General features: G+C 52.8%; 54 protein-coding genes (1 of these 54 cut by a window edge). 26 read left to right on the forward strand and 28 right to left on the reverse strand.

The features are described from left to right. Positions 1-138: 138 nt before the first annotated feature. From O4H49_RS02270 to O4H49_RS02285, 4 genes are all read left to right on the forward strand, one after another. The gene (locus O4H49_RS02270; RefSeq protein ID WP_269421786.1) at positions 139-873 is read left to right on the forward strand and encodes an antibiotic biosynthesis monooxygenase family protein; all 735 of its coding nucleotides are present in this window, start codon (positions 139-141) and stop codon (positions 871-873) included. Between the two features lie 193 nt (positions 874-1,066). Continuing rightward, on the forward strand, positions 1,067-2,431 hold the full coding sequence (locus O4H49_RS02275) for a tryptophanase (RefSeq protein ID WP_269421787.1): 1,365 nt from the start codon (positions 1,067-1,069) through the stop codon (positions 2,429-2,431). Positions 2,432-2,759: 328 nt separating this feature from the next. Further along, positions 2,760-3,164 carry a FosX/FosE/FosI family fosfomycin resistance hydrolase gene (gene fosX / locus O4H49_RS02280; protein WP_269421788.1) on the forward strand — a complete coding sequence of 135 codons (405 nt, stop codon included), beginning with the start codon at positions 2,760-2,762 and terminating at the stop codon, positions 3,162-3,164. Beyond that, entirely contained in the window at positions 3,151-3,993 is an 843-nt protein-coding gene (locus tag O4H49_RS02285) for a class I SAM-dependent methyltransferase (protein ID WP_269421789.1), read from the forward strand. The genes fosX and O4H49_RS02285 overlap by 14 nt, the downstream gene beginning before the upstream one ends. 98 nt (positions 3,994-4,091) lie before the next feature. On the opposite strand, the gene O4H49_RS02290 is transcribed toward O4H49_RS02285, so the two are convergent. The 3 genes from O4H49_RS02290 to O4H49_RS02300 all read right to left on the reverse strand — a co-directional run bounded on the left by O4H49_RS02290 (position 4,092) and on the right by O4H49_RS02300 (position 6,805). Further along, positions 4,092-5,495, reverse strand: coding sequence for a hypothetical protein (locus O4H49_RS02290; protein ID WP_269421790.1), 1,404 nt, complete (start codon positions 5,493-5,495; stop codon positions 4,092-4,094). 397 nt (positions 5,496-5,892) lie between these two features. Then, on the reverse strand, positions 5,893-6,549 hold the full coding sequence (locus O4H49_RS02295; RefSeq protein ID WP_269421791.1) for a LysE family translocator: 657 nt from the start codon (positions 6,547-6,549) through the stop codon (positions 5,893-5,895). Positions 6,550-6,670: 121 nt separating this feature from the next. Next, entirely contained in the window at positions 6,671-6,805 is a 135-nt protein-coding gene (locus O4H49_RS02300; protein WP_269421792.1) for a hypothetical protein, read from the reverse strand. A 113-nt stretch (positions 6,806-6,918) separates the two neighbouring features. Here O4H49_RS02300 and O4H49_RS02305 point away from each other — a divergent pair, with 113 nt between their 5' ends. Both O4H49_RS02305 and O4H49_RS02310 read left to right on the forward strand, forming a co-directional pair. Then, positions 6,919-7,809, forward strand: coding sequence for an IclR family transcriptional regulator domain-containing protein (locus O4H49_RS02305; RefSeq protein WP_269421793.1), 891 nt, complete (start codon positions 6,919-6,921; stop codon positions 7,807-7,809). Between the two features lie 152 nt (positions 7,810-7,961). Further along, positions 7,962-8,780 carry a cyclase family protein gene (locus O4H49_RS02310; RefSeq protein WP_269421794.1) on the forward strand — a complete coding sequence of 273 codons (819 nt, stop codon included), beginning with the start codon at positions 7,962-7,964 and terminating at the stop codon, positions 8,778-8,780. A gap of 38 nt (positions 8,781-8,818) precedes the next feature. On the opposite strand, the gene O4H49_RS02315 is transcribed toward O4H49_RS02310, so the two are convergent. Further along, entirely contained in the window at positions 8,819-10,009 is a 1,191-nt protein-coding gene (locus tag O4H49_RS02315) for an MFS transporter (protein WP_269421795.1), read from the reverse strand. Between the two features lie 105 nt (positions 10,010-10,114). Between O4H49_RS02315 and O4H49_RS02320 the strand changes: the two genes are divergently transcribed. Both O4H49_RS02320 and O4H49_RS02325 read left to right on the forward strand, forming a co-directional pair. After that, positions 10,115-10,633 carry an Lrp/AsnC family transcriptional regulator gene (locus O4H49_RS02320; RefSeq protein WP_269421796.1) on the forward strand — a complete coding sequence of 173 codons (519 nt, stop codon included), beginning with the start codon at positions 10,115-10,117 and terminating at the stop codon, positions 10,631-10,633. A gap of 1 nt (position 10,634) precedes the next feature. After that, on the forward strand, positions 10,635-11,261 hold the full coding sequence (locus tag O4H49_RS02325; protein ID WP_269421797.1) for a dienelactone hydrolase family protein: 627 nt from the start codon (positions 10,635-10,637) through the stop codon (positions 11,259-11,261). A gap of 80 nt (positions 11,262-11,341) precedes the next feature. Here the strand turns inward: O4H49_RS02325 and O4H49_RS02330 are convergent, their stop codons facing one another. Both O4H49_RS02330 and O4H49_RS02335 read right to left on the reverse strand, forming a co-directional pair. After that, the gene (locus O4H49_RS02330) at positions 11,342-11,770 is read right to left on the reverse strand and encodes a hypothetical protein (RefSeq protein WP_269421798.1); all 429 of its coding nucleotides are present in this window, start codon (positions 11,768-11,770) and stop codon (positions 11,342-11,344) included. Positions 11,771-12,029: 259 nt separating this feature from the next. Further along, positions 12,030-12,725 (reverse strand): ArsR/SmtB family transcription factor, encoded by a 696-nt coding sequence (locus O4H49_RS02335; protein WP_269421799.1) that lies wholly within the window; start codon positions 12,723-12,725, stop codon positions 12,030-12,032. A gap of 231 nt (positions 12,726-12,956) precedes the next feature. Here O4H49_RS02335 and O4H49_RS02340 point away from each other — a divergent pair, with 231 nt between their 5' ends. The 5 genes from O4H49_RS02340 to O4H49_RS02360 all read left to right on the forward strand — a co-directional run bounded on the left by O4H49_RS02340 (position 12,957) and on the right by O4H49_RS02360 (position 19,264). Beyond that, positions 12,957-14,669: an ATP-binding protein gene (locus O4H49_RS02340; protein ID WP_269421800.1), complete on the forward strand. Its 1,713-nt coding sequence runs from the start codon at positions 12,957-12,959 to the stop codon at positions 14,667-14,669. Between the two features lie 126 nt (positions 14,670-14,795). After that, complete coding sequence (locus O4H49_RS02345) at positions 14,796-15,929, forward strand: lipid A deacylase LpxR family protein (protein WP_269421801.1); 1,134 nt, start codon at positions 14,796-14,798, stop codon at positions 15,927-15,929. Between the two features lie 85 nt (positions 15,930-16,014). Beyond that, positions 16,015-16,419, forward strand: a complete 405-nt coding sequence (locus O4H49_RS02350; RefSeq protein WP_269421802.1) for a carboxymuconolactone decarboxylase family protein — start codon at positions 16,015-16,017, stop codon at positions 16,417-16,419. Positions 16,420-16,657: 238 nt separating this feature from the next. Further along, positions 16,658-17,659 carry a quinone oxidoreductase family protein gene (locus O4H49_RS02355; protein WP_269421803.1) on the forward strand — a complete coding sequence of 334 codons (1,002 nt, stop codon included), beginning with the start codon at positions 16,658-16,660 and terminating at the stop codon, positions 17,657-17,659. Between the two features lie 177 nt (positions 17,660-17,836). Further along, on the forward strand, positions 17,837-19,264 hold the full coding sequence (locus O4H49_RS02360) for an aldehyde dehydrogenase family protein (protein WP_269421804.1): 1,428 nt from the start codon (positions 17,837-17,839) through the stop codon (positions 19,262-19,264). 74 nt (positions 19,265-19,338) lie between these two features. Here O4H49_RS02360 and O4H49_RS02365 read toward each other — a convergent pair whose 3' ends face one another. The 4 genes from O4H49_RS02365 to O4H49_RS02380 all read right to left on the reverse strand — a co-directional run bounded on the left by O4H49_RS02365 (position 19,339) and on the right by O4H49_RS02380 (position 23,872). Then, positions 19,339-20,115, reverse strand: coding sequence for an aspartate/glutamate racemase family protein (locus O4H49_RS02365; RefSeq protein ID WP_269421805.1), 777 nt, complete (start codon positions 20,113-20,115; stop codon positions 19,339-19,341). Between the two features lie 93 nt (positions 20,116-20,208). After that, a complete protein-coding gene (locus O4H49_RS02370; RefSeq protein ID WP_269421806.1) occupies positions 20,209-21,405 on the reverse strand; it encodes a M24 family metallopeptidase in 1,197 nt (398 codons plus the stop codon). Between the two features lie 13 nt (positions 21,406-21,418). After that, positions 21,419-22,639 (reverse strand): diaminopropionate ammonia-lyase, encoded by a 1,221-nt coding sequence (locus O4H49_RS02375; protein WP_269421807.1) that lies wholly within the window; start codon positions 22,637-22,639, stop codon positions 21,419-21,421. A gap of 54 nt (positions 22,640-22,693) precedes the next feature. Continuing rightward, on the reverse strand, positions 22,694-23,872 hold the full coding sequence (locus tag O4H49_RS02380; RefSeq protein WP_269421808.1) for a M20 aminoacylase family protein: 1,179 nt from the start codon (positions 23,870-23,872) through the stop codon (positions 22,694-22,696). Between the two features lie 153 nt (positions 23,873-24,025). On the opposite strand from O4H49_RS02380, the gene O4H49_RS02385 reads away from it, so the two are divergent. From O4H49_RS02385 to O4H49_RS02400, 4 genes are all read left to right on the forward strand, one after another. After that, positions 24,026-24,496 (forward strand): Lrp/AsnC family transcriptional regulator, encoded by a 471-nt coding sequence (locus O4H49_RS02385; protein ID WP_269421809.1) that lies wholly within the window; start codon positions 24,026-24,028, stop codon positions 24,494-24,496. Positions 24,497-24,645: 149 nt separating this feature from the next. Continuing rightward, entirely contained in the window at positions 24,646-25,503 is an 858-nt protein-coding gene (locus O4H49_RS02390) for a branched-chain amino acid aminotransferase (protein ID WP_269421810.1), read from the forward strand. Positions 25,504-25,591: 88 nt separating this feature from the next. Then, positions 25,592-26,473 (forward strand): DUF2628 domain-containing protein, encoded by an 882-nt coding sequence (locus tag O4H49_RS02395; protein ID WP_269421811.1) that lies wholly within the window; start codon positions 25,592-25,594, stop codon positions 26,471-26,473. 127 nt (positions 26,474-26,600) lie between these two features. Continuing rightward, positions 26,601-26,837, forward strand: a complete 237-nt coding sequence (locus O4H49_RS02400) for a DUF3303 domain-containing protein (RefSeq protein ID WP_269421812.1) — start codon at positions 26,601-26,603, stop codon at positions 26,835-26,837. Between the two features lie 34 nt (positions 26,838-26,871). On the opposite strand, the gene O4H49_RS02405 is transcribed toward O4H49_RS02400, so the two are convergent. The 12 genes from O4H49_RS02405 to O4H49_RS02460 form a co-directional block, all read right to left on the reverse strand. Next, a complete protein-coding gene (locus O4H49_RS02405; RefSeq protein ID WP_269421813.1) occupies positions 26,872-27,225 on the reverse strand; it encodes a VOC family protein in 354 nt (117 codons plus the stop codon). Positions 27,226-27,275: 50 nt separating this feature from the next. Next, positions 27,276-28,115, reverse strand: a complete 840-nt coding sequence (locus tag O4H49_RS02410; RefSeq protein ID WP_269421814.1) for a class I SAM-dependent methyltransferase — start codon at positions 28,113-28,115, stop codon at positions 27,276-27,278. 126 nt (positions 28,116-28,241) lie between these two features. Next, positions 28,242-28,640 (reverse strand): hypothetical protein, encoded by a 399-nt coding sequence (locus tag O4H49_RS02415; protein ID WP_269421815.1) that lies wholly within the window; start codon positions 28,638-28,640, stop codon positions 28,242-28,244. A gap of 39 nt (positions 28,641-28,679) precedes the next feature. Beyond that, positions 28,680-29,366 (reverse strand): class I SAM-dependent methyltransferase, encoded by a 687-nt coding sequence (locus O4H49_RS02420; protein ID WP_269421816.1) that lies wholly within the window; start codon positions 29,364-29,366, stop codon positions 28,680-28,682. Between the two features lie 48 nt (positions 29,367-29,414). Continuing rightward, on the reverse strand, positions 29,415-29,879 hold the full coding sequence (locus O4H49_RS02425; protein WP_269421817.1) for a MarR family transcriptional regulator: 465 nt from the start codon (positions 29,877-29,879) through the stop codon (positions 29,415-29,417). A gap of 231 nt (positions 29,880-30,110) precedes the next feature. Continuing rightward, positions 30,111-30,515 carry a hypothetical protein gene (locus O4H49_RS02430; RefSeq protein ID WP_269421818.1) on the reverse strand — a complete coding sequence of 135 codons (405 nt, stop codon included), beginning with the start codon at positions 30,513-30,515 and terminating at the stop codon, positions 30,111-30,113. 195 nt (positions 30,516-30,710) lie between these two features. Then, positions 30,711-32,123, reverse strand: a complete 1,413-nt coding sequence (locus tag O4H49_RS02435) for a sensor histidine kinase (RefSeq protein WP_269421819.1) — start codon at positions 32,121-32,123, stop codon at positions 30,711-30,713. A 190-nt stretch (positions 32,124-32,313) separates the two neighbouring features. Further along, positions 32,314-33,147: a substrate-binding periplasmic protein gene (locus tag O4H49_RS02440; RefSeq protein ID WP_269421820.1), complete on the reverse strand. Its 834-nt coding sequence runs from the start codon at positions 33,145-33,147 to the stop codon at positions 32,314-32,316. Between the two features lie 195 nt (positions 33,148-33,342). After that, a complete protein-coding gene (locus O4H49_RS02445; protein WP_269421821.1) occupies positions 33,343-34,572 on the reverse strand; it encodes a response regulator in 1,230 nt (409 codons plus the stop codon). Beyond that, positions 34,457-36,445 carry a histidine kinase dimerization/phospho-acceptor domain-containing protein gene (locus O4H49_RS02450; RefSeq protein WP_269421822.1) on the reverse strand — a complete coding sequence of 663 codons (1,989 nt, stop codon included), beginning with the start codon at positions 36,443-36,445 and terminating at the stop codon, positions 34,457-34,459. Before O4H49_RS02450 ends, O4H49_RS02445 begins: the two co-directional genes overlap by 116 nt. Before the next feature lie 94 nt (positions 36,446-36,539). After that, on the reverse strand, positions 36,540-38,729 hold the full coding sequence (locus O4H49_RS02455; RefSeq protein ID WP_269421823.1) for an ATP-binding protein: 2,190 nt from the start codon (positions 38,727-38,729) through the stop codon (positions 36,540-36,542). 100 nt (positions 38,730-38,829) lie between these two features. Continuing rightward, a complete protein-coding gene (locus tag O4H49_RS02460) occupies positions 38,830-39,879 on the reverse strand; it encodes an ABC transporter substrate-binding protein (protein ID WP_269421824.1) in 1,050 nt (349 codons plus the stop codon). A 326-nt stretch (positions 39,880-40,205) separates the two neighbouring features. Between O4H49_RS02460 and O4H49_RS02465 the strand changes: the two genes are divergently transcribed. Then, entirely contained in the window at positions 40,206-41,882 is a 1,677-nt protein-coding gene (locus O4H49_RS02465) for a PAS domain-containing sensor histidine kinase (protein ID WP_269421825.1), read from the forward strand. 126 nt (positions 41,883-42,008) lie between these two features. Further along, positions 42,009-42,491, forward strand: coding sequence for a PAS domain-containing protein (locus tag O4H49_RS02470; protein WP_269421826.1), 483 nt, complete (start codon positions 42,009-42,011; stop codon positions 42,489-42,491). A 264-nt stretch (positions 42,492-42,755) separates the two neighbouring features. On the opposite strand, the gene O4H49_RS02475 is transcribed toward O4H49_RS02470, so the two are convergent. The 3 genes from O4H49_RS02475 to O4H49_RS02485 all read right to left on the reverse strand — a co-directional run bounded on the left by O4H49_RS02475 (position 42,756) and on the right by O4H49_RS02485 (position 44,980). After that, positions 42,756-42,983 carry a DUF1127 domain-containing protein gene (locus O4H49_RS02475; protein ID WP_269421827.1) on the reverse strand — a complete coding sequence of 76 codons (228 nt, stop codon included), beginning with the start codon at positions 42,981-42,983 and terminating at the stop codon, positions 42,756-42,758. Positions 42,984-43,235: 252 nt separating this feature from the next. Continuing rightward, positions 43,236-43,775, reverse strand: coding sequence for a protein phosphatase CheZ (locus tag O4H49_RS02480; protein ID WP_269421828.1), 540 nt, complete (start codon positions 43,773-43,775; stop codon positions 43,236-43,238). A gap of 419 nt (positions 43,776-44,194) precedes the next feature. After that, a complete protein-coding gene (locus O4H49_RS02485) occupies positions 44,195-44,980 on the reverse strand; it encodes a DUF2189 domain-containing protein (RefSeq protein ID WP_269421829.1) in 786 nt (261 codons plus the stop codon). A gap of 329 nt (positions 44,981-45,309) precedes the next feature. Here O4H49_RS02485 and O4H49_RS02490 point away from each other — a divergent pair, with 329 nt between their 5' ends. From O4H49_RS02490 to O4H49_RS02500, 3 genes are all read left to right on the forward strand, one after another. Further along, on the forward strand, positions 45,310-46,683 hold the full coding sequence (locus tag O4H49_RS02490; protein ID WP_269421830.1) for an HD-GYP domain-containing protein: 1,374 nt from the start codon (positions 45,310-45,312) through the stop codon (positions 46,681-46,683). A gap of 641 nt (positions 46,684-47,324) precedes the next feature. Further along, the gene (locus O4H49_RS02495; RefSeq protein ID WP_269421831.1) at positions 47,325-47,894 is read left to right on the forward strand and encodes a hypothetical protein; all 570 of its coding nucleotides are present in this window, start codon (positions 47,325-47,327) and stop codon (positions 47,892-47,894) included. 204 nt (positions 47,895-48,098) lie between these two features. Then, on the forward strand, positions 48,099-49,268 hold the full coding sequence (locus O4H49_RS02500; protein WP_269421832.1) for an acetyl-CoA acetyltransferase: 1,170 nt from the start codon (positions 48,099-48,101) through the stop codon (positions 49,266-49,268). Between the two features lie 100 nt (positions 49,269-49,368). On the opposite strand, the gene O4H49_RS02505 is transcribed toward O4H49_RS02500, so the two are convergent. Then, positions 49,369-49,890, reverse strand: coding sequence for a hypothetical protein (locus O4H49_RS02505; RefSeq protein WP_269421833.1), 522 nt, complete (start codon positions 49,888-49,890; stop codon positions 49,369-49,371). A gap of 309 nt (positions 49,891-50,199) precedes the next feature. Here O4H49_RS02505 and O4H49_RS02510 point away from each other — a divergent pair, with 309 nt between their 5' ends. Continuing rightward, a complete protein-coding gene (locus O4H49_RS02510; protein WP_269421834.1) occupies positions 50,200-50,478 on the forward strand; it encodes a hypothetical protein in 279 nt (92 codons plus the stop codon). Positions 50,479-50,801: 323 nt separating this feature from the next. Here the strand turns inward: O4H49_RS02510 and O4H49_RS02515 are convergent, their stop codons facing one another. Continuing rightward, the gene (locus O4H49_RS02515) at positions 50,802-51,686 is read right to left on the reverse strand and encodes a LysR family transcriptional regulator (protein ID WP_269421835.1); all 885 of its coding nucleotides are present in this window, start codon (positions 51,684-51,686) and stop codon (positions 50,802-50,804) included. Positions 51,687-51,818: 132 nt separating this feature from the next. Here O4H49_RS02515 and O4H49_RS02520 point away from each other — a divergent pair, with 132 nt between their 5' ends. From O4H49_RS02520 to O4H49_RS02530, 3 genes are all read left to right on the forward strand, one after another. Next, a complete protein-coding gene (locus tag O4H49_RS02520; RefSeq protein WP_269421836.1) occupies positions 51,819-52,247 on the forward strand; it encodes a carboxymuconolactone decarboxylase family protein in 429 nt (142 codons plus the stop codon). An 870-nt stretch (positions 52,248-53,117) separates the two neighbouring features. Next, a complete protein-coding gene (locus O4H49_RS02525; RefSeq protein ID WP_269421837.1) occupies positions 53,118-53,987 on the forward strand; it encodes a hypothetical protein in 870 nt (289 codons plus the stop codon). A 4-nt stretch (positions 53,988-53,991) separates the two neighbouring features. After that, complete coding sequence (locus O4H49_RS02530) at positions 53,992-54,450, forward strand: helix-turn-helix domain-containing protein (RefSeq protein ID WP_269421838.1); 459 nt, start codon at positions 53,992-53,994, stop codon at positions 54,448-54,450. A 270-nt stretch (positions 54,451-54,720) separates the two neighbouring features. Here O4H49_RS02530 and O4H49_RS02535 read toward each other — a convergent pair whose 3' ends face one another. Further along, positions 54,721-56,341: the 3' portion of an ATP-binding protein gene (locus tag O4H49_RS02535; RefSeq protein ID WP_269421839.1), read on the reverse strand. 728 nt of this gene lie beyond the right edge of the window; only the last 1,621 of its 2,349 coding nucleotides appear in the window; its start codon lies off the right edge, out of view — the gene reads right to left on this strand; it ends in the stop codon at positions 54,721-54,723.

The following is a 56,341-nucleotide window of genomic DNA, read 5'->3' on the forward strand; positions in this document are numbered from 1 at the left end:
TGTAAGCATTACCCCGGTCATAGGAGTGTCACGGGTAGGTACGCAATATAAATAACCTATCGTTCAGAAATATATTGACCAGCTAAATGTGGGCGTTATATTTTTATCACGTATCGTTCTGAAATATGGAGAGCTCTGATGTCCCGCAAGCACATCGCATCTGCGACTGTTACACACTCACTCTCGAACCAAGCTGTTCTTGCTGAAGACAGCATGATTCTCGAAATAGCCTGGTTCAAACTGTTGCCGGGGGTCGAAGAAGCCAGGTTTGTTGAGGGGGCACAGCATGTCCAGGATCACTTCCTGCGGCGTTTCAGTGGCCGTATATATCGGGAACTACTCAGATCGGATGATGATGACCAATGGATTGATTCGATCCACTGGCGGTCAGTTGGGGACTTTGAAAAGGCAGCTGCGGAGATCCTGACCGATCCTGATGGGGCGGCGATTATGAGCCTGATAGATCCGTCAACTATCGTCTGGTTCCATGCTGACCGGAAAAGACACTGGAAAACCGCCAGCATTCCTCAAGGCAGCGGCTATACCGAGATCCAGTTTTTCAGGCTTGTCGCACCCGGATCAGAAATTGAGTATCTCGTTCCGACGACGGATGAAGAATTCCTTGCAGCAGCGGAGGCAATTCAACAGCAGATGGCGAACCAGCCCGGTTTCTCCGATCGCGAGATTTTCCGCACCACCGATGGCTGGTGGTTGGACCTTATTCATTGGCAATCAAAAGAAGCGGCTGAATCAGCAATGGCTAAAGTTATGACTGAGGTGACAAACCCGGAGTCAGTTGTAACGAGCTTTGTAAGCAAGATAGACCCAAAGAGCCGCAAGAGTTTTAAAATGAACCAGGGTCGAGTGTGGTGATGCCAGCCAACTCCCTCTTGCCAACAGTCCATCAAAAAGATAATTTTAACGGGTATGAAACGGGCGCTGAGCGCGGCAGGCTGATGAGCAGCAGGCAACCGCGGCGCTTCTGCCCCGATTGAGTACCTGGCTGATTCCCTGATTTTTGCTTCGGGGGCGGTCGCTTGAAAGGGGCGTTAGCGGAGACCCCTTTATGAAAACAATAATCGAACCCTTTCGTATCAAATCTGTCGAACCCATTCGCATGACCACGCCGGAAGAACGGCGCGATCTGTTGCGTGCGGCGGATTACAATCTGTTCAAACTGCATTCCGATGATGTGCTGATTGACCTGCTGACCGACAGCGGGACCTCGGCCATGTCGGCGCGTCAGTGGTCGGCGATCCTGTCTGGGGATGAAAGCTATGCCGGATCACCCTCGTTCTTTCGTTTCGAGGCCGCCATCCGCGATCTGATGGATTTCAAACACATCATCCCGACCCATCAGGGCCGCGCCGCCGAAGCCATTCTTTTTTCCATTCTCGGCGGCAAGGGCAAGTTCATTCCCTCCAACACCCACTTTGATACCACCCGCGGCAACATTGAAACCACGGGGGCGCGGGCCGATGATCTGGTGATTGCCGAGGGCAAAAACCCGTCACTGGTCCACCCCTTCAAGGGCAATATGGATCTTGCAAAGCTGGAGGCCTATCTGGAACAACACGGCGATGCCGTGCCCTGTGTGATGCTGACCATCACCAACAATGCCGGGGGCGGGCAGCCGGTATCGCTGGCCAATATCCGGGCCACGGCTGAAATCGCCCGCCGCTATGGGCGGCCCTTTATCATCGACGGCTGTCGCTTTGCCGAAAACGCCTGGTTTATCCAGCAGCGCGAGGAAGGCCAGAAGGGGCGGGCGATCAAGGATATTGTCCGCGACTGTTTTGCCGATGCCGATGGCATGACCATGTCGGCGAAAAAGGATGCCTTTGCCAATATCGGTGGCTGGCTGGCGCTCAATGACGATGAGCTGGCCGACAAGGCGCGGACACGGCTGATCATGACCGAAGGTTTCCCGACCTATGGCGGGCTGGCCGGGCGCGATCTTGACGCCATTGCCCAGGGTCTGAGCGAGATCGTGGACGAGGACTATCTGCGTTATCGCATCCGCACCAACGAATATATCACCGAACGTCTTGATGCCATGGGGGTTCCCGTGGTCAAGCCCGCGGGTGGTCATGCGGTTTTTGTCGATGCCCGCGCCTGGCTGCCGCATATCGCGCCGCTGCAGTACCCCGGTCAGGCGGTGGCCTGCAAGCTCTATGAGCTCGGCGGTATTCGCGGCTGTGAAATCGGCACGGTGATGTTCGGGCGTGCGCCGGATGGCACCGAGGCCCCGGCCTCGATGGATCTGGTGCGTCTGGCCATGCCGCGGCGGGTCTATACCCAGTCCCACGCGGATTATATTGTCGAGGTGTTCGAGGAACTGACGGCGATGAAAGACAGCCTGCGCGGATATCGTATTACCGAACAGCCGCCCGCGCTGCGCCACTTCACGGCGAAGTTTGCGCCCCTGTAAAACGGGGTCCTGTTGATGGGTCCCTGTAAACGGGCACCCATCAACAGGTAACCATTAACAGGTATTGGTAAAACAGGATCAGGCAGGCCGATCTGGACCGGAGCTGAAAACAAAAGCACTGGACAGGCGGCCTGCCTTTTTCTGTGCATGAATTTCTGGGTATGAATTTCTGGGCATGAAAAAATCCCGGTTATTATTAAAACTCCAGGCTGTATAAAAAATCGGCTTGTATAAAAAACTGGTCATTATCTCGTCAAAATCTGTGCGTAAAAAGACCTTTCGTTATGCGGAACTCTAACCTGAAAGCGGAGAACTGGGGGGGCAGAAGATGATTGAAGGCATCAGTCACATGACCTTTATCGTACAGGATCTGGACAGAATGGAAGCGATCCTCTGCCAGATCCTGGGTGCAGAAAAAGTCTATGACAGTGGTGACACAAGTTTTTCCCTGTCGCGGGAAAGATTTTTTCTCGTCGCCGGGCAGTGGATTGCGATTATGGAGGGCGAAGCATTGCCCGCGCGCAGTTATAATCATGTTGCTTTCAAGATCCCGGAGACAGCCTATGATGACTGTCTTCTGCGTATCAGGGATCTGGGGCTGGAACTGCGGGAAGGGCGAAGCCGGGTTGAAGGCGAGGGGCGGTCGATCTATTTTTATGATCATGACAACCATATGTTTGAACTGCACACCGGCACCCTTGATCAACGTCTGAAACGCTATGCCCAGGGATAATTCCAGAAACAAGCCGCAAAACGGTAAGCCACAGAACGCTAAGCCACAGAACGGTGCCACAAAGGCCTGCCAGAATGGCTCTGGGCAGGGCAGAAACAACAGCGACTTTTCTCCCCGCCTGAAGGCCAGCTGGGATGACAATGCGCAGCTCTGGACCGCAGCGGTCAGAGAGAAAAAAATTGCCAGCCGGGTGAGCTGTACCGATCAGGCAGTTGTCGCGGCTGCGCTGACCTTGATAAAGGAGAGGGCGCCACAGCCGACAGGCGTTCTCGATCTCGGCTGTGGCGAGGGCTGGCTGGTGCGGCGCCTGTCGGCAGAGCCGGGCTGTGCAGTGACCGGAATTGACGGCAGTGCCGATCTGATTGCCAGCGCCTGCCAACTGGATCCGGTATCAAGCTATCTGCATCTGGGCTATGACGAGATTATCCAGGCACCAGCGCGGGCGGGCGGCCCCTATGATCTGGTGATCTGTAACTTTGCCCTGTTGGGCGAAGAGATAACGCCGCTGTTGTCCGCGCTGCGCCAGTGCATGGGTGCGCAGGGCAAGCTGGTTATTCAAACGCTGCATCCCTGGCAGGCCTGTCCGGAAAGCGGCTATGAAGACGGCTGGCAGGAAGAAAGCTTCGCTGCTTTCAGTGCCGGAAACAGTGCCAGAAACAGTGACGGAAACCGGGCAGATAACTGGACTTCAATGCCCTGGTATTTCCGAACACTTGCTTCCTGGATTGAGGTGATCGGGCAGGCAGGTTTTACTCTCGTCAACTGCGCAGAGCCGATCAATCCGCAGAGCGGAAAGCCGGGATCGCTTTTGTTGATCTGTGGCGCGTGATCATCGCGGAGCATTGATCCAGCGCATCGCCCCGGTACATCACCCCAGTAGATCGCCCCAGTAGATCGCCCCGGTATAGTGATCTGTTACGGGGCGTGTTAGGTCAGGCCCCATTTTTTCTTCAGGGAAATCTGGACCTGTTGCATGCGCAGGAAAAAGGTCCCTTCCTGCGCGCCTTCGCTTTCCAGCCACTTGCCCAGCGGGGTGAGAACCTTTGAGCCATAGAAAATACCGGAACAGCTTTTCAGTTCTGCCTCGAAGCGTGTCTTGTTGATGTCATGGATATTGGATCGAAAGTGTTCAAACAGTCCATCAAGTGTCTGGATGTCGTCCAGATCACCATGATCCTGTCCAACAATCTCCCTGATTTTCTTGGCCAGATGGATCGGCAGCCGCCCCAGTTCTGCGGCGACAAGCGGGCGGGCCTGAATCATGGTTTCTGTCGTCCGGCCAGAGCCGATACAGGCATCCTGTAAGGCCTTGGGAGAAAGGCAGGCGGTTTTCTCGCCGATGCGATGGGCCGAAAGGGCAATCAGGTCAAAGTCATATTCATCAAAGTTGCTGACCAGTTCGTCAAGCTGCTGAACCACTGTTGTGTGGTTTTCGCTATAGCGCGTGGCGTCGTGGAGCTGCTTGATCGCCTTGGCAATCTCTGGCTTTGCAAGGTTGAAGAGTTTGGCAATCAGTCTGAAACCGGCGACACGGGGCAGGAAATAGTCATGCTTTTCGGAATGCAGTTTGAGTTTGTCGAGCAGTTCCTGGATCATGTCCTCGTCATGATTGACGGCTTCGTCCGGGTTTTCAGCTTCTGTCGCTGACGACGTTTTCCGCGCCTGTTGCCTCAGATTGTCTTCAATGGTTTCTGCCCAGGCGAGGTGTTTGTTGATCTCGTCGCTGATCTCTGCCTGCTGTTCATCAAAAAATTTGGCCGAATTACGGCCCTGTCTGAGGTAATCACGCTGCAGCGGTTCATAAATGCTGGTTTCGATTTTTTTGGTTCGAAGCCGGGTGACAGCAAGGCTGGTCAGAAGATCCCGCAGGCCGGATACGAAAGCGGGGGCCAGCACACAAATCGGCTGGACAACGTCCTGACGCTTTCCCTTGCGGAAACCGGGATGGTCTTCAAGTTCACCCCGCAACAGGGCCAGATGATCGCCCAGAACCGAACTGAGATAATTGACCAGGAGATACTCTGGCTGAAGATACTGATAGTCATCCACCTCGCTGGTTTGTTCGGGCTGGTTTTTGTAGAGCAGGGGGATGATGTCTCGCGAGATCGCTTGTGCCAGCTCGGCCCGGCCCGGATGGATGGTTGCATTCAGGCTGTTGAGGAAGCCAAGGAGATCGGCAATCGAGCGTCTGGCCTTGGCGGGCTCGCGGGTTTTTTCAACCGAGCCCTTCAGATCCTTGATAACGGCGGCGACCGCGGCCCGAACCTCTGTCAGCTCAGACTGCCTTGTCAGGGTCGCAAAACGCTGCAGTGATTGCAGGGAAGTCGCCATGCAAAAGATCTACCTTTATTCTAAAAGGGCGGCCAGAAGCATTTCCGGGGCTGCTTCGGTATTGGCCTTTGAACCCGCTCTTTCAAGTCGTCCTCTCAATTCGGGGTGACAGTAGCATACAAATTATGAATTATTGTTAACAGGCTGATTTTTTTATCTATTTCACAGAGATGTTCTGTGTTTCGGCTGTTGTTCCCTGTATTGCAGGGTGCGTTTTTTCCCTTGAGGCAAAGGGATGGCAACACTCTTCTGGCCCGGAATAACAGGGGTAAACACGCGGCTGATGCGGGTCAGGCTGCTGTGCGGGCTGTTCCATTCTAGACCGGAAAGACGGTTTTTTCCAGAGGTCGCTTTGACCAAATCCGGCTTGAATTGGCAGAGTTAATAACCAGAAGGGTTATTGCTGTAACGTCGCCAGCTTGATCGCAAGGCCGATAAAAACCAGCCCGGCGATCTTGTTAACAATGTTCTGGGCCCGGGCAGAGTTGCGCAGGTGCGTGCCGATTGTTCCGGCAAGCAGGGCGATCCCGCCAAAAATCAGCAGGGTCGAGAGAATGAAAAACCCGCCCAGAACAAAAATCTGTCCGGCGACAGATCCCCTTGCGGGATCGGCAAACTGGGGCAGAAATGACAGAAAGAAGATCGATACCTTCGGGTTGGTCACGTTCATGATAATGCCGCGACGATACAGCCTGAAGTAATCGGCCTTGTGCTGTTTCTGCTTTTGGGCAGCGGCTGTGGGGCCTGTCACGTCAAGCGGTTCTGGCCGGGCGCGCAAGACAGCCCAGGCGAGATAGAGCAGATAGCAGGCCCCCAATATTTTCAGCGCATTAAAAGCCAGACTGGAGGTCTGTACGATGGCCGCGACCCCGAGCGCGACAGCCGTGCTGTGAACCAGGACACCGGTACAGAGGCCGAGAACGACAAAAACACCGGCAAGGCGCCCGCTGAGGGCCGACTGGGTCAGCACAAAAATATTGTCTGGTCCGGGAGTCAGGGCAAGCAGGATACAGATGGCAAAAAATCCTGAGAGGAGGTCGAGGGGGAGCATCATGAATCCTGTGCCGTTTCCGGTTTATGCAATGAAGAAAGATCTTCTTGTCCAGCCTCTGGAGGCCACGCTGATCAGTTATTTGGCCAGATACTTGGCCAGTTATTGACCAGTCACAGGCCAGTCACAGGCCAGTCACAGGCCAGACAGCGAGATCATGAAGGCTGTGCCGGGGATGATCCATTCCGAGCATCGGAACGCAAGGCAGGGTTCGGCGCATCAGGAATGTTTCAGTCGGCGTTCCCGGCACAACCTTCATGATTTTCTTTTACGCTGCTTTGACGCTGCTGCAATCACTTGCTACAAAATATTCACTGTGCGAACAGTGATTGTAAAGCTGCAAAAAAAAACTAAAGACCGGGAGCTGGAAAAGTGTCGGACAAAACAGAGCTGGAGAAATTCCCGCGTGAAGCGAGGGGCGAGATCCCGGGCGTCGGAGACCTGACCCATCGCCCGGTGCGTGCCCTGGCCCGCGGCTTGTCCCTTTTGCAGCTTATGAACCGCTTGGGCCCGGTTACCGTGCAGGAGCTTTCCCGGCAAAGCCGGTTAAACCGGACCACCGTCTATCGGTTGCTGGAAACGCTGGAGGCGGAAGGCTTTGTCAAACGCGGCGCAATCTCCAGCCCGCTCTGGAGCCTGACGCTGGCGGTACGGTCCCTCAGCGAGGGCTACGAACAGCGCGACTGGGTGACCCAATTGGGGGCGCCTGTTCTGGGGGAACTGTTCAAACAGGTGGTCTGGCCCACGGACATTGCTGTTTTTGATGGCCGGGGCATGGTGATCCGGGAGACAACGCACAAGTTCAGCCCGCTGTCGAGGAACCGCAATATGGTCGGTGTCCGCTGGCCCTTGCTGACTTCGTCTCTGGGACGGGCCTTTTTCTGTTTTTCCACAGCCGAGGTGCAAAGCTCGCTGCTTGAAGCATTGCAGAACTCGGAATTGCCCGAAGATGCCCGGGGCAGAGACAAGGCCTTTGTCCAGTCGCTGGTAAAGATCACCCGGGAACGCGGCTATGCCCAGTCTGTGGATGAAACCGACAAGGGGATCTCTTCAATTGCCCTGCCGGTCTGTTCCGGCGACCAGGTGGTGGCCTCGATAAACCTTGTATTTTTCACCTCGGCGATGACACCGCGGGTCGCTGCTGTTCGATACCTCGACCCCATGCGGTCTGCTGTGCGACAGCTCGAACAGAGTCTGGCGCAGAACAGCCTGATATCAGACTTGTCTGCGCCCGGGCCGGGTGAAGAAGGCCCTTTGTCTTAAACGTGATTCTATCTCAGTAGATATTCATGGTATGGTTGCTGTCTCTTCATCAGGCCGCTGCCTCGTCCCTGGTTTTGTTTCTGGTTTTTGAACGGGCTTTCACGGGGAAGCGGAAAATAACAGTCTGTACTTAACAGGGAGAAGATGCCGCTATGTGTGATGTCTGTGTTATTGAATCCGTCAAAAGGAAAATGCTGTCCCGTCGTGACCTGTTCAGAAAAGCCGCGCTGGGGGCATCGGCTGCGGCGCTGTCGACCACGACCTTTTCCACACCGGTTCTGGCGGGTGGACCCGGGCGAGCCGAAGATATGACCCACGAACTGCACGAGGACTTCCCGACCTTTTTTGGCGAGCAGCAGTTTTTCCGCGACCAGAAATTCAATTACGAGGAACACAAGTTCAATCTGCTGGAACTGCGGATGAACGAGCATACGGGAACCCATGTCGACGCCCCGTTGCATTTTTCCGAAAATGGACAGTCGGTGGCCGAGATCCCGATCAGCAATCTGGTGGTGCCGCTCTGCGTGATTGATATCAGGGAAAAGGCCGCAGCAGATGCCGATGCCCAGGTGACACCGGATGACATCAAGGCATGGATTTCCCGGCATGGCGAGATCCCAGACAAAGCCTGTGTGGCGATGAACTCCGGCTGGGACAAACATGTGGGCGGGGAGATGTTCCGCAATGTGGATGCAGACGGCAAAATGCATTTTCCCGGCTTCCATGTCGAAGCTGCCCAGATGCTGCTGGAAACCCCGACCATCGGGATCGCCACAGACAGTCTGTCACTGGATTACGGTCTGTCCCCGGACTTTGCCACCCACTATGCCTGGCTGCCGGAAAACCGCTGGGGTCTTGAATGCATCGCCAATCTTGACAAGGTTCCGGCAAGTGGCGCGGTTCTGATTGTCGGTGCCCCCAAACACCGCGGCGGCACAGGCGGCCCGGCCCGGGTCATGGCGATGGTCTGACCCGGCAGGTTGAAGAGTTTTTGCATGGAGGGCCCGGGTCAGGCCGGATTGGCGGTTATCTTTCCGGTTTCCCGGCGTCGCTTCATGCCGTCGATAATGGCTGGCAGAATGCAAAGGGCGGCGAGCAGGGCGCAGGCGGAAAGGCCGGAGAGCTCGTAGAGTGGCCTGAAGCCGATGGCTCCAACAAAGACACAGAGATAGGCCACGGCGGAATAGAGTCCCATGATTGCTCCGCGCTGGGTCGGATCAAGGGCGGTAAGTCGGCCCACAATCAGATTAAGGCCCAGATGGTTGACGCCGCCCCAGACAAAGCACATGACGACGAGGCTGAAGAAATCCTTTGCTGCCAGGGCCATGGAGCCATAGGTCATGGCAACAGCCGTGAAGACAAATACGGCAATCCGCGCGGCCCCGTGGCGATCTATAAAACGATCGAGCACGACAGCGGCACCAAAACCAACACCATATGCAACCGTTGCCAGCCCGCTGACAGAGGTGCTTTTGCCGAGCACGGTTTGTAAATGGACCCCGAGGTAGCTGTAAAGGCCGTAAAAGGCAGTCATAAAGGCGGCGCAGACCATCAAGGCCCGGATGATCCCCGGTACCCGCAGGGCGGTCAGGGGAGATGTCGCGCTGTCGCGCCGAACGGCTGCTCCCCAGCCTGGTGATTCTCCAAGCCTGTCCCGTCGTCCGGTAAGATAGAGACTGGTGACAATCATCAGGGCGATAAAGGCGATCACCCCAAAGGCCGCGCGCCAGTGCAGCAAATCAGTCATCAGCGCGGAAAGGCTGACCCCGAACACCAGACTGATGGTCCAGCCCGTCAGAACGATCCCAAGGGTTTCGCTTTCGCGCCCCTGCGGTGCCAGTTCTGCCGAAAGACCATAAGCTGCGGGCAGGGTTACCCCGGCTGCGATACCAGCTAGCGCCTGCCCGGCACAGAGCACCCAGAGTGTTGGTGCCGTTGCGGTGATGATCAGCGCACAGGTCAAAAGGCTTAAGGCCAGCAGCAGGGCCCGTTTCCCGCCGATACGATCAATCAGTGGTGCCAGCAAAAGTGCACTTGCAGCCGTCGATAGCCCATAGGCCGCCGAGGCCAGCAGAACATCCGCAGCATCCGTTCCGGGAAAGGAGCGGGCAACGGCCCCGGCAATGGGGCTGAGCAGAAGTGAGTTTGATCCCACAATGGCAACCGAGGCTGTCAGCAGGAAGATAGGGAAGGTGAACATTCGGACTGGCCATGAGTTATATACTGCATTGAACGGTAATTGCCGAATATGGTATTGTGAAGTGATTAATTCGCGGAATGATAAAAAAGAGATACTGTTCGGAAAATGACGGATACCCCCCGCCCACTTGATGCGATTGACCGAAGAATATTAGGTGAACTCTGCCAGAAAGCGGATCTCAGTTTCGCCGAGCTGGGGGATCGGGTTGGCCTTTCTGCCCCGGCAACCCACGAACGGGTCAAGCGTCTGCGCGCGGATGGGCGGATCAAGGGCACGGCGGCGCAGCTGGACGGCCCGTCGATTGGCAAACCTCTGCTGGCGTTTGTTCATGTGGATACCTCTGGCTGGGGAAAGTCGCCGGAACTGATGGACCTGACAGAACTTCCTGAACTTGAAGAAATGCATTCCGTCACCGGGGATACCTGTATGCTGCTCAAGGTGCGACTGCAGAGCAGTCAGGCGCTGGAGGGTTTTCTCGCCCGGCTGTACAAAATCACCGGGGTTCGGGCGACCCGCAGCTATGTGGCGCTTTCGACCTACCTTGAACGCGGTGTTCAGGCTGGTATTTCTGAAGAGTTGTTGCTCGACCGAACGTATCCCTCAACCGGGGAAGAGGGGGGCTGAGATGCCTGTACTGCTGATCACCGACATCTGGGGCCGCAGCCCGGAAACGGAAAAACTGGAGCAGAAACTTCGGGGGGTGGACTATGATGTACAGCAGCTTGACTCCTATCAGGGTGAAACAAGGTCCTTTGCCTGTGAAGCGGATGCCTATGCGGCTTTTATGGCTGACTGCGGTCATGAGGTTTATGCCGCCCTGGTCGAAGAAGCTGTCAGGGAAGTATCGCAACAATCCGCAACAAAGCTTGTTCTGCTGGGCTTCAGTGCGGGAGCATCGGCGGCCTGGCGCGTGGCAGGGAGCGAGAGCAAGCATCCAATTCATCACCTCGCCGGCTTTTATCCCGGACAGATCAGAAACAGTCTTGAGCTGAGCCCGTCTTGTCCTGTGACCCTGGTTTTTCCGCGAGTTGAAGAACACTTTTCTGTCGATGCCGTGATTGCAGAGCTGGAAAAAAAGCCGGATGTGGTTTGCTTCAAATCGGCGGGTGAACATGGGTTTATGAACCCGCTCTCGCGCAACTATCTCGCCAGCGAGGCCCGGAAATACCGGGACATTCTCTGTGAAGGGGAAAAGCTGCTGGACGCCAGGGGCTTAAGGTGCGCTGTTGCTGAGTTGGTAGGAGAGAAATAGGCAATCTGTTTGCTGGTCGACCTGTTAATATTCATGGTCTTGAGCCGAGCACTGTTTTTGCCTGTTCGTATTCTAAAATATTATCTATTAACCACATACACACGTTGAGCGCCCATGTTGCCCACTATAAAGATGGCGATGGTAATGATAAGCACAACTATGCCGAGGTATGTCAGAACGCCAAATATAGAGAGCTGGACAATACTGCCGCCAAGTCCATAAACAAAATTTGTTTCTTTGAAATTTTTAAATACTAAATACATTGAAATAAGAACCCCAATAATCATGAGGATAATTCCATTCAGTATATCGCCATTTTCTTTTAGAGCATCCAGCCGCCATTCATGGCCTATGGATATTAAAATTAATGATGCACCAACAATTACAAATGAAGTCATTGTGAAAAAGCGATAACCGAACTTTCTATTGCAATGATTATTAAAAGTTAAAAAACTAAAAAAAGCTCCAGCAAGAATAATGATGCCAATGATTATTTTTAACACAAGCATAGTTAAGTCCTTAACTTAATCGAGCAGAAAAATATCCATTTCCCTGACGGATTATACGGGGTTTGAGTTTGGCTCGCATAAGTTGTATAAGTGATTATTTTTTGAAGTCAAGCTAGCTTTTTGAAGGGCGAAGAAAATTGATTTGTTTGGGAGAAATAACTTCATTCTTCACATTTTCATCCGTCATGTTTCCATTGTTAACAAAGATAGTTCCTTTGTCTTGACACATTTTGTAGGAAGAAGAATTGTTTAAATAAAATCAGCATTCGATGAGGGGAAAGAGTTTCTGGAAGCTGACTTCGCCTGGCCGTGAGAATTCGACAATACGCTGGCCCTCGACCCGTTTGGCCCAGCCCTTGTGATAAAAATGTTCCAGCAGGGCTGTACCCAGAGATCCCGCGAGATGGCTGCGGCGGGCGCTCCAGTCGAGGCAGGATTTGCACAGGGGGCGGCGCGACTGGTTGAGCGGGGAGATGTCGATCCCGAGATCGGCGACAAAATCCCGTCCCTGATCACTGAGAATCAGCAGATCTTCATCCGCCTGTTCCTGAAGAAAACCCCGGGCTAAAAGGCTGTCATACATTTGCACGCCCAGCTCGCCGGCAAGATGATTGTAGCAGACACGGGCCTTGCGCAGAGCAGGAGCCCTGGGGCCTGTACGGGTGCGGGTATGGCCTTTTTTTGCTGCCAGCCCCATCATGGTTTCAAGCAGTCCGCCGACATCATCGTCAGCCAGAGTGAAATAGCGGTGTCGCCCCTGTTTGCGTTGGCGGATCAGACCGCCGCCCTCAAGCTTGCCGAGGTGGGCGGAGGTGGTCTGCAGCGTAATCCCGGCCTCTGCCGCCAGTTCACTGGCCGTCAAAGCCTTGCCGCTCATCAGTGCCGTAAGCATGTTAGCCCGGGCGGGGTCACCGATAAGAGAACCCAAAAGGGTGATGTCTGGTCCTTCTTTCATGCTTCGACAATAGACGAAGTGTGTTTGGAGCGCAAGAGTGACTTTTTGAGGCGCTCTTCATAAAATAACAATCTTTACTGTGGATTATAGAAGAGGTTCAAGCTGTGGTCGAGCAGGGTGGATGCTTGTGAAAAAATTGACTGCCCCCACATCATTGTTCTGGCGGTGACAGGACCTTCGAGAGGAAACAGGACCCCGCAAGAGTAAAAATCCTTGATCAGGAGTGTAAATTTGGCAGATTTGCCCAGGCAGGACGTGAAGGCCTTTGATATTTCAGACCTTGAACAGATTCAGGATCTGTTCGGGGCCCTGAACAAGCATGCGCTGGTTCTGGTCATGACGGCTGATCAGCTGATCAGCTATGCCAACCAGAAATACCTAGATCTCAGTGGATATACCGCGAAAGAACTGATCGGGCAGCATGTCAAAATCCTGCGGTCAGGTTACCATTCCGACGATTATATCGAGGATATCTGGGGAGAGTTGCACCAGGGAAAACCCTGGTCCGGGGTTCTCTGCAGCCTGAACAGGGAGGGAACCCATTACTGGGAAGACCTTACAATTACCCCTTTCTGTCGCAAGGCAGATAATTGCAGCTATTTCCTATGTGTCAGCACGGATGTCACGGCGATGAAAAACCGTGAACAGATCATGGTGGCCTATAATGACACCTTGACCAATATTGCCCTTGGATTGCCGCTCAAGGAAATATTTGACCAGCTTATCCTGCGTATCGAGGCAACCTATCCCCATATGAACTGTGGTGTGATGCTGCTGGAAGATGAGTGCTATCTGCGCAGCACAAGCGGGCCCAGTTTGCCACAGTTCTATAACGAGGCGACGGACTTCCTTGAAATTGGGGAGTTTGTGGGCTCCTGTGGGGCTGCTGCCTGGGGACAGAAGCTGGTTGTGGTCGAGGATATATACAACCATCCCAACTGGGAAGAAGTTGTGCCCCTGATGCAGCAAACACCCTTTCGGGCCTGCTGGTCACAGCCGATTATCGGATCAGATCAAAAGACGCTGGGGACCTTTGCCATCTATTACAAGACGGTCAGACCCCCAGACCGTTCCGAACTGGATCTGATCCTTTCCTGCGCCCAGATATGTCGTGTGGCGATAGAAAGTCATGTTGCGCGGCAGGAGCTGATCGAACAGCGCAATCATGCTGAAGCTGCCAATCTGGCCAAGGGAGAGTTTCTGGCCAACATGAGCCATGAATTGCGCACACCCCTGAATGCTATTCTGGGGTTCTCGGGGATTTTGCAAAAAGAGCTGTTCGGCCCGATCGATAACAAACGTTATAAGGGCTATATTGATGATATCGAGGGTTCAGCGAGCTTTCTGCTCACTATGATCAACGATATTCTCGATATTTCTGTGATTGAAACCGGGAAGCTCTTCCCTTTGCCAAGGGTCCTTTCCGTTATAGAGATCCTCAAAAGCTGTGAACGTCTAGTGCGCAACCGGGCAGAAGAAGCCAGACTGTCACTTTCTATCCGGCTCCCGGAAGAGGAATGTTATATTCGTGCAGATGACCGTCATGTGAAACAGATCCTGGTCAATCTTCTGGTCAATTCGATCAAGTTTACCCCTGGAAAAGGGCAGGTTTCCCTCACGGTAAAGCCGCTAGATCAAGCCGAAGGAAACATGGTGGATGCCGACAATCCCTCTTCTGATGGGGGGGCTATCAGGTCGTTTATAAGTTTTATCGTCGAGGATACCGGGGTCGGGATAGAGGAGAAAGACCTGTCCAAGGTGCTAGAGCCGTTTTATCAGGTTCAAGGGAGCATGACCCGCAATCACAGTGGTGTTGGCCTGGGATTGGCCCTGGCCTTGAAATTGGCGCGTGCCCAGGGGGGCGATCTGACAATCAAAAGCAAGGTGGGGGAGGGAACCAGAGTGACAGTGAACCTGCCCAGAGCGGATCGTCCGCGTTCGTGACTTCTTGCTTTCCGAAGCGGGCCGGAATCAGGTCCCTGAGAAGACACTGGACATGTGTCCTCTCTCTGCCCTAAATAGCCGATGTTTCGAATCGGATAATCAGTTTAACCGGGGGTTCCTTTATCCATGCTGTCCATGTCATTTACCCGGCTGCACTGTCGCAAGCTGTTGGTGTCTTTGGGCTTTGCCGGGATCGGGATGTGGAATTCTAACCTTGCCCTGTCCCAAACTGCTGCTCAGGAAACAACTGATACGCCGCAGGAGCAACCTGTCGTTATTGAAACACCAACCCTGGAACAGCAGGCCCGGGGCCGGATTTTTGATAAAAAACGGGACCAGATTATTACCCTGGTGATCGAAAATGATTCTCTTGGCGCCGCGGGGACAGATAAAAATTATACCAGCGGGGTCCGGCTGGGCTATCTGGATCTGAACGCAGATTTACCCGAAGTGGCCTATGCGCTGGATGAAGTGATTCCGACCTTCGGGATCAATGACACATCCAGCGTGTTCTATTCCGTTGGTCAGAATCTCTATTCTCCCGAGAACATCCGCCAGCGGGAGCAGGACCCGGATGACCGTCCCTGGGCGGCCCACCTTTACGGGTCCATGGGGCTTGTGACGATTACAGGCAATCACGTCGATGAGGTTGAAGCGTCTGTCGGGATCGTTGGGCCAGCTGCGCTTGGGGAACAGGCACAGAAGTTTGTCCATACCCACGTAACGCCAGACAGTCCAACCCCGCGTGGCTGGTCGAACCAGCTCAATCACGAACCGACACTTTCGCTTGGCTGGCAGCGCCGTTATCCCAAGGCTCTCTCTGTCGAGGGGGCGGGTATGTCTCTGGCGGCTTCGCCATACTACGGTGCCATGCTGGGAAATGTTCACACCTTTGCCGATGTCGGCGTGACCTTCAGGCTGGCCCCGGTCAAGGACCAGTGGCAGGACAACCCGGTGAGGGTGCGTCCAGGGCTTCCGGGGACAGGAGCATTCGAGGTTCCTGAAGATGGCTGGAGCTGGTATCTCTTCGCGGGGGCAGAGGGACGGGCCGTTGCCCAGAACATTTTCCTCGACGGCAACACTTTCAGTGATTCCCACAGTGTAGACAAAAAGGTCTTTGTCGCAGATCTCAATGCCGGGCTGGCGATGACCTATGAACAGTACCGGATCAGCTATACCATGATTTACCGGACCAAGGAGTTCGAGGGGCAGGACGATCCGGGTGTCTTCGGCGCTGTCAGTTTTGGTTATCAGTTCTAGGTTCTCTCAGGCCAGTAAAACGGAGAGAACTTTCAGAGGCGATATAGTTGATATACTGTGTCTTTGTCTTTGAGGAGAATTATTGATGTCCACTGTTCTGCCACCGAAAAATCCCGAAAACGATCCCCGCATCAAGGCGGTGTTCGATGATATCAGGACAACCCGCAAGACGGATTTTATCAATAACATCTGGCGCTATCTGGCTTTTGATGCCGATCTGCTGGAACGCACCTGGGCAGAGGTCAAGGCGGTGATGGCTACGCCATCAGCGCTTGATCCCCAGACAAAGGAAATGCTGTATCTTGCCGTATCGATCATCAATAACTGTGCGTACTGCGTACACTCGCATACGGCAGGAGCCAAGGCCAAAGGGATGACGCAGGCCCAACATGCCGAGTTGCTCAAAATTGTGGCGCTGGCCTCGAAAACCAATCAGCTGGCTGTTGCTCTACAGGTTCCGACGGATCCGGAATTTCTGCTCGAAGAATAAATCTGCTTCTTTTTCCGCAATCCCGCCCTATATAGCAAAGAGCGTGTAGCGTCGGGGTTTTTCGGCTATACTACCGGTCTGAAATTTGTCCCTGCAATGGCAGGTGGTTCCTTTTTACTCGTCCTGGACTGAATTTTATATCGCTGAAGTGTTCGTCGGACGAGCCCGTCGTTTTAAGAGTGTCACAATCGAAAACCATGTCCTGATAAAGTGCAGGGCGGAAAACAGGTGAGAAGTCATGGCTTATGTAATCGTTGCCCAGACAAAGGGTGGACCCGAGGTATTGCAAAGGGTGGAGCTGGATCTGCCCGAGATGTCAAACCTTGGTGCGGATGAGGTGTTGGTACGCCACACGGCGGTTGGCGTGAATTTTATCGACTGTTATTTCCGCAGCGGACTTTATCCCTGGGATAAGGAGAAGGATCTGGTTCTCGGCAGTGAGGCTGCTGGCGAGATTATCGCTGTGGGCCCTTCCAGTGATGGACAGGGCAGCGGGTTTGCTGTGGGGGATCGTGTGGCCTATACCATCCCCAATGGCGCCTATGCTTCGCACCGGGTCATGACGACAAAACATCTGGTCAAATTGCCAGATGGCATCGCAGACGAGGTCGCTGCGGCTTCCATGCTCAAGGGTTTAACTGCCCATTATCTTTTACACAAAAGTTTCGAGGTCAAGCCCGGCCAGACGGTGCTGTTTCACGCTGCAGCTGGCGGCGTCGGACTGATTGCCGGGCAGTGGTTAAAGCATAAAGGCGTGATTGCAATCGGCACAGCAGGCGGGGCAGAAAAATGTGCGCTGGCGGCAAAGAACGGCTATGACCACGTGATTGACTATACCAGCGAGGATTTTGTCGCGCGGGTGAAGGAAATTACCGGCGGGGCCGGGGTTGATGTTGTTTACGACAGTGTGGGCAAGGATACCTATCCGGGGTCTCTGCAGTGTCTCAAGACCTTTGGCACACTGGTCAGTTTTGGCCAGTCATCCGGGCCGGCACTGGATTTCAAGCTCTCGGATATTGCAGCCGGGTCTTATAGTGTTACCCGGCCTGTGCTGTTCCACTTTACCAACTCGGAAGGGTATCTGGAAGCTGCTGCGGCTGAACTTTTTGCCATGCTTGAAAGTGGAAAAATTAAAGTCGTGATCAACCAGAGTTTCCAGCTGGATCAGGTTGCTGATGCCCATCGTGCTCTTGAGGGACGCAAAACGACAGGCTCGACTGTGCTCACTTTGGCGATGTGATCTCCGGCATCAGGTTTTGTCGATGATCTGAGGGCCCAGTGGGATGTCTTGTCAGTTCGCTCTTTACTTTGAGAGCTGAACAATGCTTGACTGTGTTCTGAATTTTTTACACTGACTTTGTTGCTGCACCGGTAAGAACAGACCGGTGGCTGGCGTGAGATTTTAAGGAGATGTCTGTTGCTGGATAAACGTAATTTTTACATCAACGGTGCCTGGGTCGCCCCGGCAAAACCCCGTGATCTTGAAGTAATCAACCCGGCAACCGAGGAAATCTGTGCCGTGATTTCCCTTGGTGATCAGGCCGACACTGATGCGGCCGTTGCCGCGGCACGGGCGGCTTTTGACCCCTGGTCAATGACTTCTAAAAAAGAGCGTCTGGATATGATCCGGGCGCTGCTGGAAGAATACAAGCGCCGCAATGATGACATGGCCGAAGCCATTTCATTGGAAATGGGTGCACCGATTGACATGGCAACCAGTGCGCAGGCGGGCTCAGGCAGCTGGCATATCGAAGGTTTTATCGAGGCTTTCGAAAAGATGACACTGGAAAGCAGACTGGCCAATGATGAGTTGATCGTCCGCGAACCCATTGGTGTTTGCGGACTGATCACCCCGTGGAACTGGCCGATGAACCAGGTGACGCTCAAGGCGGTTCCGGCAATGGCAGTGGGCTGTACCGTCGTGCTGAAACCCTCCGAGGTTGCACCGCTTTCCTCCATCGTCTTTACCGAAATGGTTCACGCTGTCGGCTTCCCGGCCGGAGTGTTCAACATGGTCAATGGCGACGGGGTCGGTGTTGGTACCCAGCTTTCCTCGCATCCAGATGTGGACATGCTGTCCTTTACCGGATCTACCCGTGCAGGGGCTTTGATCACCAAAGCCGCCGCCGACACAGTCAAGCGTGTGACGCTGGAACTGGGAGGCAAGGGAGCAAACATCGTTTTTGCCGATGCGGATGACAAGGCGATTGAACGCGGTGTCAAACAGTGCTTTGGCAATACCGGACAATCCTGTAACGCGCCGACCCGGATGCTGGTCGAGCGGTCGATCTATGACAAGGCAGTGAAAGTCGCAGCCGAGACAGCTGAAAAAGTACGGGTTGGTGATCCGAAAGAACACGGCAACCATCTCGGTCCGGTGGTGAGTGATGTTCAGTTTGGCAAGATCCAGGACCTGATCCAGGTCGGTATCGACGAAGGTGCCCGCCTGATTGCAGGGGGCACGGGGCGTCCCGAGGGACTGAACCGGGGCTACTTTATCCGCCCGACCGTTTTTGCCGACGTCAACAACGACATGCGCATTGCCCGCGAAGAGGTTTTTGGTCCGGTGCTGACCATGATCCCCTTTGACAGCGAGGAAGAAGCCATCCGCATTGCCAACGACACCGTTTATGGTCTGACCAATTACATCCAGACCCAGGACAAGGAAAAAGCCAAGCGTGTTGCCCGGCGCATGCGCAGCGGTATGGTGCGGATCAACGGTGTTGATTCAGCTGCTGCGGCACCGTTCGGGGGCTATAAACAGTCCGGTAATGGTCGCGAAGGCGGGATCTGGGGGCTGGAAGATTTCCTTGAAATCAAACATGTCACCCAGTGGAAAGACTAAAAATTCAGCCTGACCTGTCAGGCTGAAGCAAAACAAGAACACCCCGGCGGATCACAATTCGCCGGGGTGTTCTTTTATGACTTGTGGGTGAAGATCCGGTCCTTGCGTTTGGGGCGTGCTGTTATATTCATCAGCTGCAGGGCGTGCCAGGCGAGGACCTGATTGCTGGTCAGTACGGGTTTGTTGAGCCGGGCTTCCAGTTCTTCGACAACCTCGGCAGCACGAAGTGCGGTGCAGGAGATGAACAGCAGATCAGCCTGTGAATCACAGCTGATTTCTGCCGCCCGGATCAGGGCATCGGTCGGGACCATCGCGACATCGATATCATCGTCCATGCCAAAGCCGGTGACGTTGAGGACCTCGAAACCCTGATCAGAAAACCAGTCAGCCAGAGCGTGATTGATTTCATCAGGATAGGGGGTGAGGATCGAGATCCTTTTGCCGCCAAGAGTATCAATGGCGGCCTTGGCAGCGGACAGGGGCGTGGTGACGGGGATGCCGGGCCAGGCCTGACGGATCAGGGTGGTGATGCGTTCCACGCCAATGGCAACCGAGCCGGAGGTGCAGGCATAGATCATGGCATCGACGCCGCGCCCGGGCATGATCCCTGAGGCCGCGCGGGTGACGTCTTCGGCCATGGTCCGCAGATTTTCGAGTGTCAGCGGATTGGCGTTGAGCACACGGTTGGTAAAGGCGACCAGGCCTTTGGGCAGCAGACCCGGCAGTTCTCTTTCCAGGGTGAAATCTGTCCCGAGCATGAGAACGCCGAGACTGCCCAGTGGCGCGCGGTCCTCGAGTTCGAAATCCTGGGGCAGAATGCTGAAGAGAGGCTGGGGGTCTGATGGGCTCATGGTCGGTACCTGATCAAATTAAAGGGGCCTGTACTTCTGGTCTGATCTTTTTGATGTCTCGGTCTGGTTCAAAGTCAGGATAGCTGTAAGGGGTTAAGAAATAATGGGCAGCTCTGGTGACGCCCGACGGCTGAGAAGTCTGGCACCGTTCTCGGTAATGATGATGTTCTCCTCGTGTACCATCTGTTTTCCTGGCGCGTAGGTCATGCCCGGTTCCAGAGTTAACACAGCTCCCGGGCGCAATGGTGTGTCATCGCGATCGGTAACAGAGGGGCCTTCGGTCAGCTGCATGCCCAGTCCATGCCCCATCCGCCCGACATCATTGCCCAGAGCCCCCCCGGCTTCGAGGATGTTCCACATGGCGACCCAGATATCGCGCAGCGTAGCGCCGGGGCGGGCGGCGGCAAATCCTGCATCGGTCGCGCGGTAGACGGTGTCATAGGCCCGACGGGTGAGATCGGATACCTTGCCAAAGGCAAAGTTGCGGTCAAAGTCACAGAAATAGCCGTCAAAGGTGGTGCCGGTGTCGATAATCAGAACATCACCCTGTTCAATAATACGATCAGAGGGCCCCATGATGATATTGTCATAGCCGTCAGGGCCGGAACCGCTGATCAGATAGGGCGAGTTGTCGGCGCCACGACGTAACAGGTCCATGCGGAAATCCTGACAGATCTCGCGTTCGCTCTGTCCGCTGTGCATCCTTTGCGGCAGATTTTCAAAGGCGGCAGACGCGAGATCGCAGATATGGTGGATCCTGGCGATTTCAGCCGGGGATTTGATAAAGCGCAACTGACGGATCAGGGGAGCACAGTCGATGATCTCGAGAGCTGCAAGCCGGGTCGAGAGCTTCTGGAAATCCTGCAGGGGCAGACGCAGGAAAGTCTCATGCCCCATCGGGACCCCAAGCCGCCCGTAGCGGCGGGACAGGGCGGTGATGGTCTCTGCCAGCAGGGAAATGCCATCGTCTTCCGGTCTTGGAGCAGGCCAGGTTCTGATATCATCAAGCCAGGTTGCCGCCATGCCGCTGAGACCTATTTCAGGAATAACAGCGACGGGTTTGCCTTCAAGCGGCACAATCAGAAACCACGGGCGGGTCGGACTTTCCCAGAACTGGCTGTGAAAGCCGGAAAAATAACGCACTTCGGGTTCTGTGCTCAGCAACAGGGCATCAAGCCGTTGGGCCCGCATCTGTGCCTGGGCGGCGGCAAGGCGCTGTTCAAACTCCTGTGGCGGAAATCCACGCGGGGGAGTGGCGGATGCCCGAGACGTATTTCTATCTGCTGTCATCGTGTTTTTCCCGTTACAGAACACTGTCGGGGTGTTGCCCGACAAGTGACTGATAGATTGCCGGATCGGTAGCACCTTCGGTGCCAATCACCATGATGCGAGAGTTTTTGTCCAATCCCAAAGCATTTCGCAGGCCTGTCTGGCGACAGGCCGCGATGGCGCCAGCCAGTCCGGCCACGGCGGACTCTCCGGCAACAATCCTGTTTCCGGCCTCCCCGCTGGCAAGCAGGCGCATGCTGGGGCCGACAAGGCTGTCATCCAGGGTGATGAAATCATGACAGCCCTGGCTGAGTATTTTCCAACCGAGCAGCGAAACCTCGCCACAGGAAAGACCTGCCATAACCGTTTCCTCGGTAATGTCGACGGCGGTAGGGCGGCCCTGCTGTGCACTTTGATAGAGGCAATCCGCCTGTTCCGGTTCAACCACGATGAAGCGCGGACGTTCTTTGCCCCAGGCTTGCCAGAGGTGGGCACAGACCGCTCCGGCCAGACCGCCAACCCCGCCCTGCAGGAAGACGTGACTGGGCAGAGCTTTTCCCGCCAGATCATCGATGATCTCTGAAGTCATCACGCTGTAACCCGCCATGACATTCCGGGGCAGATCCATATACCCGTCATAGGAGGTATCCGAGACGACAAACCAGCCGCTTTTGCTTGCGTCGTTGGCGGCGGCACGGACGGAGGCATCATAGTTTCCTTCGACCCAGACCACTTCTGCGCCCAGTTCCTCTACTGCGGCGGCCCGGCCTTTGCTGACGCCAGCGTGCATATAGATCTTGCAGGGGCAGCCGAATTTTTTTGCGCCCCAGGCTACCGAGCGGCCATGATTGCCATCGGTCGCCGTGATGACCGTGATCCCGGCGGTCAGCTCGCGGCAATTGCCACTGGCCAGCTCATGATCGCCGATGCTTTTGCCCGTCAGTTTTCTGATCTGTTGTTGCAGAAGACAGAGCACGGCATAGGCACCGCCCAGTGCCTTGAAACTGCCGAGGCCAAACCGCTGGGCCTCATCCTTGTAGAGGATCTGGTCGATATCAAGGGCCGTGGCGAGATCAGACAGGGAGGTCAGGGGGCTGGGGCTATAGCCTTGCCAGCCGGTGATGATCTTTTTAGCCGCGGTGCAATCGTCGACTCCAAGAACAGATTGTAAAGCGGCGGGATAATCGGCGGGACCAAGTGTCGCCGGGTTGTGGTGTATTTTCAGCGCGGCCTGATCGAAGATATCAAAGCTCATTGTCTGTTATCCTTATGTATTTTGATCCCTGATGGTTGGTGCAGGGGCTGTGTTTCAGGGAAGCTGTCTTGCGACCAGTCTGCTCCAGAAGGCAGCGCCAACAGGCAGCAGTTCATCATTAAAATCATAGTCAGGGCTGTGCAGGCCAACAGCACCCGGGCCTTCTGCGCCATTGCCGAGCAACAGATAACAGCCGGGTTTGTGCTGCAGCATGTGGCCAAAATCTTCCGAGGCCATGATTGCTTTTCCATTCTTGATGACCTTGTCCGTGCCGACCAGTTCCTGCGCCACAGCCAGGGCAATTTCTGCCTCTGCCGGGCTGTTGATGGTGGCGACAAACTCTCGGCTGTATGAAAAGCTGTGGTCAGCACCATAGGCGGCACAGATCCCGGCAACAATGCGCTGCATGGTCCGTTCGATCAGGTCCTGGACATCAGGGGAAAAACTGCGGGTGTCACCGCGCAGGGTGACCTGATCCGGGATGACATTGCGCAGGCCGTTGGTGGCAAAATCTGTGACTGACAGCACCCCGTTTTCGGTGGGGTTAAAGGTGCGGGAAATCACGCTTTGCAGGGCGGTGACGACCTCGGCCCCGATCAGGATGGGGTCTATGCCCAGATGCGGCAGGGCGGCATGGGTGCCCTTGCCCCTGATGATGATTTCGAAATTGTCCTCACAGGCCATAACCGGCCCGGCTTTGATGGAAAAATGCCCGGTGGGCAGCGAAGGTAGGTTGTGCAGGGCATAGATCGCATCGACCGGGAAGCGTTCGAACAGGCCGTCATTGATCATGGCGAGGGCACCGCGCCCATGCTCCTCGGCGGGCTGAAAGATAAAGACCACGGTGCCGTTAAACTGTCCGGTTTCAGCGAGATCCCGCGCCGCCCCCAGCAACATGCTGGTGTGACCGTCATGACCACAGGCGTGCATCTTGCCAGGATTTTGAGAGCGGTGTTCAAAAGCGTTGCGTTCGGTGATCGCCAGCGCATCCATATCCGCACGCAGGCCAATGGCACCTTTGCCCGATCCGCGTTTGAGCAGGCCGACAACGCCGGTGCCGCCAATACCTTCGTGGACCTCAAGTCCAAAATCCCGGAGCAGCTGTGCCACCTTGCCCGCGGTCCGGCTTTCCTCAAAACCCAGTTCCGGGTGCTGATGGAAATCGTGCCGCCACGCCAGCATGGCCTGGTCCAGGCTAGAGGTTTGTTCGGGAGTATTGGTCAGGTCTGGCATGGCTTGCAGGGATCCATCAGGTTTCGGGTATTAGGCTGTTTTTCTTGTTTAGAATGGCATCATAGCGGGTTTAATTTGACTAAATTCGTCAGAAAAGTGTTATCTGGATCTGAAATTCGGATAACAATGGGATTTTGGCGAGGGAAAACGGACATGGTGGCGCTAGACGAGTTTGATGCCAGGTTGCTCAATCTGGTGCAGAAGGACAATCGCCAGACCGCCGAGCAATTGGGCGAGAAGGTCGGCTTGTCTGCCGCGGCCTGTCAGAAACGGCTCAAGCGGTTGCGCAGCCGGAAGATTATAGCCAGCGATATCTCGGTTCTTTCGCCCGAGGCGGTGGGGCGACGTCTGACCATGGTGGTCGAGGTGACACTGGAACGGGAGCAGCCGGAAGTTCTGGATGCCTTCAAGCGCAAGATGCAGCAAACGCCCGAAGTAATGCAGTGTTACTATGTTACCGGAAATGCCGACTTTATTATCATCGTTACGGCGCGGGACATGAAGGATTACGAGGACTTTACCCGGCGGTTCTTTTTTCAGAATTCCAACGTGCGCCGCTTCCAGACCAACGTGGTGATGGATAATGTCAAGGTGGGCCTGTCGGTTCCGGTCGAAGCGGAATAGCCTGCCGCAAATGTATTGGTGATGTAGAGATAGAGGCAGCTTTTCAGAAGGCTTTTGCAAAAATACGGGCTTGAACAGCGCGATCAGACCCAATAAACCTGAAGATGTAATTTTTATGAGTAAACCCAGCAGCAGAGAAAGTTCGGGACATGGCTATCGGTGAAGTAATCTGGACCTATTTCAAGGGCGAGTGGCATCAGGGCAATCTGCCGATCATGGGTGCGGCGGATCACGGCACCTGGCTGGGATCGCTGGTCTTTGACGGGGCGCGGGCTTTCGAGGGCGTGGTGCCGGATCTGGATCTGCATTCGGCCCGGGTCAATGCCTCAGCCGAAGTGATGGGGTTGAAGCCGACCATGACCACACAGCAGCTGATTGACCTGACGCTGGAAGGCCTGAAGAAGTTTGCCCCGGATGCGGCGGTCTATATCCGTCCGATGTACTGGTCGACCGAAGGTGGTGCCGGAACCGTGGTGCCGGATGCCAACTCCACCGCCTTCTGTCTTTGTCTTGAACAGTTTCCCATGGCCCCGGCGACCTACAGCCAGACGCTGTGCCGGACCCAGTTTATCCGCCCGATGGTCAGCATGGCCCCGGTCAACGCCAAGGCAGCCTGCCTTTACCCGAACAATGGCCGCATGATCCGCGAAGCCCAGGCCCGTGGTTATAACAACGCGCTGGTCGCCGATGCCCTGGGCAATGTGGCCGAAACAGGCACCTCGAACATCTTTATGGTCAAGGACGATATCATCTATACCCCGGTGCCGAACGGCACCTTCCTCAACGGCATTACCCGTCAGCGCGTGATCAAGCTGCTGCGTGAAGCCGGGCGGGAAGTGCGCGAAACCACCTTGAGTTTCGAGGACTTCCTCGGCGCGGATGAAGTTTTCATGAGTGGCAATATCTCCAAAATCACCCCGGTGGTGAAGTTTGAAGAGCGCGACTACCCCATCGGCCCGGTTGCCAAGCTGGCCCGGGAACTCTACTGGATCTGGGCCAAGGCCTGATCACAGATATTTACAGTTTATTTTATTCAAGCGGGAGAGCCCTCGGTTTTGAGGGCTCTCTTGTTTGTACGCTCTTTGGGGGAATGTTATGGGCGAAGAGCCAGGAAACACTTCTGGTCAAAACCAGAACGACGATGAACCGAAAGCTGCGGCTGGGGCAGAGGGGGATGCGGAATTTTCCACTGAACCCGTCCCCGGGACTGAAGCTGAATCTGAAACGCCAGCTGAAAAGCTGGCCGGGGAAGATGAAGACAGCGAAGAAGATCTGTTGCGTCTGTTCGTCGGGCCCAATGCCGATAAATTCATCAGGATCTATCAGGCGCAACAGGCGAAAAAAGCCGGGATGTCATTTAACTGGGCCGTGTTGATCGCCGCCTTGCCCTGGCTTTTTTACCGCAAGCTCTATCTGACCGGGCTTGGGGTTCTTCTGTTGCCAATGGCACTGCTGTATGTTTTTCCGGCAATCCCCAACGGCGCGTTGACGGGTCTCTCTGTGGCTTTGGTTATGGTCGCCAACGCCTATTATGTCGGGGTGGCCCTGCGTCAGATCAAAAAGCTCAAAGCGCTGAACCTGCCGAGAGAAGAACTGCACGAACGCCTCAAAAAATCCGGTGGAACCTCGCCGATTGGCGCTGCGATTGGCGGCGTGATTGTTGCCGCGCTTCTGGCCCTGATGATCTATGGTCTTACAAACGACGACTTGCCGGGCTGTGATGACGCCACGGTACGGGATCTTGCCGAGGAACTGGTGATCGATGTCCTGGGGACAGAGGATCTGCGGCTGAGGAACTTCACGCCAGTTGCCTCTGATACGGACATGCCTGAACAGGAGGTCGTCCGAAACATCTGCAGCTTCAGGGTCGAACTCGACGACGAGCAGCTTGATATCTATCTGGCGGTTACCTGGCAGGACAAAATCGAAGGCCTGTTTCAGGTTCAGTTGGGAGAAAGCCCGGAAGCCTTGATGTAGTAGCAAATGCCAGGACGGATGATTGAGTAATGTGTATCTCTATCAGGTTCTTTTTTCTGATATAGATATTCTGCTGAATGCAACCCGGGGATCAGACCAAGATCTGTATAAACTGGAGAAGTATCAAATGAAAAAATTTATGGTGATCGAACGGTTTAAAGCAGGTTGCTGGGATGCCGCCTATGCAAGGTTCAATAGCAGCGGTCGAATGCTCCCTTCGGGCCTCAACTACCTTAATTCCTGGCCAAGCCGGGAAAACTCGGTTTGTTATCAACTTATGGAAACAAACTCACCAGAGCTGTTCGAACTGTGGTTCGCACAATGGAATGACCTTGTTGAGTTTGAACTGGTTCCAATTGATTAGGTCTTGTTTTTCCGGTTAAACAAGTGGCCCCTGATCACTTCTCTGACCAGACGGCGAGCTGGTTGCCGTTGGGGTCGGTGAAGTGAAAACGGCGGCCGCCGGGGAAGCCGTAGGCGGGTTTGATGATCTTGCCGCCAGCTGCGCTAATCGCAGTTCCTGTCTTTTCCAGATCTTCGGCGTAGAGCACCACCAGCACGCCCGGGGCATTGACCGGGACCTTGTCTTCGCGGTTGAAACCGCCGTCAATACCCGCGCCATCAAAACTGAGGTAATCCGGGCCCCAGTCGGTAAAGCGCCAGCCAAAGGCCTTGCTGTAAAAGCTTTTGGTTTCGTCCAGCTTGACCATTGGAAATTCGATGTAATTGATGCTGTTGTTCTGGTGCGGCATGGTCCTGTCCTCTTACCCTGCTCAATCAACGTCGTTTTGTTTCCCGAAGCCTAAGCCTTTGGTCTGGCGATGACAATAATTTCGCGGCTGTCGTCGACATAGGGGCTGTGATCCCAGGAACCGTAGAGATTTTCGACCTGAAATCCGGCCGCGTCAAGCTGTTGCAACAGCTCTTCCCTGTGCAGGAAGCGGAGGGTGCTGTGGGTTGTGCCCTGGGCTTTTTCCTGCTGTCCGACAAAACGGTAACAGCTGGTAAAGTTGACCAGATCACTCTGTTTTTGCACATTGTCGTGCCAAAGTTCGACCGTTTCGTTTCGATCTTCCCGCTCTAGCGAGAAGTGTTCGGTGGTTTGTTCCTTTGTCCAGTTTTCCCAGGCACGCGCAAGAGGGTTCCGGCTTTCGAAGGCCAGATGACCGTCCCGGGCAAGCTGTTGCCGGATCACTTGAAGCGTTGATTGCAAGGCGGTGTCGTTCTGGAACACTTGAAAGACATGGCCGCTCATGATCACGAGATCAAAGATCATCGGGAGCTGGTCTGGGTCACGTTCCGGGCAAGGGTCTTCTGGGCAATGGTCTTCTGGGCAATGGTCTTGCAAGCTTTCTGCCGTGCCTTCAACCCAGCGCACCGCATCCCCGCCGGGTCGCTGTCGGGCGATATCAAGCATGGGCGCTGCCGGATCAAGCCCGGTGACGTCGTGCCCGGCCTGTGCCAGAGCTGTCGTCAGCAGGCCGGTGCCGCAGCCGATATCAAGAATGCGCAGAGGGGCAGGGGCCTTCCCTTTGCCAAGTTCTGCCGCAAGGGCCATATAGAAATCGCAATCCGGTCCCCAGGGGTTCTGGAGGTCATACAGGGCTGCCAGCAGGGGATCGGCAAATGGGCTGGTTGTCATTTTGTTTCGTTACGCATTGTCGGCATCAGATTATTTGTGCCTTTGGGAACGGCCTCTGATCACTGACAGGATGTCGGAGGGAAGCGGGAAAGAAAAGAAAATACCTCCCGCTTTTGATTCCCTTTTCTATTTCGAAGCCTCTTCCGCCATTTTCCTCATAAACTCCTGCCGCATGCTGTGGGCTTTCATGGCTGGCAGGCCAATGGCTTCAAGGGTCAGTTTACAGATCAGAATCAGGGTTGCGGTGGCAAGGGCATCAAGAAACCAGCCGACCAGAGGGGCAGCCGAACCCCAGAAACCGGGAAGGTTCGCTAGGGCAGGCAGGGTCCATAGCCCGGTCGCGCCATGCAGGGCAAGGGCCATCCAGAAACCGACACAATAGGGGCAGCGCCACTGGGCATAGAGGGTTTGCAAGGGTTTGGGCAGGCGTTGCAGGATCCAGTTAAACCAGTTGCCCCATTCGGGCAGTTTTTCCCAGATCAGGATGTAGAGGGCAAAGCCGACAAGTGCAGGGGTAAAGTTCATGGGTATCTCCAGTGTTGGAAGGCTGAAAAAGGTCCGATGTCATTCTTCTTTGGGCTGGGCAAAGAAGACGTTGACCTGGATGTCGTCGCATTGGCGGGTGCTGTATTCTTGCAGGGTAAAGGCAGAAGACTTGAGCAATTCGATCACTTCGCCGGGTCTCATGCCCCTGTCCTGCTCGGTAAAGATCTCTTCGATCAGGATCAGGCGGCCTTGATGTTTAAGCACCCGGGCAACTTCGCTCAGTCCTTCGCTCATGTCGGGCCAGTGGTGCAGCGAATTAACGGCAATCGCAACATCAACGCTTTCCGGGGCAAGCGGGATGTCTTCAGCACCGCTCTGGATGAATTCCATTCTGGAGGAGGCCGGGTGGTCTTGTGACTGCTCCCGGGCGATCCGGATCATCGCCGGGGATGGGTCAAGGCCAATATTCCGACCCGTGGTGTTTTTCTCTGCGGCGGCCCGGACTGCCGCCCCACTGCCACAACCAATATCGAGCAGGGTTTCTGAACCCTTTAGGTCTGCAAGTTCAATGGCAAAGGCGTTGACCGGATGTTCGCCGTAGTTGTTGACGTACCAGAGGGCAAGCTCGTCGCCCCAGGGTTTGCCCGGTAGATGTTCACCGTGATCATCTTCCATTGGGGGCAGTACTGGCAAATTCTGTACCGACAAATTCTGTTCTGTTGAGCTCTGTTCTCTGGCTGTGGAAGAGGGTTTTATATTCATCATGAAATCCTTATGTTAGTTCGCAAGACATACTATTTTGATTAAAAAAAATCAGACACGCTCAGCTGATTTTTCCAGCAGGGTGGTCAGGGTTGTGTGTTCTTCCTCTGTGAGCGCAGCAGCAATTCTGGCGGCCGCGTCGCGGTAGAGGACTTCTTCGGCCCGCAGGTGGTTGCGCCCCAGTTCACTGAGGATAATGTGCTGGGCCCGGGCATCATATTGGCAGGCAAAGCGGACGATCAGTCCACGCCTTTCCAGCTTGGCAATCGCGGCACTGGCAGAGGCTTTCTGTACGCCGAGAATCTGTACCAGATCCTGAAGGTGGTGGCCTCCGCTTTGACAATCATTGTCTTCCGCGGCAATATCCCCAGCGGCAATCTGTCCGCCGTCGAGGCGTTCGATAGCGCGCAGGTACTGGTATTCGCTATAGCTCAGATCACCGGGCTGCCGGGCACTGTCGGCCCAGAGCTGGCTCAGGCGGCGGTGCAGGTGATCCAGAGAATGTGCCAATGCCATGGTTTATCCAATTAGGGTTTATCCAATTAGGGCTTGTCTACTTAGGGGGTGTCAAATTAGTCTGTCTGACGAACTATATGGCGGTGTCTTCCGAAAATGTCAAGAAGGGAGTGAGTTGGAAAATCACTGCGGGGAATGTTTGCTGGGCACAGTCAGGACAGAAAGCACCCGTTTGGGGTTGATGAAAATTGCTACCTGTCAGGAAATACGTCCAGAGCCTGCTGGGGACCTCTAGCTGTGGGGCAGGTCAGATGTCAGCCTTTCACGAAGCCAGTTCAGCGCAACCTCCTGATTGGGAGAGATGTGATAGGTAATCGGCCAGTCAGGGTTGGTTTCGGCAAAGCCTTTGTACATTTTAAGGACGAGCTGATCAATTTCCCGGTGGGAAACCAGAACGCTGTACCCACCTGCGCGATAGGATAGAGACGTCCGTGTATCGTCGAGCACCCGGTGAAAATCATCGTAAGAAAAGTTGTTCATGCCGCCGCGGCTGATATCCCAAATCAGGTTTTTGGATTTCTTGCCAAGCCTCATCTGTTGATGGAGATCCAGCATGTCCTGTAAAGTCAGTTCTGCCATAACCTCATAAATAATGAGATCAAGCTCCCTGACAGCACGGGCCTGTATCTTGTCCATCCTTACCTCAAATTTAATGTTTATTTGACGAAAATATAAATGAAAGCTTGGGTCTTGAATATTGAGGGGTATTACGTAGGCGTCTGTTGTATCGGTTCAGCCAAGCCGCTTTATTTGGACAGCCCCGAAATATTGATTTTCAAGGTAATAATATCAACTGACTGATTCAGGGAAGGTGTTGTTTCGAAACATGGTTTAACGTGGTTCGAGTGGTTTTACCGGCGCAAGAACCCGCTTGGCAGGGAAAATCAGGCGGACAGTTGTTCCTTTTTGTAATTGGCTGAAAAGCTCAACATTGCCGCCGTGCAGTTCCATCATCGATTTGACAATATGCAGGCCCAGCCCTGTGCCTTCGTGTTCTCTGGTCAGAATGTTTTTGGCCTGTTTGAACGGCTCAAGCACGCGGGGCAGGTCTTCCGGGCTGATGCCAATGCCTGTGTCTGCAACCTCGATGACCATCTGATCGCGCGCTGTCAGATACCGCTTTAATGTTATTTTTCCCTGACGCGGCGTAAATTTAACGGCATTGCCGAGAAGATTGATCAAAATCTGTTTTATTCTGATTGGATCGGCATAAAGCAGGGGGAAGCGCACAGCTTCCCCGTTATCAGATCGGGCAGAGTTTCTCTGGCTTTCAGTGATATCCGAAATCTCCAGCTGTTTTTCAACGGCACGTGCGGTGACCATTTTCATGCAGGAGGCAGACAGGGCCTGAATATCGCATTCTGTTTCGCGCAGCTCGATCTCGCCGGTTTCGAGTTTTGATACATCCAGTACATCGTTGATCACAGCCAGAAGGTGCTGACCTGCTGCCAGGATGTCGGCAGCATAATCCCGGTAACACTTTTTGCCGAGGGGGCCGAAGGCTTCGTTGTGGATCAATTCTGAAAAGCCGATGATCGAGTTCAAGGGGGTCCTGAGTTCATGGCTCATCGTGGCCAGAAAATCAGATTTGGAACGGGAGGCAAAACGTTCCTGCTCGACGGCTTTTTCAAGTTCTTTTTCGATGGCAACACGAAATTCGAGCTGGCGGTAAAGATCATGACTTTCCCGTTCTGCGAGAAGCCGTTCTTCGCCACAAACCCCGGCAGCATTTGTTTGTTCGGCCAGTTCTTCTGTCTGGTGAATGATTTGCAAGTCCTTGTTCAGGCTGTCGCGAAAGCTTTCAATCAGCTGCTGCTGGAGGGGGGTATAGGTTCTGGCCCGGCGATCAAAAACAGAAAAGGTGCCAAAGGGTTTCCCGTCGGGCCAGTGTAATAAATGGCCATTGTAAGACATGACATCTGGAGCAGGGGCAGGAAGGTTTTTGGTCCAGAAGGGGTCTTTGCTGCTGTCATCAAGAATGAGGGACTGGCCACTGTCGAAAACATGGCTGATGAATTCTTTGTACGGCTGCTGGACTTCTTCCCAAAGTGCGTTGGTGGTTGCGGATGTTTTATTCCGGATAATATGAGGCTCAATCCCATCACGCTCTTCTGAAATCAGGCAGAAGGGAATTTGCAGGATTTCAGCGGTGACATCCACCATCTCTTGCCATTTGTGCTTTATCTGGGCGGGGATGGGGGCGCTTTTCCGGAAGGTGTCACTTTTAATATGATGATTTTCCATAAACCAGCTATCTGCTTCCTGAAAGAGGGGTCTGTCTTATACCGGTCTGACGGCAGTGTAGCGTGATTTCCTTACTTTTTGAAGGTAAAACTAGATAATATGCTCCCAAGGGTTGTGTTTTTTGAGCAATTACAAGGTTGCTTTCTCTTTAAAACTCTCGCCTGGGTTTCTGAGACGTCTGGTGTAAGAGTTATTCAGCCACGCAAGGCCTGTTTTCCCAGGCACCAAGGTGTTGCTCCAGAACCTTGTTATAATAGCCTTCTTCTTTAAGCTCGGCCATTGCCTGCTGGAGATCAGCGATAAGAGAAGGATCGCTGTTATGGCTCATGGTGGCCCAGAGAACATCCGTAAAATTTTCAATTGCAAACAGCGTTTCAAGCTGGTCGCCATCAAAGCCGGCTTTACAGACCGTCGTCCGCGCGAGAAAGCTGGTCAGGGGGATGATGTCTATACGGTCATGGTACAGCATTTTGATGCCCTGATCAAAATGGGTGAAGGTCGTGTAATCATAGTCCAGTTTGAAGCCGTGCTGCTCAAGCAAGGCTTCATCCGCACTGCCGCGTTGTACCCCGACGACAAGAGAACTGTCGCGCAATTCTGACAGGTCTTTCGGGTGGGTTACTGTTTTGCCCCTGAGGCTGAAAAAAAATCTCTGATAGGGTGATACTGTCTCGATCCACTGATAGCTGTCTTCCCGTTCCTGCGTGCGTAAAACCGAAAAGAACAGGGTGTTGGGGGTCTCTTTGGCAACAAGCAGGGCCCTTTTCCAGGGAAGGAACTCGACTGGTTCGACCTGGAGGGGGTGCCTGCTTCTGATTTTCGTTATCGTCGCGTTGATATATTCAATGACATACCCCGCTGGTTCTCCATTTTCGAGATACTGCAAAGGAGCAAAACTGTCCGTGACGATATGTAATGTCGGGGGCTCGGCAGCTTTTGCTGGAGAAGGCAGGAATGAGCCGGTTAAAATAATACTGAATAAAAGCGGCAGCAGGGTCTGAAGAGCCGAAAATCTTGACGTCATATTCTTTGCTCTGTCGCTGATGGTTTTTTGTTGTGAACAGGCCGGTCGTCCTGATTTCAGGAATATTCCAGGCCAGAATGGAAAAGGTGTGAAGTTCTGTTTAGGCAATGGCTTCTTATCGGGATCAACAGTGTAATATGAGTGCTTTATTGTTCAACTTTATTTGTTTTTTCTTCAAAGATAAAGATAACCGGATCAGGCTTTGGTGTTCCACCAGTTGACAGTTTCCTCGGTGGTTTCTATCAGGGCGGGCAAGAGCTCTCTGATGCCGTCAAAGTCATCACTGCAGGCTTCCATAAGAGCAGCTTGCTGGGTCAGGCGAGGGGCAAGTAAAGAACCTGCAATTCCCTTGATACTGTGGGCTGCCAGTTTTATTTCTTTGCTATCCCCCTTTTCCAGTCCCTTGTTGATCCCCTCGATGTGTTTTTTAACCGCATCCGGGGTTTCATGGATGAGATCGGAGACAACCTTTTGTCCTAATAAACGGGAAAATTCGGCAAACTGTTCCTCATTGCCTATCGGACAATTCCGGATCTGGCTCTGTGTCTTTGTGGGGGGCTGTTTTTTTTCGGGATGAGAAAGTGGCATCTTCACGACTTCAGCCGTTTTTAGGCCATGACGCTGATTTTCAGAACCTTCCTCGACCTCCTGAATTTGTGCCTTGTGGGACAGGTTTCTGCTGGCCTGGTCAGGTTTGTGGGCAGCTGCTGTTACAGAAGAAGACACATTTTTTGCGATGGTTGCTTTGAGCTGCTCTTCTGTGAAGGGTTTGGTCATAATATCATCCATGCCTGCCAGACGGAACACTTCGTGCCGGCTGGTAAAGGCTTCAGCTGTGAGGCCAATGATCGGCAGATGTTTGCCACGCTTTGACTCTCGGATGGTTTTGGTTGCCTCCAGCCCGTCCATTTCAGGCATGTGAACATCCATTAAAACCAGATCTATTTCATAACGGGCAACGGCTTCGACTGCTTCACGACCATTGCCGGCATCAATCACCCTGTGGCCAAATTTTTCCAGGAAAGCCCGGGCGATAGTGGCGTTGATATCGTTATCTTCTGCAAGCAGAATGGTCAGGGGCGGAACGGACGGAAGCGGCCCGGTTTGGACTTGTGAACGGAACTCTTTAATTTCTTCTACAGAGGCTTCAATCAGGGGCAGTTCGACAGTAAAACAGCTGCCTTGGTCCGGCTTGCTGCTGGCGGTAATGTTTCCCCCCATCAGGCGGACGAGATTCTTGATGATGGAAAGTCCCAGGCCAGTACCCCCAAACTTGCGGGCGATGCTGGTATCTGCCTGGACAAACGGGTCAAATATCAGGGGTAAACGTTCCGGAGCGATTCCGATGCCTGAATCTACGACTGTCAGGCTGTAGCAGGGCAGATCTGACCTGAGTCCGTTCTGTTTCTTTGTGCGGCGGATCATGTCTTTTGACTGTGAGGGTGATGCTTCCTTCCCGGGTGAATTTGAAAGCGTTGCTCAGAAGGTTGTTCAGTATCTGGACCAGACGGGTACGGTCTCCGCGAAGGTAGGATATTTCCGGGCAGGTGTTTTCCAGTTCCAAAGATATGTTCTTGCTTGTCGCCAGGGCCTGGAAGGAAACAAGGGTTGATGTCAGCATCTCCTGAAAATCAAAACAACGGTGTTCGAGCTCGACGGATCCACTTTCAATTTTACTCATATCCAGTACGTCATTGATGATTGAATGCAGGCTCTGGCTTGAGGACAGGAGAGTGTTCAGCTTACCTGCCTGATCGGGGTTAAGTTCTGTGCTTTTCAGTAATTGGGCCATCCCGATGACGCCGTTGAGCGGTGTCCGGATTTCGTGACTCATTGTGGCAAGGAAGTCGGTTTTGGCGGAATTGGCAGCTTCAGCTTCTTCCTTGGCCTTCTGTAAGGCAGCAGTTCGTTCGGAGACAGTTTTTTCCAGTCCCTTGTTGATCTGGTCAACCTGAGCCATGGCTTGTTCAAGGCGCAGCTCAACCTCTTTCAGTTCTGTGATATCCTGGATCAGGCCTGCGATATACACCGGGGAGTTGTCGGCATTGCAGGAAAGGTCCGCGTGGCTGACCAGATAGCGGACGGTGCCATCCCTGTGCAGTACCCGATAAGAGCTGGAAAAGGATTGCCCGGCAGCAATTCTGCTATCCTGGTACTTGATAACGCGTTGTTTGTCATCGGGGTGCAAGCAACTTTTGAACGCCTCGTAGCTCGGTTCGGTGTCAGGCGGCAAACCGTATATTTCATAGAGCGTATCAGACCACTCTTCGGTATTTTCCTTGAGGTCGAGGAACCAGTGTCCGACCCTGGCAATCCTCTGGATCCGCAAATGGTTTTGATTGTTTCTGTCAAGTCTCTGGGCTATTTCCCGACGCGATTTCACTTCATCGCGAAGTTCTTTGAGAGCCTCTTCAATTCTGGAAATCATGGCATTGAAAGAGGTGCCGAGTATGCCGATTTCATCATTTGAGGTTACCGGCATTCGCTCATGCAGGTTACCCTTTTGTGTCTGATTGCTGATCCGTGAGAGAAGAAGAATGGGGGTAATCAGTTTTCTGTTCAGATAAAGGTATGAAAAAACAGAAAAAAGTATCGTAAGAATGACGAGGAAAATTACAGTGTATTGTAACTGCTGGCCCTGCTCTCTGGTTGCGGCAATCTCGTTTCTGGTCCGTTTGTTCAGTTCTTTGATAAAGCTGTTGACTGCCCAGACGATCCGGCTTTTGCTGAGGTGATAATTATCGTCATGTAACAAATTTAAGGCACGTTCCCGGTCTGGGGGACCGCGACGGGTGAATTTTCCCGTCCCGTCACGAAAGAGCCCCTTCATGGCGGCAAATGCTGCACGCTCTGTTTCTGCCAGTTGGTCAGAATTGTCTTTGGCCAGCTGTAGATATTGCAACTCGATCTCACTGAGACGAGTCTCTTTGATCAAATCAAGCAGGGGGACAGCTGTGCCACTTTCGAACTGGTTGTTCTCGGCAAGGATTACAAATTCCCAGTAGACATCCTGATAGTTGTCCGAGCGTGGAGCTTTCCCATTCCGTATTGCAAGGATCTGTTCAAAATATTCTTCATACCTTGTTTCACCGGTAACAGTATAGGAGCGGGCCATGCGGGTGAGATCATCCGAGCTTTTGCGCAGGTGTTCTGCAAGCAAGATGGCTTCGGTACGATTTATCTCGAGCTGGCTTTGTTTGCTGCTGTTGTCCTCCAGCAAGAGCATAATAAAGGTTATCGCACCGAGCAGGGTGAAAAGCGTGGCAAAGATCAGAAGTATACGCGCTTTGATCGACATGGTTCCCACAGGAATGATTCAGGCCAAGTATAAAAGTCTGGCCCTTAATGGCGCGTTAATACGAAACTCTTGCCTGGATACCATCCTGAGGTTGCTAATCAGCTGATGACAGGGCTGGTTTTGCCAGAGTATCATTAAGAGGCGCGGGAACAGGCTGATGGATTTCTGCGGCCATGACCTGATTGATCACCTGCAAAAGCTTCAGATGGTCGATTGGCTTTGCGACAAAAGCATTCATTCCCGCCTCAAGGTATTCGACGACATGATCCTCCATGGCATCAGCTGTCAGTGCGACAATGGGAATATGGGACATTTCGTGGTCAAGTTTGCGAATAGCGCGGGTTGCTTCAGGACCGCTCATGACCGGCATCCGGACATCCATCAGGATCAGCTCGGGGCAGAGTTCAAATGTTGCAGTGGTATCCGCCTGTTCTTCCGGTCTGCTTCTCGGATGGTTTCGTTCTGCTGAATTCAGTCCTGCAAAGCTGCTAATCAGTTCAACAGCTTCCTGACCGTCATTTGCCAAAGTTATGCTGTGACCATATTTTTCCATGATGGAAGAGATAATTCTTTGATTCAGGCGGTTGTCATCGACCACCAGAATACGCAAGGGGCGGCGGGTTTGATAAGCGGTGGCAGGAGCCGGATTTATCTTTGCCAGAGGTGATGTTACAGGCGCCAGGGGCAGCTTCACGGTGAAAGTGGAACCTTCACCTACTGTGCTTTCCACGGTAATGGAACCTCCCATATGTTCGGCAAGGCGATGGGAAATTGCCAGCCCGAGGCCGGTTCCTTCATACTGGCGGGAGATTGAGGCATCGGCCTGGGTGAATTCATTAAAGAGTTCAGGTAAAATGTGAACCGGTATTCCAATCCCGCTATCACTGACCCGGAGCATCAGCCAGATTGGATCGGGGCCATCTTTCGTCGATTTGTCTTCGGTCTGGTTTATGGTCTGTTTCTTGTTTTGTTCCTGCGCCTCGACCGGGTGGGGCGAAGAGCCACGGGTGATTTCCAGTTCAATGCCACCCTGATGCGTAAACTTGACGGCATTGCCCAGCAGGTTGATCAGGATCTGGCGCAGGCGCGTGGGATCACCATGCAGACCTTCGGGGACGTCCGGCGCGATATTCAGTTCAAGCGAAAGGTTTTTCTCTGCTGCCCGAGCCTCAATGATTTCAAGAGTTTTCCTGATCTCCGGACGAAACTCAAAATCGATCTGTTCAAGTTCGAACTTGCCGGCCTCGATTTTGGAAAGATCAAGAATATCGTTGATAATCACGAGCAAAGACTGTGTCGCTTCTTTTATCTTTTCTACCTTCTCCTGATTTTCCGGTACGAGATGATTTTCAAGCAGGAGATCAGCCAGGCCCATGACTGCTGTCATCGGAGTGCGGATTTCATGGCTCATTGAGGCCAGAAATTCCTGTTTGGCACGGTTTGCCGCCTGGGCCGCGAGAAACTGTTTCTCAAGCTCTGCGGTGCGTTCGGCAATACGCTCTTCCAGGGTTTCCGCCGATTTTCGCAAGGCATCTTCTGCCCGGTCCCGTTCGGTTCCACGTGTGGCTATACAGTCCAGCAAACGGTTGCCAGACTGAGCCAGGACATAGAGTTCATCTCCTTCGTTTCGAAGGGGAACTTTCAGGCGGGTTTCTTTCGGCTTGTCTGGATCGGCATTGGCCAGGGCTGTGGAGATGCCGAGTAAGGGGCGAACCAGCAGGTGGTAGTAGACCAGGGAAAGAATGGCGGCGACCAGCAGGCTCTGGATCAGCTGGAAAGCCATTTCTGCAAAAGCCCGGTTCAGGAAAGTTCCAGCGATTTCGGCCGGGTTTGCGATAACCTGGAGATAGCCGGCCTTAACCTCGGGATCGTCAAGCGTACGTAGCTCGATTTCAAAGTGATGTAAGCCACCAAACATCTGTTGAATCAGCCAGTTCTTTTTTCCGGGAACTTCTTTGATCTGGCTGGACAGAACATTGTATCGGTCATCCAGAATAGTGACATCTATGATGGTGTTGTACTCAAGTAATCCCTGGGCGACTTCGCCTGCAAGGTCGGCATTCAGATTGTAGGCCGCACGGGCAGCAGTTTGACCATTTGTCTGGATCACCTGCTGAATTGTTGATCGGAAAAACCTCTTGCTCCCAAGCAGGTCGAGATAATTTGCCAACAGGCTCATGGCCAGCCCAACAGCAAGGGAGACGAGGACAACGTGAGTTGCCAGCCTGTGGGCCAGTTGTTTTTCTGCTGTCTGGTGAGAAGGGCTATGGCGCTGAAAGAGCATACTTTATTTGGACTTTCTATCTCTTGAATTCTTCACGACAAGTGACCAATGGATACAGCAGGTATGTTTCCTGATATCGGCTGGAAAAAAGCAGGTTATTCTAGTCACAGCTGTTCTTCCCCCAGCTTTGCCAGATTGCCCGGTTTTCCCCGAGCCACTTTTCTGCGGCCTCTTCATCGGTAAGGCCATCGGCGTCGACGAACGCGGCTACCTCACTGATCATGGCATTGGTGAAATCCATATCCTGTAAAATGGCATAGGCACAGGGCCAGGTGACGGACATTTTGTGCCAAGCAATCTTTTTCAACCAGCCGTCTTTGGGATTGCCACAATCGTACAGGCGCCTGGGGTTAATTCCCCAGGCAGGATCGGTTTCGCATTCTGGTGCATAGGAGGGGAATTCTATAAATTTTCCCCTGTAGCGGTTTTCGACCCAGTTCGGGCTCCAGTTGAAAAGAACAATGGGTTGTTTTATCTCACTGGCCCTGGCCAGCTCGATCCAGAGATCGTCTGCCGTTTTGGCGGGGGTGAGCACAAAATCCATATCCAGGGCACGGATCCGCGCCCGCTCGGGTTTTTCCCATGGCCCGGCAACATAGCGCCCTCTGGGTGCGGTATCCGGGCTGGCAAAGAGGGCGGCGCAATCGCGCAAGGCAGTCCAGTCCGGGAGACCAGGGCAAAGTTCTTCGGCGTATTCCGGATACCACCATTCTTCCCTGGTTTTGGCAGAATGGTCTCCGGCCTCGATTACCTGTCCATGGACTTTGATCTTTTCCAGATCATGGGCCATTGTTCCTTCCCAGACCTCGACCTGAATGTGTTCAAGTCCCCGGTGGAGCCGGGCCCATTGGTCTTTGGTAGAGACAAGCTTGTATTCAACTTTATACCCGTGAGTCTGATAGACCTCACCGAGTATTCTGGTCATGACCAACTGGCTGGTCCAGTCGTTGAGGATCAATCGTAAGGGGACGGGAGATTCAGGCACAGAAGCCTGCACCGGGGAGGGCTGAACCCCGATGAATATCATCAAGAAGGCTAACGCAGCGCCAAAGACAAGACGCAATCTGTTGAGCCATGCTCTGGCAGTGCCTGGATACAGATGATACCTGCTGTTATGGGAAGCCGGGAGTGAAACCTGATAGATTTGCATAACCACCGTTCATTCTGGTCAAGGTGCCGTCTGAGAAGATCTCTGTCTGCATAAGGCATCCGGATTGTCTTGCCCTGTCTTTTGGGCTTGTTTTCAGGACCGTTACCCTTGCTGCCCCGTTAGCTCTGACCAAGAATAGGACGAATATATTAAAAAATTGTTGGGTTATCCGGATTGTAAAACCGATAAACGCTTTCAACTATTTTCATGGAATGTCCGGCACCGGGAAAGAAGGGAGTTGTGAGGACCCCAGGGAAAGAATCTGCATGATGGCTCTTTCCATTTGTTTTTACCAAAGCTATGCTTTCGCCGGATGTGAGGCCTGAATGTCAGTTGAAATAAAGGGTGCCGTGGACAGTCTTGTCCCTGCACCGGAATTTGACGACAAGAACGAGGCGGCAGTGCTGATTTTGAGCAAGGATGCTTTGTCCCTGGTCGAGATGAATGCGCGGGCCGTTTCTATGCTTGGCTATACAAAACAGGAATTACAAACCCTTGCCCCGTCTGATCTGTTATTTGACAGATCCCTGAACCGATCCCCTGAAATGAGCTTTATCCGGGGGGATTCCCTGATATTGCGCCATGCAAACGGCCAGAAGATTTTTTGCAAATCGAGTTCTGGTGCAATTGTTATCGCTGGAAAATCACGTCTGGTTGTCACCCTGTCGCCGGAGACCAAGAAAGAGCGGAATGCCCGGATTGATGCGCTCTTGCATCTGGCGGTGGAGCAGATGCCTGATGCGATGATTGTCTATGACATGGATGATCGGCTGTTGTATTTCAACCAGGCCTATCGTCAGATTTTCCCCTATATGCCGCCATTGGAAGAGCTCGTCGGGAAGCATTTTTTCGATATTATCCGCATTACCATGAAAGCCCCCGGGGTTGTAATGGACCCGTTGTGTTATTCGGATCCGGAAGCCTATCTGGCCAAGCGACTGGAAAGACTGCACCATCCCAGTACGGGCATGTTTGAACAACCGTCTGCGGGGGGATGGCATCTGATCCATGAACAGCGTATTCCCGGGGTTGGTTTTGTCAGTTTGCGGCGGGATATTACCCGGGACAAACAGTTGCATGATGAAATGACAGCCGCAAATCACCGGCTGGAAGAAGCTGCCGGGGCGATGGAAAAGGCACATGCCGAAGCTGTTTCAGCCAGAATTTCTGCTGAACAGGCCAATCGGGCCAAAAGTGAATTTCTGGCTATGATGAGCCATGAATTACGAACGCCCCTCAATGCAATCATCGGGTTTTCTTCGGTGATGCAGCAGGAAATTTTTGGCCCGGTGGGAAATACGCGGTATCAGGAATATCCCGCGATGATCAATGATAGTGGCAGTCATCTTCTGGCGATCATCAACGATATTCTCGACCTTGCCAAAATCGAGGCAGGTAAAATGGAGCTTGACCGGCAATGGATGGACGGGAACGGGTTGATCATAGAATGCGCTCGACTGATGAGTGGCCTTGCCCTGTCACGTGAAGTGACGATCGAGCTTTACAGTGTCGGTCCAGAGGGCACTGTCATGCTCGATATTGACAAGGATATCCCTGTTTCGGGACAGATTTCTTCCGGGGACCAGGTTTCGGGAAAATTATTCTACGCTGATGCACGCATGAGCAAACAGATGGTGGTAAACCTGCTTTCGAATGCCTGTAAATTCACGCCTGCGAGCGGCACCATTCGCCTGTCCTATGACTGGAGTGATGCCAGAAGCCGGGAGATACGGGTCGAGGATACGGGGATCGGGATGTCCCCGGCTGACATTGCCCTGGCTTTACAGCCCTTCCGTCAGGTTGCGGATGTTTCTGTGACGACGGAATCAGGGACCGGCCTGGGGCTTCCTCTGGTCAAGAGCTTCGTCGAGATGCACGGGGGGCAGTTGGAAATAGACAGCAAGCTGGGCGAGGGAACGACAGCGCGGCTCCAGTTTCCTTTCGTGGCCGGATCAGACGCTCGAAAAACCCTGCCTGAGGGACGCAGTGCAGGAACAGAATGACATGATTTCCAGGAAACTTTTCGTCTGAGGCATGGTAGTCTATAATCCTGGGCAAGCAATCCAGGGGATAACCCCTCATATCAAGAGGCCTCCCGGACTGTTAGGAAGCTAGAGAAAGAAACCATTATGTTTCATGTGCGCTATCCAAGAAACAAGATCTATGATGAGAGTTTCCTGAAGATATGTGACCCGAAAATCCGGGCTTTCTATGAGTTTTATTGCAGTAAAAAACAAGGTCGTTCCATGCCGGAGCGAAAAGATTTTGACCCAATCGAGATGAAGCAGTTTCTCCCGGGGATTACGCTTGTCGATGTTGACCAGAAAACAGGAGATTTTACCTACAGGCTGGTTGGAACGGGGGAAGTCACCAAGCGGGGAAACGACCCGACGGGCAAGCTGGTGCGAGACCATTTTCATGGCGATCTCTGGGCCGAAACTGAGGAAAACTATCTTTATGTGTGCAAGTGCAAGAGCTTCATCTTTGATCAGTTGGATGAAGAATGGGATTCCGGATTACAGTTACATGATGAAGTTTTGTTCCTGCCATTGTCCAATGATGACAATCTGGTGAATATGGTGATGCTGTTTTGTATGCAGGAATACAAATAAGGTACTGTTTAAATAATTATTTTTATGTTTTTTCATAACAGATTTTAAAAAAGGCCCTGAAGAAAATCTTCAGGGCCTTTTTGCGGGATGTTGGGAAAGCTGCGAGCACAGTCAACGTATCTGATCCAGTCTGACCTTCCGGGATACGCCTCTTATAAAACATCTTTGTCAGAACCCTGCCATGCCGGACTACAGGCAGGAGATTCTTGGTGACAGAGGTTCTATACTGCGCGAGCTTTCACGCAAGCAGGCATGTCCGGGTAATCAGAGTTTGGAAACGATACCTTCGATATCACCACGGGACAGGCCGATGTCTTCGAGAACAGCGTCGCTGCAGTTATAGAGAGCGATGCGTGTCTGGCGACGCAGTTTGTAGGCTTCAATCGCTTCGATCATGGAGATGAAGAGGGTGCCCAGGGACAGGCCGATGCGCTGGGCATAGCCGGCTGTCGGATTAAGGGGAAGTGTTTCACTGAAAGTAACTGTAGCCATTGTTTTAACTCCTAAACAGTCGGTCAAATAAAGTTTAGACGCTTCGCGAAAAGGTTCGTGTCCGTCCGATGTGAAGGATGTAATCCGGCTGAGCGCATTTTACGAGCGGGATTTCTACAACTGAGATATGCAGAAAGCGCATGTCATAAAACCGACATTTTCTGCGCCTTTCAGCGTTCTATAGAGGGGATGGAAAGCAATTTGTGCTGAAAAGGTATGCCGAGCTATGTTTCGGGGTAAAACCCGGACAGTTTAATCAAACAGGGCATCGATATCATCCTGGGAGATGGCCTCATCCGCGACAATGGCCGGGCCATCCATGGAAACTTCATCATCCGGCTCTTCTTGTGCCGAGATCGCAGCCCCTTTGTCGATGATAGCCTCTTGCCCAAAGATAGAGATCATGGCGTTGACCCTGTCTTCAACAAATTGCAGGGACTGGAGGATCTTGGTTACCCGCTGCCCGGTCAGATCCTGAAAGCTGCAAGCCTCAAGCGTATCCAGAGAATAGGCCGTTATCTTGTCGCAAAGGTCATTGCGGACAGCTTCATCAGCCTCGGCGCGGATATCATCAACAATATCCAGAACACCTTCGCTTGCCTTGAGGATCTGGTCTGAAGCCTCTTCGGTATTCCGCACAAGGGCATCAAGTTGTACGGACATGTTTTCAAAGTCTGTCCGTTCCCCTTTTTTGCGGCTGGTGTCAGCAAGTTCCTGACGCAGACGATCCATATACATGATCAGCTTATCAACTTCTTGACGAAGACGTATGTCTATCGTTGAGGGCGCCATTTTCTGTCTGATCCCGATCTATCTACGGTAAGGGCAAGAAAAAACATTCCGAGGTATCGAGACAAACTCGCGAATGCTTGAAAGAAAGACTGGATGTTTACGAAGGTAATCCAAAAGAGGAATACTCCCTAAAGGTAGAAAAATCATTCCGGTATTGATGATGTCCCTTGTGATTTTAGCCACCCACATAGCGAACCCTTCTTTCAAAACAGCAGTTTAGACATCTGCAATTAACGTGAAGTTAAAGCAGGATGCCTGGTCGAACAATTGTTATTATTTATCCTCTTTGCGAGTAATAGTACCTTGGATGGAACTTTTTGTCATTTGTCTTGATCCTGTCTTTTATCTGCTCTCTGGCAGTGAACGGTTGGCTGATTGTTAGATATACATCAAATATTTTCTGTCGATGCGTAAGGGAATCATAGTGTCGTTGGACCTATGGCCTTACGATAGAGGTGCCATGTTGCATGCCCGAGAACGGGGAGGACCACAAAGAGCGCAAGCAGGCCAGTCAGGAGGGAGACGGCAATGAGGACAGCAATTGTCGCGCACCAGAGAGCCATGGGCAGAGGGTTCTTGATCACCAGTTTGACGCTGGTGATCAGGGCGGTAATAAAATCGATATCCCGGTGATAAAGCAGGGGAAAGGATACCGCAGAATAGGAAAAGACGACAAAAGAGATCAGCACCCCGGCAGTATTGCCAACCAGCAGAAAAATCAGGCCGCGGGAGGTGGTCATGATTTCATGGATCAGTTCGGGGAGCGTGAAGAGTTTAAAGCCGAAAAAGCTGAAGGTGAGAAAAGCGGCGATATCCAGCCAGATAAACAGGGAAAAACCTGTGACAAGCGCCATCCAGCCGAGATCACGCTCGAACATCGAGCGGACGACAGCAAAAGTTTTTGCCCAGTTCAGGGGCTGTTTTTCTTCCAGTTGGTGGCTGATGAAATAAAACCCTCCGGCGATGAAAGGCGCGATGAGGGCAAAGCCAACGGCAAGAGGATAGACAAGGTACGGCATGTCGAAATGAAAGAGTAACAGGATCAGCAGCCACCCGCCGATGGCATAGATCCCGCCAAAAAACAGGCAGTACCGGGCTGCAGCCCTGAAATCATCAAAACCTGCTTTGAGAATATCGGCAATGTCCCGGGTGGTAATCTTTTTAATCTCAAGAGCGTGTGTGGCTCTCGGTGGATTGTCGGCCATTTTTCTTTTCCCCGTTTTTGCAGTTCATTTTTGTGTCGGGCTGTTTATTTCACCCGGTGACTGCTTCTGTGACTGCTTAAGTCTTTGCAACAGAATAGAATAATACTGAGAGCTTTACATCCTAATTTTTTCCTTCTCCCGTTATAGGGGCAAGATTCTGAGATTTTTGTGTCTTTCACTTCTGGGGATTGAGTGGGGCTCTCCTCAGCTTTCGCAAGAATTCTGTGGAGGTTTTGTACACAAGCTTCAGCAGTTTTTAACCTGTGTGCTCTAACTCTGGTGCCTGGAAAACTTGACAGTATAATCAGGAACCGACAGGAGCCCATGGAATGGTGGTAGAAGATCTGGCGGTAAAGAAGGCAGGCCAGATACGTTTGTCCGAACTGCTGTCTGCCCTCAGTCATGCGCTTGACCTGACCGAAGGACAGCCTGTTGGCCACTGTATCCGCTGCTGCTGGATTGGTATCCGTCTGGGTGAGCATATGGGGTTGAAAAGCGATGAGCTGTCAGATCTCTATTATACCCTCCTGCTCAAGGATCTTGGTTGCAGCAGCAATGCAGCCCGGATCTGCAGCCACTATCTGACAGATGACATCGGCTTCAAGCGCGATTTCAAAAAGGTCGATGGCAGCTTGACCAAAGTGCTGGGTTTTGTGCTTTCCCATACCGGGATGCAGGCCGGGATGGCGGAACGTTTCCGCGCTGTGTTGAATATTTTGCAAAATGGCGGTGAATTGGCTCGGGAGTTGATTGAAACCCGGTGTCACCGCGGTGCTGATATTGCGGGAAAAATGCATTTTAGTGACAGGGTGACTGAAGGCATTCGCAACCTTGATGAACACTGGGATGGATCGGGCCTGCCCGAACGGCGCAAGGGGGAGGAAATTCCGCTTTTCTCGCAGATTGCGCTTTTGGCACAAGTGGTTGATGTTTTTTCCTCTGACGATGATCCGGCGATGACCATCAAGGAAATCGAACAGCGTTCTGGCAGCTGGTTTTCGCCCGGGCTGGTGCTCGCCTTTGTCGCGCTGGCAAAAGATGCCTCTTTCTGGGAGGCATTGAGGGATCCCGGTCTGGACAAGGTTATCTATCTTTACGAGCCGGGGCAGGCTGCGCGTTACGTTGACGAGGACTATCTTGATGATATTGCCGAAGCTTTTGCCCAGGTGGTGGATTCAAAGAGCCCCTTTACGGCTGGGCACAGTGAAAGGGTAACTGTGCTGGCAGACCTGATCGCCCAGCGCATGGGGTTTTCAGACGAACAGCGGCGCTGGCTGCGTCGTGCCGCGCTGCTACATGACATCGGCAAGCTGGGCATCAGCAACTCGATCCTGGATAAACCGGGGAAACTGACTGATGAGGAGTTTACCCAGATCAAGCTACATCCGGTTTATTCCGAAAATATTCTTAGCCGGATCAAAGCCCTGCAGGATCTCGTACCTGTCGCTGTCGGGCATCATGAACGGCTGGACGGGAAGGGGTATCCCTATGGTCTCAAAGGCGACGAAATCCCGCTGGAAACCCGTATTGTTACCGTGGCCGATATTTTTGATGCCTTGAGTGCGGATCGGCCCTATCGCGCTGCAATGCCGCTGGAAAAGGCCCTGGCGATTATGCAGGACATGGTCGATAGCGCCATCGATCCGGAATGTTTTGCCATGCTCAAAGAGGTTATTGTGGATCTTGAGCAGGCGGTGGCGTGAAAGCTGTCGCTTTGCGATGGCACGCGAAAAGGAGAGAGGGGGGAGAAGGAACGGCCTGACCCGCATTCCAGGTTCTGCGGAGGTTTTTATCGCTGGTATTTTCAGTCCCGTTTTCCCGGTCCTCATCCAACGAATGCTTTAGCCTGTCCGTCTTATAAAACCTGTTTTGTGAACCGGTCATTTTGCACTACGGCAATGGGGGAGATCACCTCATTTACAAGACCTGATCCATTCAACCCTGTATCCACTATCCTCCTGAAATATTAACAAGGGATTAGCAAAATTCTTCCCTGAAAAACGAGTTGTTTTTTCGAGAAGGGAGGGACAAAAAACAGAATTTTCGGCTGAAAGATTTCAAGGGTAGTCTATTGAATTTTAACTGATATTCCAGATTCCTCTTGACCCTGTTGCACGGGGTGTCAATAATCGCCCCATCTTTCTTTAGAGGTGAGGCAAGGGTATCTGCATGAACCCGCGGGAGGAGACTCCGGCAGTTTTATCTCAGTGCATCAAGCCTCATATCATAGAAAGAAAATCCGCGTAGAACGGATTGATCGAAAATGTTTACGTCAGGCCATTCCTAGTTATTTTCGAAACTGCACGTTTTCCTGCCGGAAGATTGTAACTTCGCGGAGAAAAGTATGACCTGTTACGATCCCGACGCGTCGCCTCACGGGTGGCCGCAGTATCCTCAAAAAACCCGCAGCTATCCGCTGCAAAATTATAACTTCCAGCCTTCTGAGCTTCTGGTGCTTGATCTGTTACGGGGTTTTTGCCGAAGTTACGCTGACCCGGATTCACTTGCCTGGGAGCAGGTCTTCGAACAGGCAGAGCAACAGCTGGGGCCGTATGACGGCGCCTGGGTTGTCAGTGCCGTCGGGCGTTTGATCCGGTCAATCCGCAAAGCCCGGAAAACCCCTTTCGAATTTATCGTATCCTGCTGCCCGGACTGTCGGCGGATGATCTGTGCCACCGAACTTAACGTTCTCTGGCTGGTTCAGGCGGTAAGACAGGAAAACATGATGTCGATGGAAACAGCGGCGGTCCTGGTACTGGATAACCACAACACACCGGATTTACTTGAAAGTGTCACTCATCTTGGATCGGTCTTGCGAGAGGTCTTCCCGGATGAGGGCCGTGGAAAATCCTCTGAAGAAGGTGCGGGGGGAGGCCATTCCGGTTTTCCGAAATACCCTTTCACAACCCATTGAGAGTATAAAAAAGAGTGATAATGCTGCTTTTTAAAAGCAGGGTTTGTATTTTTGCCATGCCGCACTGCAACATTACCTTAGGGGGTGGAGCCGGGACTGTGGTAGATTAGGTGACACACTGATTTATCTGACCGTTCAGCCTGATCTGTCGATCTTGCTGGGGCAATCCCTGTGGGCTTCAGCCCTGGTTCTGGAGGAAAAAGCATGTCTACCTGTATTGTTGGTTGGGCTCACACCCCTTTTGGCAAGTTGCCGGACGAAGATGTCGAAAGCCTGATTACCCAGGTCAGTCGGCAGGCCCTGGCTGATGCCCAGATCGAAGGCGCTGATGTTGACGAGGTGGTCCTGGGGACATTTAACGAGGGTTTTTCTCCGCAGGGGTTTCCGGCTTCCCTGATTTTACAGAGCGATGATGCCTTGCGCTTCAAGCCAGCCGTCCGGGTGGAAAATGCCTGCGCGACAGGCTCGGCGGCCATTCATCATGGCTTGCGGGCTATTGAATCCGGCGCGGCGCGTATTGTTCTGGTGGTCGGGGTGGAAAAGATGACTGCCCTGCCGGGAGAAGACATTGCCAAGACCCTGCTCAAGGCGGCCTATCTGAAAGAGGAAGGCGATATCCGGGGCGGTTTTGCCGGGGTTTTTGCCCGGATCTGTGATCTCTATTATCAGCAGTTTGGCGAGCAGACCGACGCGTTGGCCCATATTGCAGCTAAAAATCATGCCAACGGTGTTCACAATCCGCTGGCGCAGATCCGCAAAGATCTGGGTTATGAGTTCTGTCGCAGCCTGTCGGATAAAAATCCGGTGGTGGTCGGCAATCTGAAACGCACGGACTGCTCACTGGTCTCTGATGGTGCCGCGGCACTGGTCCTGGCAGACGAGGAAACCGCCCGGCAGATGGAGCGGGCTGTACGCTTTCGCGCCACAAGTCAGGTCAGTGATTTCCTGCCCATGAGCAAACGCGATATTGTGCGTTTTGAGGGCTGTACCCGGGCCTGGCATCAGGCCTTGCAACGGGCTGATGTCACGCTGGACGACCTGTCGTTTGTCGAGACCCACGACTGTTTTACCATTGCCGAGCTGATTGAATATGAAGCCATGGGTCTCACCGCCCCGGGACAAGGGTTTCGCGCTCTGAAAGAAGGATGGGTCTATCCCGGGGGCAAGTTGCCGGTAAATCTTTCGGGAGGACTGAAATCAAAAGGTCATCCGGTGGGGGCGACAGGTGTGTCCATGCACGTCTTGTCCGCCATGCAGTTGACGGGAACTGCACCTTCGGAAGTGCAGGTGAAAAACCCGAAACTGGCCGGGATCTATAATATGGGCGGGGCGGCGGTTGCCAGCTATGTCTCTATCCTTGAGCCGCTGGTCTGATTGCACCCTCCCGGATTGAGAGGCAATTCATCAAGATAACACAAGGCCCGCTTTTGGCGGGCCTTGTCACGTGTGCTCCGGCTTGGAGGGCAAGGAGCGATCAGCCGGTTAAATTCCAGAGCGCACGGATCAGGGCAATCTGGGCCATGACGATATAGGCCATCAGCATAAAGAGCATAATGTAGCGGTGAATGTCTGACTCGCCGCTGGATTTGAGTGAGCGCACATGCTGGGCCGAGGTCGAGAGATGTTCGGCAATATCCCGGATCTTGCGCTGTTCGTTGATCTGCCAGAACTGCAGGAATATTTCCGTGACGATAGCGAAGATGCTGAGGATAAACGAGCAGGCAGAAAGATAGTTGACGAATTTGAGATCGTGAACATTGGCCCGGGCCAGCAGGTATATGGCAACAAAGGCGAGGGTGAGATATGCCATGCTATGCCATTGTTTTTGCTTGGCAAAAAGAAGGTTGTCGCCTGCTTCTTTGTATAGCGTGAGAAATTCGGCGTGGCTCAGATCATCCAGTTCGCTCTCGATGTGTTCAAAGTCATCATCGTCGTCATCCCGCTCACGATCACGTCCTGGCGGCGCTTTTCCTCTGGGAGGGGGAGTGGCTGGCATTGCTGACATCCTCTGCTCTTTCCGATCTTCTGATGAGAACATCCACCAGCGAGACCGGTACCAGGGACATTCCTCTTCGTTATCTGAACAGCGCTTAAGGAATGACTGGTTGGTAAAACCAAGATTTCTAAACGTTATGCTGAAGCCATTTTGCAACCTAACCTGTTAATAAAGAGTTTCTTTTTCAATATCCGACCTGCCATGAAAACCAGGCCATCGGTCGAAAATAATTTTGTCTTCAGGAAACTGGCCCGAAACTTGTAAGGAAAGTGAAGACAGTTTGTGTTATGATTGCCCGGAGGTGAAGAGATGCATGGTTTGGGAATGATGGTGACCGCTTCAGATCTTTCTATCAGGTTTTTACACCGGGCTATTCTGGCAAAAATATCCCGAACCCGTCCTCTCGTTCTGGGCGGGGTGCTGTTGGGACTGGCGGCCTGCAGTACCCAAAAAGCCGATCCTGAGGAAATAACCATTATCTATGCGTCCGAACCTGCGGCCTATTGTTATCGTTCTCTGGCAAATGTGGATTGTTATGAACAGCCTGTGCCGGAAAAAGAACGCACACTTCTGACGGTTTCACCCTAAGGGGTTCTCTCTGGTTGTCGCGATTTTTATGTCCGGGGCGGGGGAGGTATTTGTTTCTCCTGCCAGCCTGTTATTCTCTCCACCTCAATGTCTCTATCCAGTGAGGTGTTTTGCGGGCTTTTTTGCCGATGGATCGCCGCTTTGGTCGTTCAGGCTCCACATCGGAAGGACCAATAAATATGTCCTGGTTATATGTCAGGCTGTGTCTTTATTTGACGCTGATCATTTAATTATTCGTCTGATTTTAGAAAGAGCGCGAGAAAAACATATCAGCGCCTGATCCCTTCAGAACATTGACGCCAAACAACCTTTGCATAATGTTCTTAAAACTCGGCATGCTCTGCCAAAAAATCCAAAAACACCCGGATATGTCTAACGACATTGTGCTCGGAATAGTAAACCGCAGATATCGGGATTGCATGTGGCACAATCTGATTTTCAAGAATGGGCACGAGCTCTCCTCGTGCAACTTCCGTTCGTACAGTGAAGTCTGAAAGGCACAGAATTCCATTGCCATGCAGAGCCAGCTGTTTGAGTGTTTCACTGTTATTGGCAGTCAAATGGGGGGTGATTTTCAGCCAGTCCCCATTTTCTGTCTTGATCGGCCAGTTATTGAGGGATGGTGCTTGTGAGAACCCGAGGCACTTATGGTCTTTCAGGCTTGTTACATCCAAAGGTTTTCCATGCTTGTGAATGTAATCTGGCGAGGCAAAAAAGGCCCGCCGAACGGAACCTATTTTTCTTGCCTTCATCCCGGAATCTTTCAGCTCGCCAATCCGAATAGAAATATCGACTTTCTTTTCAATCAGATCAGTAATGTTTTCATTCCCCTCAAGTGAAAGGCGGATCCCCGGGTAAAGATCTGTAAATTTTGACAAAATTGGCGCGAGCATATGCAGTGTAAAAGATGTCGCGGCATCAATAGTCAAATGCCCTTCAAGTTCGGCATTGTTATCGGCAAAGTGTGAGCGAATTTCGTGCAGGTTATCCAGTGTTTTTATCGCACGATTCCGCAACCATACCCCTTCACCCGTCAGGGTAATCTTGCGGGTTGTGCGGTTAAACAGTGTCGTTTTCAGCTGTAGCTCAAGGTTTTTGATGCTTCTGCTAACAACGGATGGCGCAATGTCCAGGTGCCGCGCTGCCTGGACAAAACTCCCTGCTTCTGTTGTGGCGATAAATATCTTTAGGTCATCAAGTTTGAGCATGGTGATGTCATCTTGCCATTAGTGCTGATTTAGCAATTATAAAAATACAAAATATGCATTTTTTACAACAATACTTGAGGGTAAAAAAACTTTCCATCCTTTAAATCATCCTTCAAAAACAAGAGATTTTATATGACGCGTATTGATATTGCCAAAGTCCAGCCCGCCGCCTATGACGCCATGTTCGGGCTGGAAAAGTATTTGGAAACCTCGGATCTTGAGCCCATTTTGATCGAGCTTGTCAAAATCCGGGCCTCTCAAATAAACGGCTGTGCCTATTGTATCCAAATGCATACAAAAGCAGCACTGGGGAAAGGAGAGGCTGTTGAACGTATTTTCGCCTTATCCGCCTGGAAAGAGTCCCCGATGTTTTCTGATCAGGAACGTGCTGTTCTGGCTCTGACAGAGGAAATGACCCATATATCCCGACAGGGAGTTACAGATCGTGTTTATGCTCAAGTACAAGAACATTTCAACGAAGAGCAGATTGGCCAGATCATAATGCTGGTCACAACAATCAATGCCTGGAACAGAATTGCATTGGCTATCCAGATCCAGTAGCCAGAAATGGCTTTGCGGAGGTAAATAAAGAGACAGTATGGGCATAACAGAACCAATGTCGATATTTCTCTGTCTATATCTCCGTTAGTAATATCCCTCCGGATTGTATCAGGCACATCTGTGGCTCAGGACGTTCTTCAAAAGGACAGCTTTCCAGGAAAGAACGTCCGGGAGTCTTGCGGGTGCCTTCCGGGGGGCATAACCTGACGGCAATGACTGTCGAGCAGGTTCGGGGAACAGATCTCTGGCGCATAGTTATAGGGCCTTGGTCTTTTTAGGTGCTTGAGGGAAAGGTCGGTCACCCGCTCGGCGAAGAAGTTCCTGTTGGTTCCGAGGCAAATGACAGCAGGATCGAACCACCTGCCTTCATCCATTTTTTATGCTGAAAATCAGCGTAAAGTGCTCGACAAGGCTCCAGGGCGTCTTTGTGGGTAAAGAGGGCATCAGGCTGACGACATCTGGTCAAGCCAGTCCGTCGTATCCGAATGGATCTGGCAATCGGATCTGGCAAAACTGACCTGGATCGCAGCGAGAAATAAAACTAAGGGGGTATGCAATCGGGTTTTAACCTCAGCATCCCTTGTCCTTCTTGGCAGTCAGGCTACTGACACGTTTACACACCTTCCTTTCCTACTCCACTTACCAATTGTCGATCTGCCAAAGTTGGCAGGAGCCTTCAGGGGCGCCTTGAATATGTGATGCTTGGCGGGAAAGGCGCTATTTGTAAGGGATCATGGGGCTTGTGCTTTGATAGATATAATTAAATTCAATAACTATCTAATTTTATAGTTGCATTAGTTAATTAAGATTAATACTATCATCTAACAAAATATATAGATGGGCGCGACAAGCGCTCTGCAGGGGGACACTGTGAAGAGAACGCAACTGGATATGCGCCGGTTCGAGAAAGTGGTGGCATTGCTTGATTCAGCGGTCGAGGGTGAGGCTTCGGCAGCTTTTGGTCGTGCCAGGCATTTGCTCGCCAGCGCAGGAGTCAGCTTTCAGGAGCTGATGGTGGGGACCTCCGTTGCGGAAGGTGGCAAGTTTGCATCTGCTCAGGAGCAGGCGCAAGAACACCAGCTTGAATCTTTACGGTGGTCCCTTGCCCGTCAAGAGTTGCAGATCGCAACCCTGCGTCAGGCCGTTGAGGAGAAATCGGCAGTTATCAAGAAAGAACAGGAAAAGCGTTTTTTACTGGAACGTGAACTCTCCGGTGTTCGTAAGGCGCTTGCTGTGCAGATGGAAGAGGCGTTGAACCGACGAGAAGAAGCAGAGAAACTCTTTCGTGATCTGTCGCGGTCGCGGTCAGAGGCTCTGGAACTTCTCCGTGAGATGGAGCAGCTAAAGTCGGCAGGCAACGACAAAAAAAATCAGGATACTGGCACCTTGAAAAAGGATGTCCGTTTTGATGAACAGGTTATGGTCCCGGCTCCCGGTGCTGTGCGAAATGGAACGGCGGGTGTAATGCCTTCTGCTTCCTCGGGTCCAAACCAGCCGGTCGGGAAAAAACTCTCTTCTTCGTCTTCGTCTTCTGGGGCTAAGGGGCAAGGGGCGCTTGATCTTGTCGGGGGGCGCGATAATGAAGGGGGGCAGCAGTATCGCTGGGCTCCTGTGGAACAGCGTCACTACACGGTAACGGCGACGGCCAGTCGCCCGGGCAATGACGATCCCGGTTTTGAAGAGCCTGGCTTCAGGATTACAACTCCTGTCGGGACGAAAACGGCGCGGGTCGAGGCATAGGTTTATGGCTGGACGTCGAAAAGCAGACGGGGGCAGGGCGGACACGGCCTCTGTCGAGCGTTTGAAACAATTACAGGACAGTCTGCGTGAGTCTGTTGCCCAGATGGAGCAGTGGGGGACTTGGGCCCAGAACCTTCTGGAAAGCCGGGATGGTGAAATTGCTGCGTTACAGGCGCGGGTTGATGCGTTGGAGCAGCGTCTGTTGCGTGAAAGCAGTGATGAACCCCGTCTGACAAATGCCGAAAAACGTGAAGCTATTACGGCTTATCTGAAAGATCCGGAGCGCCGGAACTGGTCTGATCGCGAGATAGCCCGCCAGGTGGGGACATCCCCCCAAACGGTTGCCAACTGGCGTCAGCGGCTGTCGCTGACCAGCCGTAAAGGGCAGGATCGTACGGTGATACGTGGTGGCAAGGTCTTCAAGATGCGCACCGATAATATCGGACAGGGTAAAGGTGAGTAACCTGAGCTGTTTTCTCGCCAGCCTGTATTCTCAAGAGTTTTTGCCTATTTTTTATCCCTGTTATCACAAGGGTAATGTTGCGGTTTTTTTTCAAAAATGCTGCGCGGTAAGATATTGGAATACATGAATAGTTCCTGTGTTCCTGATGAAGCCTTGGCCGTTGTTTTTTTGCAGATCCGGCCTTGAGCTTCTTGGTAAGAGCTCTGTCATCTATCAGGTTCAGAGGAAGCTTCTGGAGGCGTGATGCTCCACCTGTAATCCCCTGTGATTTTATTTCTGCTTTTTAGGCACGGCTTTGGGGTGTTTCTCTGGTGGTGTTTTTGTCTGTTTTACCTGGGGTGAGCGGTTTGCCCGGACAGAGCGGGGACGTTCGCCGATGATTTCGGGAACATCGTCCCGGGATGGCGGTTGTTCCCCCTCCTGTTCAAGCGGAAAGAGAATGGTGATGGTGGTGCCTTTGCCCAGGGCACTTTCAATTGTCATTTCTCCGCCCTGTGCCTCGACCAGGGATTTGACGATATAAAGTCCCAACCCGTTGCCCTGCCGGGCACGCGGGGAGTTCGAGTTTGCCTGGGCAAAGGGTTCGGTGATAACGGGGATCATTTCCGAGGCAACCCCGATTCCCGTGTCCTGGACGGAAAGACGCATTTGCCCGTTACAAACCCTGGCAGAAAGGGCGATGCTGCCGCCACGGTTGGTGAATTTTACGGCGTTGGAAAGCAGGTTGAGGGTGATCTGGGTCAGGGAACGGGTGTCTGCCTGCAGCAGGGGAAGCGGTTCCTGCAGGTTGAGGGAAAGGGCGATGTCGCGTTCTTCGGCGCTTTTCTCTATTGTGGAAAGACACTTACTAAAAAGAACTTTGATATCAATGTCTTCCCGCAGCAGGGTCCGTTTTCCGGCTTCGACAGAAGCGATGTCGAGAATATCGTTTATCAAGGCAAGAAGGTGTGCGCCGCTTTCGTGGATATGCCTGGCGTAGTCGCCGTATTTATCCGAGCCCAGAGGACCGAAATAACGCGTGTGGATCATTTCGCTAAACCCGAGGATGGCGTTTAGCGGGGTGCGGAATTCATGACTCATGGTCGCGAGAAATTCGGATTTGGCTTCGCTGGTTCTTTCGGCTTCAGCCAGGGCCTGTTGCAGTTTTTCCTCGATCTGTTTGCGGGCTGTGATGTCTGATGCCGCGCCGCGGTGACCGATATATTTCCCTTCTGAATCGAAAAGTGGTTTCCCGTCAACCTCAGCGTGGTGAACGACCCCATCCTTTCCGAGATAACAGTATTCGAACCCCTTGATCTCACTTCCTTCAGCCAGAGCTTTGCGGTAGGGGCGCCATTGCTCATCCGACATCAGATCGCCAGCGAGCTCTTCTCGTGTGCGCCCTTTGACATCATTAAAATTCAAACCCCAGTTTCCTGCTTGTTTGCTGTCGATTTCCCAGATCAGACGTCCCTGACTGTCGATTTCCCAAAACCAGTCTGACGCACTTGAGGCATAGTCACGAAAGCGCTGTTCACTTTGTTTAAGCTGCAGTTCTACCTTTTCTATCTCTTCGATCATGCTGTTGAAAGCGGCGATCAGTTCATCTGCTTCCCGTGACGCCAGAGAGGAGAAGGCGGGAACACGGGTGTCGTGATGTCCGGCCCTGATTTCCCCGGCAGCCTTGACGACAGACTGTACTGGCAGGGTCAGATAGCGGGCCAGCCACCAGCTGGTCATGGCCGCAGCGATGATCCCGAAGAGAGTGATAAATATGGCGGCGAGGTGCAGCTCGCCGGTCTCCTCCTGAAGCTCGCTCAGAGGCTGGGGAATCATGACGCCCCAGCCAATGCGGGGTACAGTGGTGTAGGCGGCAATCATCTCGGCTTGTATAAAGGGGGAAAAGAAGGTG

Source organism: Kiloniella laminariae (assembly GCF_027214005.1).
Classification (GTDB): Bacteria; Pseudomonadota; Alphaproteobacteria; order Kiloniellales; family Kiloniellaceae; genus Kiloniella; species Kiloniella laminariae_A.

Excerpts from the sequence above, each read along its gene's own strand:
- O4H49_RS02270 (WP_269421786.1), top strand. The coding sequence starts at position 139 with ATGTCCCGCAAGCACATCGCATCTGCGACTGTTACACACTCACTCTCG.
- O4H49_RS02275 (WP_269421787.1), top strand. The coding sequence starts at position 1,067 with ATGAAAACAATAATCGAACCCTTTCGTATCAAATCTGTCGAACCCATT.
- fosX (WP_269421788.1), top strand. The coding sequence starts at position 2,760 with ATGATTGAAGGCATCAGTCACATGACCTTTATCGTACAGGATCTGGAC.
- O4H49_RS02285 (WP_269421789.1), top strand. The coding sequence starts at position 3,151 with ATGCCCAGGGATAATTCCAGAAACAAGCCGCAAAACGGTAAGCCACAG.
- O4H49_RS02290 (WP_269421790.1), bottom strand. The coding sequence starts at position 5,495 with ATGGCGACTTCCCTGCAATCACTGCAGCGTTTTGCGACCCTGACAAGG.
- O4H49_RS02295 (WP_269421791.1), bottom strand. The coding sequence starts at position 6,549 with ATGATGCTCCCCCTCGACCTCCTCTCAGGATTTTTTGCCATCTGTATC.
- O4H49_RS02300 (WP_269421792.1), bottom strand. The coding sequence starts at position 6,805 with ATGAAGGTTGTGCCGGGAACGCCGACTGAAACATTCCTGATGCGCCGA.
- O4H49_RS02310 (WP_269421794.1), top strand. The coding sequence starts at position 7,962 with ATGTGTGATGTCTGTGTTATTGAATCCGTCAAAAGGAAAATGCTGTCC.
- O4H49_RS02315 (WP_269421795.1), bottom strand. The coding sequence starts at position 10,009 with ATGTTCACCTTCCCTATCTTCCTGCTGACAGCCTCGGTTGCCATTGTG.
- O4H49_RS02320 (WP_269421796.1), top strand. The coding sequence starts at position 10,115 with ATGACGGATACCCCCCGCCCACTTGATGCGATTGACCGAAGAATATTA.
- O4H49_RS02325 (WP_269421797.1), top strand. The coding sequence starts at position 10,635 with ATGCCTGTACTGCTGATCACCGACATCTGGGGCCGCAGCCCGGAAACG.
- O4H49_RS02330 (WP_269421798.1), bottom strand. The coding sequence starts at position 11,770 with ATGCTTGTGTTAAAAATAATCATTGGCATCATTATTCTTGCTGGAGCT.
- O4H49_RS02335 (WP_269421799.1), bottom strand. The coding sequence starts at position 12,725 with ATGAAAGAAGGACCAGACATCACCCTTTTGGGTTCTCTTATCGGTGAC.
- O4H49_RS02345 (WP_269421801.1), top strand. The coding sequence starts at position 14,796 with ATGCTGTCCATGTCATTTACCCGGCTGCACTGTCGCAAGCTGTTGGTG.
- O4H49_RS02350 (WP_269421802.1), top strand. The coding sequence starts at position 16,015 with ATGTCCACTGTTCTGCCACCGAAAAATCCCGAAAACGATCCCCGCATC.
- O4H49_RS02355 (WP_269421803.1), top strand. The coding sequence starts at position 16,658 with ATGGCTTATGTAATCGTTGCCCAGACAAAGGGTGGACCCGAGGTATTG.
- O4H49_RS02365 (WP_269421805.1), bottom strand. The coding sequence starts at position 20,115 with ATGAGCCCATCAGACCCCCAGCCTCTCTTCAGCATTCTGCCCCAGGAT.
- O4H49_RS02370 (WP_269421806.1), bottom strand. The coding sequence starts at position 21,405 with ATGACAGCAGATAGAAATACGTCTCGGGCATCCGCCACTCCCCCGCGT.
- O4H49_RS02375 (WP_269421807.1), bottom strand. The coding sequence starts at position 22,639 with ATGAGCTTTGATATCTTCGATCAGGCCGCGCTGAAAATACACCACAAC.
- O4H49_RS02380 (WP_269421808.1), bottom strand. The coding sequence starts at position 23,872 with ATGCCAGACCTGACCAATACTCCCGAACAAACCTCTAGCCTGGACCAG.
- O4H49_RS02385 (WP_269421809.1), top strand. The coding sequence starts at position 24,026 with ATGGTGGCGCTAGACGAGTTTGATGCCAGGTTGCTCAATCTGGTGCAG.
- O4H49_RS02390 (WP_269421810.1), top strand. The coding sequence starts at position 24,646 with ATGGCTATCGGTGAAGTAATCTGGACCTATTTCAAGGGCGAGTGGCAT.
- O4H49_RS02395 (WP_269421811.1), top strand. The coding sequence starts at position 25,592 with ATGGGCGAAGAGCCAGGAAACACTTCTGGTCAAAACCAGAACGACGAT.
- O4H49_RS02400 (WP_269421812.1), top strand. The coding sequence starts at position 26,601 with ATGAAAAAATTTATGGTGATCGAACGGTTTAAAGCAGGTTGCTGGGAT.
- O4H49_RS02405 (WP_269421813.1), bottom strand. The coding sequence starts at position 27,225 with ATGCCGCACCAGAACAACAGCATCAATTACATCGAATTTCCAATGGTC.
- O4H49_RS02410 (WP_269421814.1), bottom strand. The coding sequence starts at position 28,115 with ATGACAACCAGCCCATTTGCCGATCCCCTGCTGGCAGCCCTGTATGAC.
- O4H49_RS02415 (WP_269421815.1), bottom strand. The coding sequence starts at position 28,640 with ATGAACTTTACCCCTGCACTTGTCGGCTTTGCCCTCTACATCCTGATC.
- O4H49_RS02420 (WP_269421816.1), bottom strand. The coding sequence starts at position 29,366 with ATGATGAATATAAAACCCTCTTCCACAGCCAGAGAACAGAGCTCAACA.
- O4H49_RS02425 (WP_269421817.1), bottom strand. The coding sequence starts at position 29,879 with ATGGCATTGGCACATTCTCTGGATCACCTGCACCGCCGCCTGAGCCAG.
- O4H49_RS02430 (WP_269421818.1), bottom strand. The coding sequence starts at position 30,515 with ATGGACAAGATACAGGCCCGTGCTGTCAGGGAGCTTGATCTCATTATT.
- O4H49_RS02435 (WP_269421819.1), bottom strand. The coding sequence starts at position 32,123 with ATGGAAAATCATCATATTAAAAGTGACACCTTCCGGAAAAGCGCCCCC.
- O4H49_RS02440 (WP_269421820.1), bottom strand. The coding sequence starts at position 33,147 with ATGACGTCAAGATTTTCGGCTCTTCAGACCCTGCTGCCGCTTTTATTC.
- O4H49_RS02445 (WP_269421821.1), bottom strand. The coding sequence starts at position 34,572 with ATGATCCGCCGCACAAAGAAACAGAACGGACTCAGGTCAGATCTGCCC.
- O4H49_RS02450 (WP_269421822.1), bottom strand. The coding sequence starts at position 36,445 with ATGTCGATCAAAGCGCGTATACTTCTGATCTTTGCCACGCTTTTCACC.
- O4H49_RS02455 (WP_269421823.1), bottom strand. The coding sequence starts at position 38,729 with ATGCTCTTTCAGCGCCATAGCCCTTCTCACCAGACAGCAGAAAAACAA.
- O4H49_RS02460 (WP_269421824.1), bottom strand. The coding sequence starts at position 39,879 with ATGCAAATCTATCAGGTTTCACTCCCGGCTTCCCATAACAGCAGGTAT.
- O4H49_RS02465 (WP_269421825.1), top strand. The coding sequence starts at position 40,206 with ATGTCAGTTGAAATAAAGGGTGCCGTGGACAGTCTTGTCCCTGCACCG.
- O4H49_RS02470 (WP_269421826.1), top strand. The coding sequence starts at position 42,009 with ATGTTTCATGTGCGCTATCCAAGAAACAAGATCTATGATGAGAGTTTC.
- O4H49_RS02475 (WP_269421827.1), bottom strand. The coding sequence starts at position 42,983 with ATGGCTACAGTTACTTTCAGTGAAACACTTCCCCTTAATCCGACAGCC.
- O4H49_RS02480 (WP_269421828.1), bottom strand. The coding sequence starts at position 43,775 with ATGGCGCCCTCAACGATAGACATACGTCTTCGTCAAGAAGTTGATAAG.
- O4H49_RS02485 (WP_269421829.1), bottom strand. The coding sequence starts at position 44,980 with ATGGCCGACAATCCACCGAGAGCCACACACGCTCTTGAGATTAAAAAG.
- O4H49_RS02490 (WP_269421830.1), top strand. The coding sequence starts at position 45,310 with ATGGTGGTAGAAGATCTGGCGGTAAAGAAGGCAGGCCAGATACGTTTG.
- O4H49_RS02495 (WP_269421831.1), top strand. The coding sequence starts at position 47,325 with ATGACCTGTTACGATCCCGACGCGTCGCCTCACGGGTGGCCGCAGTAT.
- O4H49_RS02500 (WP_269421832.1), top strand. The coding sequence starts at position 48,099 with ATGTCTACCTGTATTGTTGGTTGGGCTCACACCCCTTTTGGCAAGTTG.
- O4H49_RS02505 (WP_269421833.1), bottom strand. The coding sequence starts at position 49,890 with ATGCCAGCCACTCCCCCTCCCAGAGGAAAAGCGCCGCCAGGACGTGAT.
- O4H49_RS02510 (WP_269421834.1), top strand. The coding sequence starts at position 50,200 with ATGCATGGTTTGGGAATGATGGTGACCGCTTCAGATCTTTCTATCAGG.
- O4H49_RS02515 (WP_269421835.1), bottom strand. The coding sequence starts at position 51,686 with ATGCTCAAACTTGATGACCTAAAGATATTTATCGCCACAACAGAAGCA.
- O4H49_RS02520 (WP_269421836.1), top strand. The coding sequence starts at position 51,819 with ATGACGCGTATTGATATTGCCAAAGTCCAGCCCGCCGCCTATGACGCC.
- O4H49_RS02530 (WP_269421838.1), top strand. The coding sequence starts at position 53,992 with ATGGCTGGACGTCGAAAAGCAGACGGGGGCAGGGCGGACACGGCCTCT.